The sequence below is a fragment of the Methylobacterium soli genome (genome assembly GCF_008806385.1).
GTDB classification, from domain to species: Bacteria; Pseudomonadota; Alphaproteobacteria; order Rhizobiales; family Beijerinckiaceae; genus Methylobacterium; species Methylobacterium soli.
Map to the genome: position 1 here is coordinate 1 of NZ_VZZK01000030.1, position 55,368 is coordinate 55,368.

Below are 55,368 nucleotides of genomic sequence, written 5' to 3' on the forward strand. Positions count from 1 at the left end.
GGTCTACATCGTCACGACCTCGCGCCTGCTTCCGGCCAAGGCCCGGCGCTTCATCGACTTCGTGACGAAGCGCCTCAACCCGGTTTTCGCCGGGGCCGGCAGGTCTGCGCCAATGGATCAGCAGTTGCGCGGCATCGATCAAATCATACCAGCTAGAGCCTGCGCCTGACCTGCAGCCATCCCGCCGGCTGCGAACCTGCACAGGGCCTGAACGAAGGTCCGGGACACGTAAGTGAAATAACCGATGCGACGTAGGAGGATACGTTCATGAGCCTTGGGGACAAGCGACAGATCGTGAGGGTCGAGATCCTGCCGGAGGCCCGGGTTGCTCTCCGGGTCAGCCAGCCTAGCGGGGATGAGGAGATGCTCCCCCTGCATCGGATGGCCGCTGTCGGTATCGCGCAAGAGATGCTCCTCGCTGCCGCAGCTCTGCCGGCTTCCGGAACGAGCCCGGGACCGATGTTTCAACTGGAGGCATGGCACGCCGATCTGCATGAAAAGACCGGGGAGCCGGTGCTCCGTCTACGCCTCGGCGGCGACATCGTCCTTCAGTTCGTGATGCCGTCTCAGGCGGCCACTCACATTGGCAATAAGCTCTCGGAACTCGGGACGGCGTCGCTTCGTGCGCCGGGAAAGCTCAACTGAGCGGCGTTCGGTTGCCGAATACCAGGGCCCGGACGCCGCGGCTTAGCGTGGCTGAAGGCGAGCGGCCGATTTGACGATGGAGAGCACGTCGTAACGGAGTTGCTCGTCGGTGATGCTGCTGAAGACCTGAATGAGTTCAAGGGCCTCCGGCGCCCGCAGCAAACTGAGGTTCGTATCCTCTTCTCTCACGCCGCCAGCCTGAGCGGGAAGGAGAGTCGAGACTGGAACGTTCAGGAGGCCAGCAATCGATTGCAGGCGCGCGGCACCCACGCGGTTCAAGCCACGTTCGTACTTCTGGACTTGCTGAAAGCTGACGCCAATGGCCTGGCCGAGAGCAGCTTGGCTCAAGCCTTTGGCCAAACGAAGTTCCGCGATGCGACTGCCGATCGAGTGGTCGGTCGTCGTCGTCTGTTTGTTTTTGCTCGCAGTCATGGGCTGTGCCGACATAGAAGCATCGCAGGCTCCAAGCTGTCCCGACCGTCGAGATCAGCGAATTGAATACAACCTGCAGTTAGAGTCTTAACACTTCGTCAACCATTGGCAGGGGCTACGCATTCAAACACTGCAAATCTGAGCCCAGCGAGTGAGATAGCCCAGCGCGATCAGTTCATACTTTTGCGCCGTCTGCTGCCTTCCAGCTTGGCGAGCTTGCGGCCAACCTCAAGCAGCAGCATCTCCGAAAGCAGGTCCAGCTGCGGGTCTTCCAGCTCCTTCAACGCCCGATGTGCCGCGACCAAGTGATCCGCTGCCTGTTCCAGAGGATGGCCCGACGCCGCCTTCTCGCTCCGGACGTAGGCGTGCTCGCTCATCCGGGTTGGGGTGATGTCGATGATGATGCCTCGCCCTCGGCACGGCTGGCCTGACGCATCGACCTCATAGCGTCCTCGCGAGAGGACCCAGCGAGTGAGGCCGTCCGCTGAGCACACGCGGTACTCGGCCACATAGGAGCTGCCCGTTCGGGCGCACTCACCAATCAGCGCCATGACACGCTCGCGGTCGTCTGGATGGATGCCGGCTGCGAACTCAGCCAGTGGCGCGCCGATCTCGGCCAGATCCGGATCAACGTTAAACAGGAGGGCAACAAGGGCGTCCGCATGTAGGCGGTCAGCGAGAATGTCCCAATCCCACTTGCCGATGACGTCTGAGGCATCCAGAGCCGTCTGGAAGGCGTCCGGGCACGTCTGCGAAAGAACGCCCTTCAGTTTGAACACCGTCATTTTCTCGTCCGCCGCCTACGCTTTGACGCATGTTTAGAAGCGAAACAAATTGCAACTGCAAGTGCGAACGACTTGCAAATGCAACTCTACCATGCCGCTCTCTCCGCTGCTAAGCGGGGGCTGAGACGAACTGCGTTTTGAATTCAAGGCTGCACAATGGGCTCAAAGGCACCCTCTGCAGGGTTCCACGGCGGAGCGGCGAAGGACGAGCTCATGCGGCGGGAGGGCGAGAGCGCGGCTTCCACGGCGCGTTCCGCTCAGACGCTGAGTGAAATCGCAGACACGCTGGGCATGCCCACTTCCGTCTTCAGTTTGCGCGAGACGCCCAATGCGAGATCGGTCGCCGGCAGCGAGGCTGCGAACGAATGCGGTGAGTTGGTCCGCGCCTACCTGGGCATTCGCGATCCCGATAAGCGGCGCCGGCTTTTAGAACTGGTCCGGAGCATGGGCGACGAGGAGTAGCCGAGCGAGTGCGGCTGCTCATGGGCCTACAGCGTCACTCCGCATAAGGTCCGCCAAACAGGTCTCCCATTGATCGCCTTCGAAACAGCGTAGCCCAGCGCCGCCGTCGATGCTCAGGCCGGTCATGCAGCATGTGGCAGCGCTGGCAGAATGCGGCGAGGTTCGCGTCAGCGTTGTTGCTGGTGTCATGGTCCCGATCGGCGGTTGCGAGCACTACCCTCGTCATGCGAACGCCAGCCACCTCCTCGGCGGTCGGCAGCACTCGAAGCGTCCGCCCCCTTCCGTCGCGCCAGGTGCCTTTCTCAGCGTCCCACCAGCGGCCATCTCCGAGATGCGGCACGTTCTGCCCGTGCGGACGGCCACAGCCCTCACAGCAGCCCCCTGCCCGTCTGAGCGGGATCACGGCCGAGAGCTGAGGCCAATCGATGGGGGAGAAGCAGCGGTGCTCGCGCCGGATGAGGCCAACGCTAACTCAACGGTAAGGGCACTTCACGACCGGTCACGAGTTCCACTCCGGTCCGCCGACTGGAAGGCCACCATGGGCATCCTACAGAACGTCTTTGATCGCTTCAGCCAGACCGTTAAGGCATACATCGGGGATGATGCCTTAATGCAAGCCGCTGTCTCGGCAGCGTCGAATGTCATCGTGGCCGATGGTGAGGTCGCGAGCGAGGAATTCGAGACGGCGCTCCTTTGCATGCGCGCCAATCCGATCTTGGAGAAGGGCTATGACACCCTGATGCTAGAGCAGGAGTTATACGAGGGCATTGCGCGCGCTCGGACGCGCGCTGAACGGGTTAAGAACCTGCGCCGAGTTGCTGCCATTGCCGGCCGGTCCGAGGAGCAGCGCCAGAACGTGTTCCTGATCGCTGCGGATGTGGCCGATCATGAAGGCATCAGCGAGATTGAGGGCAAAGCTCTGGCGGAGATTGCAACCGCCCTATCGGTCGATAAGACCGCCCTTCTGGAAACAGCTCCGGTCTTACCTTTAGCATCGTGAGGTCAGGAAGTTTGCATCTGCTTCAGCTTCCATTGTGCCTGCAACCTATGCGTTGTTCCCCATCCCAGTCAGGCTCTCCTCGACTCGAATGAGTGGCAATTCGAGGCAGACGGGTCTGATGATCCTCGTGTCTCTTAGATTGCTGGTTAGGCGCAAAGCGCAGCGACACGCTCGCCGATTTTTTCGGCGGTCAGGAATGCGTCCGGATGGTCGCCGTAGAGAGCGGCATAGGGCATACCCGGCACCTTCGCCTCGTCCAGATCCTGCACGAGCGCCAAGCCACCACTCTCATGGATGGCGAGCAGTCCATCGGTGCCGTCGTCTCCGTAGCCGCTGAGAACGATGCCGACGACGCGCTCACGGTAGGTTTCCGCCGCTGAGATGAAGAGCGGGTCTGCCGCCGGGCGCACGTGGTTGACCTTTGGCCCTTGATCCAGGTGGATGCGACCCGTTTCCAGCCGCATGTGCCAACCTGGTGGGGCCACGTAGACGTGTCCTTGCTCAATCGGCGTGCCATCCTCTGCATGCACGACAGCAAGGTGCGTCAGCACCCCGAGCAGCGCGGGAAGAACGGCTTGGTTTGGGCCGACGTGTAGGACGATGAACACCGAAGCCGAGCATGGAACCGGCAGTGCTGAGACGATCTGCTTGAGGGGATCGAGGCTGCCGGCCGAGGCCGCGATGACGATGATGCTCTGCATAGCTATCTTAACTTATGTGAGCCAGCAGGCGATCCACTCGCATGACGATCATGCCCGTCTGTGCTCTGAAGCCGCAGCCGTTAGAGCAGCGCGGTGCAGGCATCAGAAGCCTACAACGATGAAGCGGAGGGGCCTCAGCGATCCTCGGAAACCAGCTTCGGAGCCTTGATCATAGAACGGTCCAGTTCCTGAATGGGCGAGCGCGGCCGGCCCGACTTCTGCGCAATGGCCTCGTCCTGCTCTTCGATGAAGAGGCGGGCAGGTTCGTCGCCGTCGAAACCGCCCAGGATCTCCATCGGAACACGTCGATTGGATTTGCGAGAGCCGTCTTCGTAGGCAACATCGAACAGCACCGATCCCCGCTCCTGCGGGAGTTGTTTCACACGCTTGCTCATAACGATCTGATTGGTTGGGTCAGCGCTACGCGGACCTAGAAATGCAAACGGCCACGGATGGCAGGATTGAGTGCGCGTACATCCGGCGTCACCCCGTCCCGGCATCGTGGCCGTCTCCGATCAGACAGCGCGAGGCTGCGACCGGCATGTCCCTGACATGCACTCGCTATGGTTAATCTTCGATGAAGAGATGCTTGGGGGCAGGCTTATGGGCTTCACGGGCGTCTCAGTTAAGCCCCTTCGCTCGGTCTTTGCTGACGCGCCGGGCGATGACGCGCCCGATCTCCAGCAGCACCATGTCGATCAGCAGGCGCAGGGAGGCGCTGCCGTCTGCGTCGATGGCCTCACGGGCTGCAATGGCATGCTTGGCTGCGCGGTCGATAGGAGCCTCTGGCTGAGGTGCTGTGTGTGCTGCATCCGACCCGAGCAGCTTCTGATGGGTGATATCAATCAGCACGCCGTGCCCGTGTGCCGGCATGCCCGCGCTGGCTGGATAGATCCGGCCATGATCCAGCACCCAGCGGGTACCATCAGGTGTTTGCACCCGGTACTCCACGACAACGAGACCGCTCTCGTGCTCGGCACGCTCCACCGCAGCCAGAAACATCGCGCGGTCGTCAGCGGGCAGGCGCTGGATCACGGTCTCGATCGGCAGCTCGGTATCGGCGAGATCCGGGTTGCCAGTCAGGAGGTCGACCGCGCCCTGATCGAGCACATGCAGATTGCTCGCTGCCGTCCAGACCCAAGTGCCGACGACTTCAGAGCCGTTCGATCTGACAGACGCGCTACCGGGCTGCTGGTTCGTGTCGTCGTGTGTGCGGTGCCGCACGGATGAACCCCTTCTAGAGCCTCTGCGCTTATCAAGGGAGCGGCCAAGGTTCAACTTTTCGTTGCGCCAGCGAAGCTTTCTCGTTCAGAAGGTGTGTCATGAAGGTTGTCTGCAATTGGGTTGGGGGCGTCCTTTGCGGAGTGGCCCGGCTTGAACATGCGTGATCACAGAATGCCACGAGAAGGGATTTGATTGTCTTACTGTGAGACCGAGACCCCGAGAGCGGCAGCAGATGCCGGTGCCTTCATGAGCGACAGCGATGATCCTGCAGCGCAGCGGCTGCCGGCGGCGGCCCAGCGTACGCTAGACCAAATTGCGGGCGCGCTCGGTGTGACCACTGCGCTGCTTCATGGGAACGCGGACGGAGTTACACCGAGAGCTGGCGAAGCGCCTGGCTTGGCGGAGACCTCAGCCCTGCTGCAAGCCTATGTCCAGATCGGGGATCGCGAGGCGCGCCAGCGCTGCCTCGACTTCGTGCAGGTTGCTGCTCAGCAGCGTTAGTGGAGATGTTTTGACTGAGGCTCTGTCTCTGGTCGGCCGGCGCGCCTGCTCAACTCCATGCCAAGTTCGAACAGGAGCAGATCAACCAGCGTCTGCAGAACGGGAACGCCGAGCGTGCCAATCGAGTGCCGCACTGAGATGATGGCCTCTACGATCTGGTTCATCGTCCGGAGGATCTGCTCCGGATTGGCAGCGTCGCCCTGGCGCGTATCGGTGACATCGACAGCAATGCCGAGGCAGCGCAGGCCTTTGCCTTGTGTGTCCGTTTCGACCTGACCACGCGCCGCGATCCGGCGGATCAAGCCGTCCAATCCGAACGTACGGAACTCGGCCTCAAAGCGCCCTGCGGTCGCATGAGCCTGGTGCACGAGGCCGCCGACCCGCTCACGGTCTTCAGGATGAACACCCTGGAGGAAGTCGGCAAGAGACACGCCCAACGCGGCGCGTTGTGCATCCAAGCCTAACAGGCCAGCGAAGAGGCCCGCAGGATAGACGATACCCCTGCTGAGGTCGGTCTCCCACGTACCTACGAAGCCAGAGGCATTCAGCGCCGCCTCGAGAGCGGAATTCATTGCGCGATCTGGCGGCTCGTTTTGACCCATGTCGTGAGATCCCTTCGGGCACCTCAGGTAATCATCATAATCAGGGCGCGGACCGGATGTTCCCTGCAGCGCGTGATGTTAAAAAATTACATGCATCGCGGCAGGCTTGCTCGTGGCAGCGAGCATTGTAACTGTATTCATCGTTCAGGTGGAGCGAAACGCGACGTTCGCCCTCCTAGCCATCGTTTCGGTTACCAAGAACGCCATGTTGTCCCGCACCGTCAGATGCGGGTAGAGGGCGTAGTTCTGGAACACCATGGCGATGTCCCGTTCCTTCAGCGAGACGCCGTTGACAACCCGTTCGCCGATGCTGATCTCGCCTCCGGAGATGTTCTCAAGGCCGGCGATCATGCGGAGCAGAGTCGACTTTCCGCAACCCGAGGGTCCGACCAGGGACACGAATTCACCGTCGCGGATGTCAACGGACAAGCCGTGCAAGACGTTGGTCGAGCCGAAAGCCTTGCGAACCTCGCGGATTCCCACCGAGGCCATGGTTCCTCCTGAACCGGGCAGCTCTGGCGGCCGCTACAACCCAAGAAGTACAATCAAGCAGGCGGGGGAAAGCAAGTCGAAGCGGATGCTGTTTCACGCCTTAGTTGAAATGATCACGTGGCTTGTCATGGGGGATCGCGGTCGCTGCCGATACGGACGAGAGCGATATGAGAGTTCACGCCTCCTCTTTACCGTCGACGATGCTAAGCTTGGTGGGGCTCGGCCTCGGCGCCGATGCAGAGAAGAGGGACGATCTGGCCATGACCACCGCCCCCTATCGCGGCGTCTTCCCCGTGGCGCCCACCATCTTCGACGCGGGCGGCGAGCTGGATCTTCATGGTCAGCGCCGGGCGATCGACTTCATGATCGATGCCGGCGCCGAGGGTCTGTGCATCCTCGCGAATTTTTCCGAGTAGTTCGCCCTCTCGGACGTCGAGCGCGACACGGTAATGTACACTGTGCTGGAACACGTGGCGGGTCGCGTGACCGTGATCGTCACGACGACGCACTTCGCGACGCGCGTCTATGCCGAGCGCTCGCGACGGGCGCAGGTGGCCGGCGCGGCCATGGTGATGGTGATGCCGCCCTATCACGGCGCCACGATCCGCGTTCCCGATCTCGGCATCTACGACTTCTTCCGCGCGGTCTCCGACGCGATCTCGATTCCGATCATGATCCAGGACGCGCCGGTGGCTGGCACGCCCCTGCCGCCGGCCTTGCTCGCCTGCATGTCGAACACACCGGCCTTGCGCCAGCGGTAGAACCGGCTCGACACCGTGCCAAGCGCCGTAGCGCGTCGGCAGGTCCTCCCAAGGCGCGCCCGTGCGCAGGATCCACAGCATGCCGTTGAGGACTTGCCGGTGATCCTCCGCAGGCCGGCCTGTGCGCGGCTTCTGCGGAGGCAGCAGCGGGGCGATCTGCTCCCATTGCGCGTCGGTCAGTTCAAAGCGTCGCATCACACCCACATGGGGCCGACCACCCAGCCTGTGAACCCCTTTGCAGAGACGCCCTAGGCAAATCTGGAGGGTCTCAATGCGCGATAGCTCGGTTCTGGGCGTTGTCCGAATCCGGAGTCGGCCGGGAGCGATTGGACCACCTTGTCGCATCGACGAGAACCGGGCATGGTCCTTCCATCAACCCTAGGTCGGGTGCTTTTTCGATCCGCGCCGCCGAATCCCGACGATCGCCTCGGACCAGCCCTTCTGGCTCGCATCAACCTGACGTGATCGTCTCGTTTGAAACCTCCGCCCTGCGCGCGTTGTGCGCCAGCTTGGACGCCGCCGAGCGCGAGCTCGGGGCGGACGATGCGCGCTCGCTCAACACGATTCTGTCAGACATCGAGGCTTTGGATACCGCGAATGAGTTCCTGGAACTAGCGATGGACGATGCTAGAGTCTTGTCGAGCAACGCCATCGAGGTGGCCGTGGGACGCGAACATCGTGCGATCCTCGTACCAGTCGGCGTGCGCTATCGAATACAACCCGATGGGAGCCCCGATTGGTCAACCGTCAGATATCTCAAGCTGACGGCCTTGCCGCCGCGCCGATGATTCACGAGCCTGCCTTGGACCGCGACTGGTTTTCGAAGCCCGCCGATTCGCTGCTGGCCATGATGCAGCGCAAGCGGCTAGCCCCCTCCGATGTCGCGCGGGACTTGCCGGGCGGCCTCGCCACGCTCCGCGGCCTGCTGGCAGGCCACGTCGCGATCGACGAAGCGGTCGCCGGGGGGCTCGCTGCCACCTTGGGCGGCACCACGACGTTCTGGTTGCGCCGACAGGAGTTGTACGAGGCCTCCCTCGGGCGCGTGGTCGATGCAGTGCTAGCATCCGACGGTGACGCGTGGCTGGCAATGATTCCGGTGCCGACATCGACCGGACCTGCCACGCGCGGGCGAACGGCTGGCGACCGCCGTCGCGCCGACGTCGAGCGGCGCCTCGTGTTCTTCGACGTCAACGGCGCGGAAGCATGGTCCCGCCGCTACGGGACCTTGCGCTGCGAAACGCGTTTTTGGGAGTCCGCGGCCTTCGAGGTGCATCCGGGCGCCACGGCGATGTGGCTGCGGCAGGGTGAGCTTGAGGCGGCGCTGGTCTCGACGGACGCGTGGGATCCCGACGGCCTGAGTGCAGCGATCGGCGAAATCGTCGAGCTTAGCCGGATTGGCCAGCCCGTTCGTTTCCTCCCTCGGCTCAGGGCGATGCTGGCTCGGTTCGGCGTCGCGCTCGTGGTCGTGAGAGCTCCCGAGGGCTGCCGGGCGAGCGGCGCCGCGCGGATGCTGTCCCCGATCAAGGCGATGGTTTTAGCGAGCTTTAGGCACCGCTCAGACGACCATTTCTGGTTCACGCTGCTGCACGAGATAGGCCACCTGCTCCTTCACGGGGGTCGCACGTTCATCGACGAGGAGGGTGCGAGCGACGACGAACTCGAACTCGAGGCGAATACATTTGCGGCCAACCACATCATCCCGCATGACCGGCAACAGGAACTCGCGAGCCTCCGGCCTGACCACGAATCAGTCATCCGGTTCAGCCGCAAGCTGCGCGTGGCGCCGGGTTTAACGGTGGGCCAGATGCAGCATAGGGGCCTGATCCAGCGCAATTGGCTGAATAAGCTCCGACGGACATGGACCTGGGAGGAGATCAACCCGGCCCTGATCTAGCCCTTGAAGTGCACGAACCTAGCTGGGCTCTTCTGCCAGTTGCAGAGCGCGTCCTCCATCACTGCCATCCCGACGCCGAGATCTCCATCCAGCGCGTCGAGGTCCGCCTGCAACCGATCGATCTTCGAAGGGGCGTCTCGCCGGCCATCGAGCAGGAGGCGGGCACCGTTCGCGGGGCCGGTGGCCCCTTCCAGGTACGCGGAGCCTGCCTCGATCGGGGCGATGCCGTACCGGCCGATCAGAGATAGGTAGTCGAACTTCGCGAGCCTTCCGAAGGTCGGGACGCGGAGGTCCCTATAGAGGGCATCGAAGATGGCGCGGGGATCGTTGCCTGTGCGCCTGACGACGTCGGCGTAAAAGCGGGCATGGCCGCCCGGCCCGATCCAGCGAACATAGGCGGCGACGACTGCCGCCATCGGCCGGTTCGAGTCAGGTCTGAGGCTTTCGTACTTCCTGTGGTTCCCGAACTTGCCGCCGATCGACATCCAATTCGCGGCGAGCCACGTCGCAAACGCCTCGGGATCCTCGCTCACCGTGACCCAATCCCATCGGCCCGTGCCAAGGCGGCCGTACACGTCTTGCAAGCGCCGCCAGCCACTGTCGGCCGGGCGCGCGAAATGGGTCATGAGAAAGATGAGCCATCCTGCCTCGTCCATGTCGCCTTGACGGACATGGTATGCGACGGCCCTTTCGGCGTCGAAGCTCGGATTGTTCGGGTTGGCCCGCTCCGCCGAGACGGGCTTTGCCTGCACCTGCCTGTAGTAGCTCTCGCGCCTCAGGCTCGCCACCAACTGCCATGCCAGGACGTCGAGGGCGCGGGGATCCGCCAGGCCGGGAAGCAGGCCGGTATGCGTTCGGAGAGCCTGGGTCAGGCGCGCGTGCTCGGAGGCCCAGCTCGGCCACATCAAAGCTCTCTCCCCCTGATGAACCGCGCTTGGCGCGGCGCGGGCTGCCGCCTCGGCTTGTCGCGACGGCTATCGACGAAGATCCGAAAGGCTGGCGCGATGTCTGCCCTGAGCGCATTGAGCTTGGTCTCGTCTCCGGAGGCCCAGAACGCTTGCAGGAGACGGAGGAAATCGGCCCAATAGGGGGCCGGGGCCATCTCGGCCGCCGAGAAGGGCTCGCCCGCGCGGATCCTGCCCTCCGCCGCGACCAGGGTCTCGGCGAGGTCGAACGGATCGCCGAGTGGCATTGGCGGCATCTCGACCATCTTCTGATGGCCTTCCGTGACGTAGCCGCGGACCTCGTCGAGGTCCGGTTCGTAGATGTGCATGCTGCCCGCGTAGTGGAGGTACTCGCCCGGTTCCGCGCCCAAGCGCCTCGCCATCATCTCCTGAATCATTGTAAAGCAGAATACGTCGTGCGGGAGCCCCTTGTAGGCATCGTTAGACCGCATATTGGCGGAAAGATGCAAAAATCCTTCGCGCAGGAGGAACTGAAGACTGACGGTGCAAGGCACTTCGCGGTAGATGAAGCCCTCGTCCCGAGCGGCAGTGTAGTCGAGAGCAACGTCCTCCGCATTGAAGAGCTGTATGACGGCGCGCTTCGACGTCGGCTTCCATTCGAGGAGCTTCGTGACCTTGTCCAACTGGTCGAGTTTAGCCCGCATGGAGAAGATGCGGGGGCCATAGGCGCCAGGGACCCTGCCGTCGATCGCCTCCTTCTCGTATTCTGGGATGTAGGGCCGGATGAAATCCAGGTCGCCCGAGCCGGAGAGATACCAGAGAAACTCGGCGAGCGCGCTAAAAGGCTTGCCCCGGTTCTCGGAACGACTGAGGCGTGCCCGGGGCCTTCGAAGCCGGATCGCGGCCCCCAGGACTTCATGCGTCGAGCCGCGGGTGCCGGTGTTTGAATGGCCTGAGTCCAACAAGGATTGATACAGGTCGATCAGGATTTCATCCAAGCTGTCACCGCAGATTTCCATTGGACGTCACCGCACGTACCCGGATCGAACGCGCAGTCGCTCCGGGATCAATCATAGACAGGCAGGACGCCCGATATCGTCTCGCTTGACACTTCGCGCAAGCTTTCGTTCAGCGAGCCAAAGCCGGTGGCATCCGCTGGTAGAGATGAGAGCGGATGCTGGGTGCCCTGTCGTATCCGGCAAACTGGGAAGGTCTCCCGTTAAGGTGGGATGAAGGACGGACGTGCGGGAACACCCCGGCAATGTCGGCTTTGGAGCGATCACTTGATGTCCGCTGAAGGCGCAACTCAGGCCTACAAGCTGAGCTGCTGCAATGTTCGCTTCCGAGAAGTCGCTTGCGTAGACTGAATGGCCGAAATCGGCGCTAAGCGGAAGGTCTGCTTGCCCACCGTAGACCAACTTTTGCCTCGCCACTGAGTGGAAGAAATCTCGGGCCGCTGATGAGAGTGCGCGAACAACAAACCTTCAGGGCGTCCTCAGCAAACCCCGCCACAGCCTCCTGAAGAGGCCGGGCTTCGCGTTCTTGGTCCCTCGCGGCGGATCAGCGGCGGGCGCCTCGTCCAAGCGTCGGCCTCCGCCACGCCTGTAGCTTGAGGCTGCGCGCTCCGCAGGGTTAGAGGAGCGTCGGTCCACCTTGCTAGCCGGTTGCTTGAGGTGGTGCATGTCACTGGCCGGATCGAAATAGGGCTGAGCCCAGTCCGCGACCTCGGCCTCCTCCACAAAGGCACGAAGTTCTTCTGCGCGCAGGCGCCAGCGGCGCTCTGGGGTTTCAGGGTTCCACTCGCGCCCGTGCGCTAAGACCGACAGCACAGCGCCAACTTCGATGTTGAAGGTCCGAGCAGCTCCGGGCTTGAGCACAGACAGGACGGTAAAGCCGTCCGAGCGACGCTCCATGACGCCTTGGTAGGCGACGTCGCGGATGGTCACGATGCGCCCTGCTTCGTCCCGCCCGAGCGTGCGGTAGGTTACCGCATCGAGGATGATGTGGGGCCCTGTGTAGGTCACGGCTACTTCCCTGTGGAGGTTGCAGGTCCATCACGGACCCGCGGACGTTAGCTCGGGAGAAGCTACCTCATCCGGGCTGTCTCTGCGGAGCCACCGCCATGCCTCACCCACTCATCGACCTCGCCCCGGATGTGCAGGCGCCCCTCGCCTCCCGCGCTCCCGTTGTGGCGCTCGAATCCACGATTATCATGCACGGCATGCCCTATCCGCAGAACGTCGAGACGGCGCGCGATGTGGAGGCCGTGGTGCGCCAGAACGGGGCAGTGCCAGCCACCGTCGCGGTCATCGGCGGCCGCATCCGCGTCGGTTTGCCCGATGAAGTCCTGGACTGGCTCGGCACCGCAACGGACGTCCTGAAGCTGAGCCGGGCCGATCTGCCCTGCGCCGGAGCGACCCGGCGGCACGGCTCCGCCACGGTCGCCGCAACCATGATCTGCGCGCACCTGGCCGGCATCCGAGTTTTCGCCACAGGCGGCATCGGCGGCGTCCATCGCGGCGTGGAGGCGACGCTCGACATCTTGGCAGACCTCGATGAACTCGCCCGCACGCCCGTGGCGGTCGTCTGCGCAGGTGCCAAGGCGATCCTCGATCTACCCCGCAGCCTGGAGTACCTGGAGACGCGCGGCGTCCCCGTCGTCAGCTACGGCACCGATCGCTTCCCCGCCTTCTGGAGCCGTGAAAGCGGACTCCCATCACCGCTGCGGCTCGACGCGCCGGAGGCGATCGCCGAGCTGGTGAGGACCAAGGAGGCGCTGGGCTTAGGCGGCGGGGTCCTCGTGGCGAACCCGGTGCCGCAGGCTGACGAGATCCCCGCCGCGGAGATCGCCGGGCTGATCGGGGAGGCCCTGGCCCAGGCTGATGAGGCCGGCGTCACCGGAAAGGCGGTGAAGCCCTTTCTGCTCTCCCGCATCCTCGTGCTGACAAACAGGCACAGCCTTGCCCCCAAAATCGCCCTCGTGAAGAACAACGCGGCGCTCGCCGCTCGCCTCGCGGTGGCGCTCCACGATGCACCGAGCGGGCGGCCTCCCGACGCCGCTGCGGCATGAGCTGCTGCGGAGCTGTCGTCCGATGCTGCCCGATTGCTCGCCCAGATCGATTAAGCTGGACTGCGGGCGCCGCTCATCTCCAAAAGCGAGCGCAGTGCTCGGCCAACTCGTGGCGGCACAGTCCGATGTCCTCGAGCAGGCGGTCATCGAGCGCCGCGAGTTCCTGATACGCCCTGCGCGGTTCGCGCCAGAGGTGAACGGCGGGGGTCATCGAGGTAAGCATGGTGTGATCTCCGGACCAGTGGCCGTAGAGATGCGCCGGGCGGACGGGCTGATCTGTGAAGCTGGTCACGCTGGCGCTCACCGGCTTCCTGAGCGATGCCGGCCAATCCTGTGGAGCGCCACCCGAGGCAGCCGGGCTCTCAGCTCTGCCGCGGCCTGCCTCCTCTCTGCAGGGCAGCACCCGGACGAAGGAATCGTCCTGCTAGGCCCTTTGACCGAGCGAGCCTCCGCAGAGGAAGAGGCTCATCGGGTAGGGGGGTGGTCCGCCGTTACCCGTAGCGTTACCCCCGTTAATGACCCGGCGCGGGCGCCGCTCGAAAACTGACGCTAAAGTGTTGGAAAGATTGGTGAGCGCGCTGGGACTCGAACCCAGGACCTACAGATTAAAAGTCCAAAAAATCAGTTGGTCTTCCAACGGCTTATGGACGCCGTGTTGCAGTGGTGTTGCGGAGGTTCAGCTGAGCAGCCCGGCCTCAACGCCGGCTAGCATCGCGGCTTCGTCCTCTTGCGCCTCGAACAGATAGCCATACCTGTCCATGGTCTGCTGGATCGAAGCGTGTCCCATCAAGGTCTGAATCCGCTTTGGGTTGAGGCCCTGCTCAATCCATAATGCTGCTGCGGCATGTCGTAGGGCATGCAGGCCATACTTCGCCGCAGACACCTTGGTCGCCCTCCCCTGCTCGTCCTTCCCGTCCTTCAGCACCGTGATGCCAGCCTCGACCTGGAGTGGCCAGAAAAACCGATGAAGGATGTTGGCGTGGCCCTGCACGGTGCCTGTCGTGGTCGGGAAGACGAGGCCGAGTGGGCCGTTGGGGCAAGCCAACCTCCAAGCCTTCAACTCGCGGAGCAGCGTTGGCGGCAGCGGGATATCTCTGATGCCCGCCTTGGACTTCGGCGGACCGAAGGCATTGAACCGGTCCACTCGACGGCGGACGTGAAGGACTCCGCGTTTCAGGTCCACGTCCTCCCACAAGAGCCCGCGCATCTCCGAGCCCCGTAGGCCAGCGAAGAGCAGCGTGAGGAGCATCGGCCGCGACCGCTCGGGTGTGATGTCGATGAGCGCCTTGAGCTCAGCCTTGGTCGGCATCAGGGGCCTCGTGTTCTCGCGGCTGGACCGCTTCACGGGCTTCGCGCTGCGGACGTTGTTGACGGTCACCAGCCCACGCCGCTGCGCCTCCGTTACAATGGAGGAGAGGCTGATGAGCACCCGCCTGCAGAGCTCGCGCGAGCGGCCGGCCACCAGCAGCTGATCCACGAACTCGTTCACCAGAGGCGCCGTCAGTCGGGAGAGTTTCACGGCACCAATCCGGGGGGCAATGTGTAGCTCCACGTGCCCCCGATATTGCTCAATCGTTGTTCTCTCGAGCTTGTCCCGCTCGCATCGTTTGAGCCAGATTTCCGCCGCCTCAGCGACCGTCGGCGACACGCTGTCCGGAGTGTGCACGCCGGCCGCCACTTGGCTTTTGGCCTGCGTGAGAAAAGCGTCTGCCCCGCGCTTGGTAGGGAATTGCTTGAACCGGCGGGCCCCACCCCCGTCGGTGTAGCTGGCGAGCCAAACAACCTTCCCGCTCGGCAGCGTTCGCTTTCGGATTGTAGCCACCCGCATCTCCATCGAAAAAGGACGCCGTTAAGCGCGTCCGTTGTACGGTAGCATGGAATTTCGGAGTCGGACTCAAAAAACCGGTTGACGCCGAAACAGAGTGACGCTCATATTCTCGCATGGTGATGCATGGCAGTCCTTAGCACCCTCGTGAAAACCATCGCAGACGTCGAGGGTATGGATGACGTTCAGGTGGGATGGATTGCTCGACACCTGAGAGAGGCTGGACTTATCTCACAGGGAGGACGCGGGCGAGGTGGTGCGCAAATGAGCACAGCGGACGCCGCGAATCTCTTGATCGGGGTGAATGCTTCTACCTCGGCCAAGGATGCGGTTGCTGCGGTCTACCACTACCGAGAGCTGGTATGTTCACGATTATCGCTTCGCAGCGACATCATGTTTGAAGGCGTATTCAAAGTGGGAAAGAGATTTGGCGAAACCTTAGAGGCGTTGATCGTCTCTGCAACTCCCATGAATGGGATTGCGTCTGAAATGGAGATGAGTTTGCTGTCAAACGCACAATTCTTTGACATATTCGCGCTCTCCTTTGGCAACAATAAAATCGGCGATTTCTGGGACATACTCGAGAAGGCTAGGCCAAGTCTGCATAGGGTAATAGGCACATCCATTAAGTTTTTCCGGCCTGTAGCCAGAGTATCCATTGAGGCAGCGGACACAGGCTATTCACCTGATAATCTTCCGCCTGCCCCGCCGCCAGACGAGCCTGAAGAAATTGAAAAATGGAGAGTTATGTCTGCGGAATTTCATGGAGGTTGTGGCGATAATTGCTGTGATCGCAAAGATCAGTCCGAGATAAGCTTTCGAACTATCATGGCTGTAGCGGCCGTTATAGCCTCTTAGCTGGAGAAGGTCATGACTGACGTTAAAACTTCCCCGTCTCGGGGGAACGGGAGCGACTTGTCGCTTTCTGAAGATCTTATGACGGGGGCTGAGGCGATTGCCGAGTTTATCTTCGGCGACGCCTCGGATGCTAATAGGCGTCGCGTCTACCATGCGAGCGATAAGCTCGGTCTCCCCACCTTCAAGCTCGGTGGCACGATCTGCGCTCGCCGCAGCACCATCCTGGCGTGGATTGAAAGGCAGGAGCGAGTGATATGACCGCTGACCTTCGCGAAGCATTCCACATGGCAGTTGCTGCCTACCTTGAATGGAGGCATTGGAACGAAGAGCAGAGAACATGGGGATTGTTCGTCGATGAAAATGGAAAACGCGATTATGATGCCGAGCCGGTAGTTGAATTTTTCGGAAAGGAGCGCAAGTTATCGGAAATATGTGATTATACTCTAGCTATCAAAGACGGCCTTCCTCCGCATCTGAAGGAGTTATTTCGATTGGTCGATTCGTATGAGCCGTTACTTCCGGATCTGTATTGCAACGCCGCGAAAGAAATTTCGGAGTGCATCCAGGGCGAGCTCGAGGAACAGCGCAGATCTCCTATCATCAATCCATCGCTTGTAGACAAAATTCGTGAGCGTTCTTTTCGTGCGGGGGTGAGCGTTGCTCTTCAGGCAGTAAGCCAGAATTTCGCTGGCGAGTTGGAAGCTCAATGAGGAGCGAGGATATGACCGCGGTCGTACTTCCCTTTCACTTCGCCAGGCGCTTCCCCCAGATCCGGAGGACGGCTGGCTACATGACCACAGTGCCGGCCAACCACGCTGAGGGGCACCTCCGTGAGCAGCTTCGGCGGCTTGAGGGTAGCCTTCGCAAGAAGGGCGTCGCTAAGTCTCTTATTCGCTCAGAGGTGGCTTCCTATGAAGGCGCCATCCGTGCGCACCTTTGGCGCCTCTTGCTGAGTCATGGAGGCGCGGCATGAAAGGCCCTGATCACAAGGGCAACCCGAATAAGCGGGCTCCCTTCGTGTCACTGCCCCTTTGGCTCATTGAGACGGCGGCATGGAAGCACCTCAGCGCGGAAGCAAGGGCGCTCTACGTCGAGTTGAAGGCGCAATACAAAGGCATCAACAATGGCCGGATCGTGTTCTCGACTCGGCAGGCGGCGAAAGCACTGAACCTCAGCAAGAACACGGCGGCTGCTCTCTTCCGGGAATTGCAGGAGCACGGATTCATCGAGCGGATGATCTGCGGGAGCTTCGAGAGTCGTAAGGATCGAAAGGCGAGCGAATGGCGCCTGACCGAGCATGTCTGCGACGTCACCGGGCAGATCGCCAGCAAGGAGTTCGCCAGCTGGAGAGAAGGCAGCAATTTCAGAGTCCCGAGAGAGGGACAGGGTGTCTCTCAGACGGGACAGGGTGTCCCTCACCGCGGACTGTATGGAGCACATAAGCCTAGAGCTGTCCCTCAGGGCGCACTGTGAAACAGGATTTGGTCCTTTCACAGTCCCCCTAGAGGTACACATCTAATCTACCAGGGAGAGAGCGCAGCGAGCGCCGCACCTCCCTATCCAGCCATCATCAATTCGAGATCAGCCGTGAAATCAGCGGCTGTGCGACCTCGAGCTATCGAGGAAGGAGAAACCTATGCCCGACTTCAGCGAAGCAAGTTCGACACGGGCTGCTGCAGCCCGCTTTGCTCATGAGTGCGAAATTCCAAGGGCTGCCTACAGTGGCACGCTGACGATTGGGGAACTGCGCTTCCCATGCTCAGTGCTAGATGATGAAACTCGGATCCTCACCCAATCAGATTTCATGAGAGGGATGGGAATGTATTACAGCGGCTGGGTAGCGAAAAATCGGCCGCCGGAAGACGCTGCTGCAGAAATCCCGCATTTTCTCTCTTTCAGGGGCCTAAAACCCTATGTTGACAGGCACTTAGGTGGGCTGCAGTCGATCGCCGTAAAGTACCGCCCTGAGAAGGGGGGAGTAGCTCACGGTATCAGAGCAGAAATAATCACGCGGATCTGTTTCGTGTGGCTAGATGCGGATCGGGAAGGAAAGCTGCGTGTAAGGCAAAAAGCCATTGCTGAGAGGGCCGAAATGCTCATAAGAGCTCTGGCCCATACGGGAATCATAGCGCTGGTTGATGAGGCTACTGGATTCCAAGGGGTCAGAGGCATTGACGCACTGCAATCAGTCCTCGATGGCGTGCTCAGGAAGGAATTGGCTGCCTGGGCGAAACGATTTCCTGACGAGTTTTACAGGCAAATATTCCGACTTAGAGGATGGGAGTGGAAGGGCAGGCACATCAATCCTCCGCAAGTCGTGGGTATTTATACCAATGACCTCATATACGAGCGTCTGCTCCCTGGGATTAGGGAAGATCTTGTAACGAAGATGCCGAAGACGCCTGCCGGCAACCGGCGCGGCAAGCTGCAGCAGCTATTTAACGAGGATGTCGGTCATCCGATACTCGCCCAGCATCTGCACGCCGTCATAACGCTGATGAAGGGCGCGTCGAGCTGGGACCAATTCAAGCTGATGCTCGATATGGCATTGCCCCGGAAGGGAGACACGCTTCAGCTTCCTTTTCCTCCGGCACGTGATCACACGGAGTTGCAGCCACTTCCAGTGCGAGCTGACCCACTCATGAGTGCAAATACAGCTATCTGCACTGCAAATTCCTTCTGATCACCTCCGACAACGGCTTCACCTCGCAATGAGGCTGCAGACGACCCCACAAGGGGTGCGCCGAGCTCGGTACAGCTGAGCACCATCAATAACCCGATTGTCACTATGGGAGCTCCGCTTCCCCAAACGCCCTCGGCTGGCCGTGTGCCAAAGTATTGAGAGGAGATCAGCAGTGAAAAAAGTATCACGTAGAGAGCAGAAAAAGCTCTTGACGCACCTAAAGTTCCGGATTGAACAGCTTTCTTGGTCCGATGAGCCGGATACGTTGACAAGGCAGGACGAAGATGACGAATTCGGTCCCGAAGCTGTCATGGATGAGCTTCACGAGTACATCAGTGAAAGCGTGAGTGATAAAGACATCGACCGGGCCATTCTCGACCTGCCTGTGGAGTGGGAGGAGCTGATTGCCGATCTGCAGATATATATAGAAATTGGAGAGATCGGCAGGAAGGAGATGGTTAAGAGAAAGTTCGCCGGACGCAGAACGTTAGAGGGGGCTGATATTGACTTCGAGTTAACTGAGCGAGGCGAACCATGACTTACAAGCTGACCGATATCGTTGATGCCATGCGCAGCTTCGAGGCAGACCAGTCTCTTGGTGCATCGGATGACGTTAGTCAGGCGATCGACTACATAATGTCCCTGTTTCCGGGCATCGAACCGGAGCGATTTGCTCACGCGCTCAGTGTGTTGAAAGATGAATTCGAAGAAATAGAACTCCTGAACGAGAGGGAAGAGAGGGCTCTAGCGCGTATGCTCACCTTCTACAGCAAGCACGATATTCCAGAGGGCACTGCATGGATTGATGCCGTGCGCGTTGTGGCCGAGACCGGCGATGCTGAGGCTCTGGCGTATCTGAACAAGCTGGAGAGCCCTGCAAGCAGGTGTCACTATGCACTGCTAGAGGCCGCCGCTGATGCATGCCCATGCTGGAGACGAGATGCTGGGCACTTCATCTGCGACGAAGCCGTACCTGGGCCTCACACCCCCGAAGCCCTCGTAGACTGGTTCCAGATGAACCACCCTCATGACGCGCGCGCGATCGAGGCGCGTTTCGAGGAGGCGTAGCGCGACCTACTGCTTAGCGAGGACCGAGCGGCCGCCCCCTAAGGCGGCCGTTTCGTGATCGGCTGCCGGCTTCAACCTTCCGAAACGTCGAGTTCTACACAGGCTTGCTCCGGCGGATCGGAGGAACTGGTGCATCAACCGGCACCGTGCTCGTTGACGCAAGCGGCCGACTAAGCGTGGTTTCTATCCATTGCGGCCCACACCCTGCGGACGCCATCATTCGGTGATGAGCCAAGCACTGGCAGCGAAGTCATTCGGGCCCGGGGGGGAGGACAAGTCGGGGAAATTACGGGCGTCCACCGCACAGGGTTTCATGCGCAGAGATTTTTTCCTGGGCGAGGAATTTGGAAATCAAGAGAGGAGACAAATGGCTAGTACCCATGGCGGTTGCCGGCCTGGAGCCGGACGGAAGCGGCGGCCATTAGTGGCTCCGAGGCCGGCCTTTCTGGTGCGGGATCAGATCGAATCCTTGCCGGATACCGATTCCGGGCGGGAGAGGCGGTGTGTGCTTGCGCTAGCTGCGTACGGTGCGCGCGACGACGAGATTGGCGCTGTTGTCGGCCTGGATCCTGAAGCGCTGGTTGAACATCATGGTAGGGATCTTGTGCATGGTCGCCTGATGCTTGGCGCCAACATCCGCCTCGAACTGCTCCGGGCTGCGACGGGCGATGGACGGCCGTGGAGCCTGGGCGCAGCGATCTACGCGCTTCGGCATTTCCTCAGCACACCATCAGCACCGCGCGGCCGTCGCGGCTGAGGGTTGTTTGGCCAGGACGGCTAAGCCGAACAACTCGTTCGAATGTTTGGACACGCGCTACGAGCGGAAGGTGGCCTGCTGCCGAAAAAGTAGACCTTCGGCTTTGCGCCCAATGCAGCCGTTCAGCCGGCGTCGGCGCTTTCTCCGAAGCGGACATCGCAGCAGCTCAGCTTATGGATCTGGATCGCGCCAGTAGCTGACCTTCGATTGAAGGTACGGGAATGACCGCTCGCCAACTGACAGCAGCCATTCGTGCGAATTTTTCGGTCCAGCGGCCATGATACCCTGATGTCGTGGCCGCCGCCTACAGGTCCGCTTCTACGGATCGGACATCTGGGCCGGCAGGCTCGAAGATCTGTAAGGGGTCATCAGGGATGCTGCGGTAGCGAACCTCTGCCTTCGTACGCATCAAGCTCTTCCCGCAGGTACGGTGCCGTGCGGCTCGCCCGCGCCTCGGCTACCACCTCGGGATGGCCGGCCGCCACGACAGCGCCACCCAGGCTTCCGGCGCCGGGCCCCACGTCGATGACGTGATCGGCCCCTGCGACGACGCGCATGTCGTGTTCGACCATGACGACCGTGTTGCCCGCATCGACCAAGCCGTTGAGCTGGAGCATGAGGCGGTCCACGTCGGTCGGGTGCAACCCTGTCGTTGGTTCGTCGAGGACGTAGAGCGTGCCCCCGCGCTGCCCCCTTTGCAACTCGGTCGCGAGCTTGATGCGCTGGGCCTCCCCGCCGGAGAGTTCAGTCGCCGGCTGGCCCAGGCGCAGGTAGCCGAGGCCGAGATCCCGCAGCACGGAGAGCGGCCGCAGCACGGACGGCTCGTCCGCGAAGGCCTCGCAGGCGTGCTCGACGGTCAGCCTGAGCACGTCCGCGATGGTCAGCCCATTCCAGGTGACCTCCAGCGTCTCCGGCGCGTAGCGGGAACCGTGGCAGGTCGGGCAGGGGGCGTAGACGCTCGGCATGAACAGGAGTTCGACGCTGACGAAACCCTCGCCCTCACAGGCCGGGCAACGGCCCTTCGCGACGTTGAAGGAAAAGCGGCCGGCGTCGTAGCGGCGCCGTCGTGCCTCGTGCGTGGCGGCGAACAGTTTCCGGACGGCGTCGAACAGGCCGGTATAGGTCGCGAGGTTCGAGCGGGGCGTGCGCCCGATCGGTTTCTGATCGACCTGGACCAGCCGACGGATCCCTTCTGTGCCGCCGACGATGCGCCCTTCGGTCGGGGCCGGCGCATCGTCGAGGGGATCCTCCGGCTCGTCGTCGGTGGCGATGGACCTGCCGAGGTGGTCGCCGACGAGTTCCAGCAAGGCCTGGCTGACGAGGCTCGATTTGCCGGAGCCCGAGATGCCCGTGACAGCGGTGAGACATCCCAGGGGGAACGAGGCCGAGACGCCGCGCAGGTTGTTGCGGACGATCCCCTCCAGGCGCAGCCATCTCGAGGGCTCGCGCCGTGGACGCAACGGCGGCTCGGCAAGTCCGAACAGGTGAATGCGGGTGCGCGACGCCTCCACCTCGCACAGGCCCTCCGGCGGGCCACTGTAGAGCACGGAGCCCCCGTGCTCGCCCGCCGCCGGGCCGACATCGACCAGCCAATCGGCGCGACGCATCGTGCCGATGTCGTGCTCGACGACGAATAGCGAGTTGCCCGAGGCGAGCAGCCCGGCAAGCGCGTCGTGCATGGCATCGCCGTCGGCGGGGTGCAGCCCCGCCGTGGGCTCATCGAGCACGTAGGCCACGCCGAAGAGCTGCGAGCGGAGCTGGGTGGCAAGGCGCAGGCGCTGCAACTCGCCCGACGACAGAGTCGTGGTAACCCGGTCCAGCGACAGGTAGCCGAGGCCCAGCTCCGTGAGCGTCCCGATGCGATTGAGGAGATCGGCGGCGAGGCGCTGGGCGGCGAGCCGCTTCTCGATGGAGAGGTTCGGCGTCGCCCGCACGTCCGGCGCACCGGCATGGGCCGACGCCCCGGAGGCGGCGCGCTGAGCCCGATCCCTCCGGCCCGCTTCGCGATCGAGCGTCCCAGGGTCGGCGTTGTCGGCAGTGTCGTCATCGGGCAGCCGGTCCTCGGCGGCCGGCCGCATCGCCTCGGCGAGGTCGGAGAGCGGCATGCGCGACAAGTCTCCGATATCGAGCCCGGCGAAGGTGACCGAGAGCGCCTCGGGCTTCAGGCGCTTGCCTTGGCAAGTGGGGCAGTCCTCGCTGACGAGGTAGCTCGCCGCCCGTCGGCGCATGAGGGCGCTCTGCGAATTGGTGAAGGTACCGAGCACGTAGCGGCGGGCGCTCGTGAACGTGCCCATGTAGCTCGGCTCCAGGCGGCGCTGGCGGGCGAGCCGAGTCTGCGCCGGGGAGAGCCCGGCATAGACAGGATCCTGCGGCTGGTCGTCCGTGAACAGGATCCAGTCCCGGAGTGCCCTCGGCAGGTCCTTCCAGGGCGTGTCGACATCGACCCCCCGGCTCACCAGGATGTCCCGCAGGTTCTGCCCGCCCCAGGCTTGCGGCCAAGCCGCGACGGCGCGCTCGCGGATCGTCAGCGAAGGGTCGGGCACCATGGAAGCTTCCGTCGCGTGGTATACCCGCCCGAGCCCGCCGCAGGACGGGCAGGCACCCTGGGGCGTGTTGGGCGAGAAGTCCTCCGCGTAGAGCATCGGCTGGCCCGGCGGGTAGGTGCCGGCGCGCGAGTACATCATCCGCACGAGGCTCGACAGGGTGGTGACGCTGCCGACCGAGGAGCGGGCGCTGGGCGTGCCGCGCTGCTGCTGGAGGGCGACGGCCGGGGGCAGCCCCTCGATCGCGTCGACGTCAGGCACGCCGACCTGATCGATCATCCGCCGCGCGTAGGGTGCGACCGACTCGAAGTAGCGCCGCTGGGCCTCGGCGTAGAGCGTGCCGAAGGCGAGCGAGGACTTGCCGGAGCCGGAGACACCAGTGAACACCACGAGGGCGTCGCGTGGCACCTCAACATCGACGTCGCGCAGGTTGTGCTCCCTGGCGCCCCTCACCGTGACGTAGCCCGGCCGTCCCGCGCCTGATCGAGCAATCCTGACCAGTTCTCTGGGCTTCGGCTGATCCATGGAACTTCCTCTCGATGCGTCCTTTCCCGCAGGACACCGAACGTTGCCGCGCCGACTAAAAGTTCAGGAGCGCGGGAGCTACCCCCAGGAGAAACCGTCGTCAGGCTGGAACCGACCTCTCACGCTAAAAGGTGGATGGTCCGAAAGAGGCCAGAAGTTCGCGCTCACTTGGTCCAATCTGCGCCCCCGATGATGGGTTGCAGCGCTTCCGCGGTGCGCCTGCGAGCACAGTCGCCTGACGTCGTCGATGAGGGCGTGCCAGGGGGTCGCCATGGCTAACGCGCAATCCCGCCCAACTGCCTCTCAGGCCGCCTCCCGATCCGTTGCAGGCGCCTACGCGTTGCTGACCTTCACGGCCTTGATCTGGGCTGGCGATGCCGTTGCAGGCAAGTGGGCGGTCGGCCAGGTATTGCCGCTTGCACCGACGAGCCTGCGCTGGCTGATTGCCTGCGTCGCGCTCGCCCCGCTCGCGGCCCAGCCGGCCGCTCGCGAGTGGCGCCTCCTTCCGAGCTGGCGCTACATCCTGCTGATGGGCAGCCACGCGGCCTTCAACGCCCTGTTCTATGTCGCGGGCACCTACACGAGCGCCACCAACCTCGCACTGATCCAGGGCGAAATCCCTGTCATCGTCATTGTCTGGTCTGCAGCTTCCTTACCTACCACACGCCTGTCAGGCTGATGCAGGCTGTGGGCGTGCTGGCCACGCTCCTCGGGGTAGCTGTACTTCCACGCACGGCGATCTGGAGGTACTGCGCACCCTAGCCTTCAACCGGGACGACCTCCCCATGCTCGTGGCCTGCCTGTTCTACGCCAGCTACACCTTGGCCCTGCGTAGACGGCCAGCAGTCTCAGGGCTTACCTCCTTCACCGCCATGGTGCTGACTGCGTTTCTGACGTCCCTGCCGCTCTTGGCGGTCGAGTGGGTGAACGGTCATCTGGTCTGGCCCACCGGTGAGGCCTGGATAATCGTCGCGTATGTCGGGCTGGGTCCTTCATTGGTTTTGCAGCTGACCTTCATGCGTGGCGTAAAGCCATTGGTCCCTACCGGGCAGGCATGTTCGTGAACTTGATACCGGTCTTCGGGGCGTTGCTGGCCGTGGCCCTGGTCGGTGAGCCGTTCCGCTTAGACAATGCCGCTGCACTCGCGCTCGTCCTTAGCGGCATCTTCACCGCGGAACGCCTCAGCACGCGCCAACAGGTCGCGTGAGATCTACGTAGGCGGTTCAAACGAACTCTACAGCTTTTGTCCTTTGGCAAGCGCACAAGTCCCGGTGTGCGCCACTTCAGGACCTCGGCTCGGAGCCAGGAAGCGGCCCTTAGGCTGCGCGCCCATCCCCGCCGCAGCCCGGATTGCTCGACTCTCCACCCGTCAGCGCGAAGTGCGTGAGGGCTTGCTTGGCGGCGGCACCAACAAGGTTATCGCCAAGAAGATGAGCATCAGTCCGCGCATGGTCGAGGTTCATCGGGCACGCCTGATGGCGCGGATCGGCGCCAAGACGCTGCCCGAGCTTGTGGCGATGGCTACCGCCGCTGGATTGAAGCCGTCAGGTTGACGTGCCCGCCTGATCGCCTCGCGAGGAGTGAGAGACCGAGCGGATGACGGCGGCGGTGCGATGAAGCTTTCCGGCTCGCGCAAACAACGGGAACATCCTTAGGAACACCCCTTAGCAAACAAAGGTGCTCCAGCCGATGTTGTTCAATTGCGAACTGGTCGGGCTGTTCGGAGCCGGTCGCTCTGCATCCCAACACGCCGCCTGACCATCAAGCGAGTCCGCACATCGCAGCATTCTGACCAAGGGGGTGACCCGTGGCTGATCGATACGGCAACGGCAGAACGCGCGACCAAATGGAGCATTCTCGCGCTTCGGCCGGCTCACGTGAGCACGCTGGGCCCGGCTTCGGTGGAGTCGGATGGGCGCTGGCCGGTGCCGCTGGAGTGGCTGCTCTTGCCGTCCTCGGCGCCCAGCAGCTCGCTCAGCCGAGTCGAGCGCGCGCGCGAGAAACCGAAGCCGCAAACGGCTGGAGCGAGGAGCCCGAAGTCGAGTATTCCATCACCATCGAGCGCCCCGCCGACGAACTCTTTCGGGCTTGGCGCGATCCGACGACCCTCCCGCGCATCATGGCGTTCTTGGCCGATATCCGCCCGTCCGGAGACGGACGGAGCGAGTGGCGCGCCGACGGCCCGCTCGGCCAAAGCCATGCCTGGGTCATGCAGATCACCGAAGAACGGCCCGGCGAGTTGATCCGCGCAAGCTCGGACGGCGGCGGTGCCCTTGTCACCGAGAGCGAGATCCGCTTCCGCGCGGCGCCGGGCGGTCGCGGTACAGTCGCCACGTTGCGCGTCCGCTTCGATCCGCCCGGGGGTATGCTCGGCGACGTGGCCGCCCGCTACTTCAATGGCGTCGTGCCGAAGGAACTAGCGTCGAAAGCACTGCACTACTTCAAGAGCCTTGTCCTGACAGGCGAGATTCCCACCACCGATCGTCAGCCGGCGGCCCGGCGTGATTCCCGCTGAGGAGCCTGGTCATGCGCGCGCTCTACTGGAATGGCGTCAACGACCTGCGCGTCGGAACCGTCAAGGACCCCGAGATCGTCAACCCTCACGACGCCGTCTTGAAAGTCAGGTTGTCGACCACCTGCGGCTCGGACCTGCATTTCATCGACGGCTACATCCCGACCATGAAAGCCGGCGACGTGATCGGCCACGAGTTCATGGGCGAGGTCGTCGAGGTCGGGCCGGAGGTGAAACAGGTGAAGAAAGGCGACCGGGTCGTCGTCCCCTCGTTCATTGCTTGCGGTCAATGCTGGTATTGCCAGCAGAAACTCTTCTCCCTCTGCGACTGCACCCACCCGAAGCCGGAACTCCAGGAGCCGCTGCTCGGCTATCCGACGGCCGGCATCTACGGTTATACGCATGCCTTTGGTGGTTATGCGGGATCCCACGCTGAGTATATCCGCGTGCCTCATGCCGACGTGGACTGCTTCAAGGTGCCCGACGGCGTCGCGGATGAGACGGCTTTGTTCCTCTCCGATGCCGCACCGACGGGCTACATGGGCGCCGATTTCTGCGGCATCCAGCCGGGCGACACGGTCGCGGTGTGGGGGTGCGGCGGCGTGGGCCTGATGGCGCAGCAGAGCGCGCGACTGATGGGCGCCGAGCGGGTGATCGCGATCGACCGCTTCCCCGAGCGGCTACGGATGGCGCGCGAGCACGCCGGCTCCGAGACAATCGACTACACGCAAGTGCCCAGCGTCCTGGAAGCGTTAAAGGAGATGACGGGCGGGCGCGGGCCAGATTCCTGCATCGACGCCGTCGGGATGGAGGCGCACGGCACCGGATCCCAATACGCCTACGACCGCCTGAAGCAGGCGTTGCGCCTGGAGACGGACCGCGCCCAGGCGCTCCGCGAGGCCGTCATGGCCTGCCGCAAGGGCGGCACGCTGTCGGTGCTCGGCGTCTACGGGCTGATCGACAAGTTCCCGATGGGCGTCATCATGAACAAGGGCATGACGGTGCGCACCGCCCAGCAGCATGGGCAGGCCTACATGGACCGGCTGCTCGCGCATGCCCAGAAGGGCGAGCTCAACCCGGCCTACCTCGCCACGCACCGCTTCTCGCTCGAGGATGGACCGCGCGGCTACGACATGTTCAAGCACAAGACGGACGGCTGCGTGCGCGCGGTATTCGCGCCCTAGGAGCCGCCAGTCGCAAGCTTGCCCGTGCCGATGAGGTAACCATGACCAACTTCGCGGCCACTGCATCCACCGCCCTCGCGTTGGCGCTTCTCTCCAGCGGCGCATCCCTCGCGCAGCAGCAGGCCGCTCCGGTGCCGGGCGGCACGGCGCGGCTGCAGCTCGTGGCGAGCTTCGAGCACCAGGTCACTGGGGTGACGGTCGCGGCGGATGGGCGCATCTTCGTGAATTTCCCGCGCTGGAGCGAGGACGCGCCCGTCTCCGTCGCCGAAGTCACGGAGAATGGCCAGGTCAAGCCCTACCCGAACGAGGAATGGAACGCCTGGCGAAACGCCAAGAAGGACCAGATCTCCGCGAATGACCACTTCGTTTGCGTGCAGAGCGTCGTAGCCGACGGGCTCGGAAGCCTCTGGGTGGTCGATGCCGCGGCTCCGGCGACCGCGCAGGTCGTCCCGGGTGGACCGAAGCTTGTCCGGATTGACCTGAGGGCGAACAAGGTCGCGCAAACCATCCCCTTCGCCGAGGCGGTGGCGCCCCAGGGCAGCTACCTCAACGACGTGCGCTTCAGCCCAGACGGGCGCCGTGCGTACCTGACGGATGCGGGCGCGAAGGGCGCGCTCATCGTCGTCGATCTCCAGAGTGGCGACGCGCGACGCGTCCTTGACGGCCATCCAAGCACGCAGCCGGAAAAGGGTGTTGTGGTGAGGACGGATGGACAGGAGCTGCGCCGGCCCGACGGCCGCGGCGTCGAATTCGCGGCCGATAGCATCGCGCTCTCCCCCGATGGCAGTCACCTCTACTGGAAGGCGCTGACCGGCAGGACGCTGTATCGCATCGCGACCGAGGCGCTCGACGATCCGCGCCTGTCCGCGAGGGAGCTGGAATCCCGCATCGAGCGGGTCGGCGAGAGTGAGCCCACAGACGGCCTGTGGATCGACAAGCGCGGGCGGCTCTACCTCAGCGCCATCGAGGACAACGCCGTGAAGGTCCGCGACAGCGGTCGCGACACGACCCTCGTCCAGGACGACCGGTTGCGCTGGCCCGACACGTTCTCCGAGGGACCCGACGGCACGATCTACGTCACGAGCTCGCGCATCCAGGACATGAGCTGGTTCAAGCCCGAGAACGGCCCGCGCCTCACGACGCAGTTGTGGCGCATCGAGGGGACGGGGACGCGGCGGCCATGAGACGGAGGTAGAGCCAGAGTCCCCTTCGGCCGCCTGCAACGCCAAGTGAAAACGATTCAGGCGATTAACCCAAGGAGGGTGTCATGAGAGCAGTCGTCTACAACGGACCTCGCGACGTGGCGGTGCAGGACGTGCCGGACGCGAAGATCGAGAAGCCGACCGACGTGCTGGTGCGTATCACGAGCACCAACATCTGCGGCTCCGACCTGCACATGTACGAGGGCCGGACCGACTTCCCGCAGGGCGGCGTGTTCGGGCACGAGAACCTCGGCCAGGTGGCCGAAGTGGGCGATGCCGTGGACCGGGTGAAGGTCGGGAATTGGGTTGCGATCCCCTTCAACATCGGCTGCGGGTTCTGCAGGAACTGCGAGCGCGGCTTGAGCGCGTTCTGCCTGACCACGGCGGATCGAAGCGTCGTGCCGAACATGGCCGGCGCCGCGTATGGCTTTGCCGACATGGGCCCCTACCGGGGCGGCCAAGCCGATCTGCTGCGCGTCCCCTACGGCGACTACAATTGCCTGAAGCTGCCGCCGGATGCGGAGGAGCGGCAGAACGACTACGTGATGCTGGCCGACATCTTCCCGACCGGCTGGCACTGCACCGAACTCGCAGGACTGCGTCCCGGGGAGTCGGTCGTCATCTACGGAGCCGGCCCCGTCGGCCTCATGGCGGCCCACGCGGCGATGATCAAGGGTGCCTGCATGGTCATGGTCGTCGATCGCCATCCCGACCGCCTGCGCCTCGCGGGTTCGATCGGAGCCTTGCCCATCGACGACTCGAAGGGCTCTCCGGTGGACCAGGTGATGGAGCTCACGAACGGCATCGGCGCCGACCGCGGCTGCGAGTGCGTCGGCTATCAGGCCCACGACCCGGAGGGCACCGAGCACCCCAACATGACCATGAACGACCTGGTGAAGTCGGTGAAATTCACCGGCGGCATCGGTGTGGTCGGCGTCTACACGCCCCAAGATCCGGCGCCCCAGGACCCGCTCTACAAGCAGGGCGAGATCGTCTTCGACCACGGCCTCTTCTGGTTCAAGGGTCAGACGATCGGCACCGGGCAGTGCAACGTGAAAGCCTACAACCGGCAGCTGCGCGACCTCATCTCGACCGGCCGCGCCAAGCCGTCCTTCATCGTCTCGCATGAGCTTCCGCTGGGTGAGGCACCGAACGCCTACCAGCACTTCGACGCGCGCGACGAGGGCTGGACCAAGGTGATCCTGAAGCCGGCCGCGTAACCGACCGATCCAGGCGGGCGGCCGTTCCATGGAACGCTTCGCCGCCGTCTCTCCATCGCCCTCGTGAATCGAGGATCTCATGCCGACCTACGACTACGCTTGCGAAGGTTGCGGGCCGTTCACGGCGATGCGGCCGATGGTGGAGTTCCGTGATCCATGCGCCTGCCCGGCCTGCGGGGCCGGGGCGTTGCGAACGTTCCTCAGAGCTCCCGCCATCGCCGGCATGGACCCGACCCGGCGCAGCGTCCTCGCCTCGAACGAGCGTAATGTCAGCAGCCAACCTGCCACGAAGGCGGCCCATCCCGCCGGCTGCGGCTGTTGCGTGCGCCGGTGGCCGATTCCGAGCGCACTGTCCTCGAACGGTGGCCGCGTCTTCTCCTCGAGCGGGCCGGTGCGTCGGAGCGGGCGGTGAGCGCCGTCCCACAAGAGCCGTTCCTACCGAAGAACCCAATCTTCGTCGAAGAGGCGCGAACATGGCTTCTGAAACCCTCAACGGCCTGAAGGTCGCGATCCTGGTGACGGACGGCTTCGAGCAGGTCGAGATGAGCGAGCCGCGCAAGGCGCTCGATGCGGCAGGCGCCGAGACCTGGCTCGTGTCGCCCAAGGACGGCCAGGTGAAGGCCTGGAAGTTCACGGATTGGGGCGAGACGTTCCCAGTGGACATGCCACTCGACAGTGCCCGGCCTGAGGACTTCGACGCGATCCTGCTGCCGGGCGGCGTCATCAACCCCGACAGGCTCCGGACGCTGCCCGAAGCGGTCGCGTTCGCGAGAGCCTTCTTCGACGCGGGCAAGCCCGTAACTTCGATCTGTCACGGTCCATGGACCGTCATCGAGGCGGGTGCCGCACGCGGACGGCGCCTGACCTCCTGGCCCTCGCTTCAAACCGATCTCACGAATGCCGGGGCGGACTGGGTGGATCAGCAGGTCGTTGTGGACGGGAACTTGGTCACGAGCCGCAAGCCCGACGACATTTCGGCATTCAACCGGGAGGTGATCAGGCTGTTCGCCAGCGCACGCAGGCAACCGCGACAGACAGCGGCTGAGTGAGACCTGCCGACCCAATCGGCGCTGCGGAGCACGCGCCTTATTCGCGAGGAGGGGAGAGCATGGAGCGGCGCCCGTTCGGTCCCGTGCCGCGCGAGGTTGCGGTGATCGGCCAGGGAACTTGGTACATCGACGACGCGCACCGGCCCACCGCGGTCGCTGCCCTGCGCCGCGGCCTTGATCTCGGCATGACCCACTTCGACACCGCCGAGATGTACGGCGACGCCGAGACCGTGGTCGGCGAGGCGATCACCGGACGGCGCGACGAGGTTTTCCTCGTCTCCAAGGTCCTCCCCAGCAACGCCTCTCGTGAAGGGACGGTGGCGGCCTGCGAGCGCTCGCTCGCGCGCCTGCGCACCGACAGGCTGGACTGCTACCTCCTGCACTGGCCCGGTCCGCACCCGCTCGAGGACACCTTCGCCGGCTTCGAGCGGCTTCGCGAACAGGGCAAGATCCTGTCTTGGGGGGTGAGCAACTTCGACGTGCCCAACCTCGATGCCGCGTGGAACGCTGGGGGCGAGGGCCGGATCGCCTGCAACCAGGTCCTCTACCACCTGGAAGAGCGCGCGATCGAGCACGCCGTGCGGCCCTGGTGCGAGGAGCACGGCGTCGCCGTAGTCGCCTACAGCCCATTCGGTCATAGCAGCTTCCCCGGCCCGCGCACGCCGGGCGGTCGCATGTTGGAGGACATCGCAGCAAACCACGGCGCGACCGCGCGCCAGGTCGCTCTCCGTTTCCTGGTGCGGCGGCCGTCCTGCTTCACGATCCCCAAGGCCTCCAGCCCCGAGCACGCCACCGACAACGCGGGCGCCGGCGCGCTGTCGCTGACGGAAGCCGAGATCGCCCGGCTCGACGTGGCGTTCCCGCTCGGCCCCCGACCGCGCCGGCTTCCCATGCTGTAGGCCCGTGATGCCCCATTGGCTGGAGCAGGCGTCGGGCGCGCTCGTCATGGGTGTCGTCCTCACCGACATCTTCCTGACGGTCCTCTACGCGCGCATCGGGACAGGCCTGATCGCGGATCGCGTCGCCCATCTCACCTGGGCAATCTTCCGCCGTGTCGCCGATAAATTTGGGCAGAGACGAGGCCCTGTGCTCTCCTTCTGCGGGCCGGTCATCCTCATCGTCTACGTCCTGCTCTGGGCCCTGGGCCTGACCCTCGGAGCCGGCCTGATCATCCACCCCGCGCTGGGGACAGCGGTTCGGGCGAGCAGCGGCGAGACGCCGGTCGACTTTGTGACCGCCCTCTATGCGGGCGGCAGCAGCATGGCGATCGTGGGGGCCAGCGACTTCAAGCCGGCCACCGACGCCTACCGTGTCCTCTACCTCGTAAACTCGCTTATTGGGATGTCGGCAACGTCGCTGGTCCTGACCTACGTCATGCAGGTCTACAGCGCCCTTCGGCAACGCAACGCGCTCGGCCTGAAGCTCCATCTGTTGGCGGGTGAAACCGCCGACGCGGCCGAACTTCTGGCGCGTCTCGGGCCACAGGGGCAGTTCACCTCAGGCTACACCCACTTGGCCGACGTCGCGGCGTCCATGGCCGAGATGAAGGAGGCGCATCACTTCTATCCCGTGCTGTTCTACTTCCGCTTCCGGCAGCCCTTCTATTCGGTCTCGGCACAGGCATTCATCGCCCTCGACACGGTGTCACTGATCCGCAGCGGAATTGCAGACCGTCAGGCGGTATGGCTGAAGGAGACCGCCGCCGTCGATGCAATCTGGCGCGTTGCCATGCTGCTCGTCATCACGCTCGAAATGACGTTTTTACCCGGAGATTTACCCGTCCCGGCCGACGTGACCAGCGCCGAAAGCGACGCATGGCGCACTCGCTTCGCAGCGGCTGTCAGGCGGCTCTCGGCAGCCGGCGTCGAGACGACGCCCGATGAGGCAGGAGCGGAGACTTACCTCGCAATGAGGGCACAATGGCAGCCGCATATCGCGCGACTGGCACCCACGATGGCCTACCATATCGACGAATTCAAACCCAGTGGAGAGAAGCGCCGATGATGCGCTGTGTCACTCGGAGGCTGGTACTCAAGCAGTCTCGAGGTTCACTAAGGGAGTTCTAAGTCTGCATGTCTGAGGTCGGCTAAATCTTGCCCTTCACACAATGTCCGTTTGCACGATCGGATCACGGCGACCAGGGCCTTCTCCACCGTAAGACGCGGCTCCAGGAAACCCGGGAAGTCGCTGCCGGTCCGGAGCTTGGGGATCTGCAGGTTGAGGGAGCCCAGCCGCGTGTCCAGGCTGCGCTCGCGGTAGCCGTTGCGGTAGGTACTGCCCTCCCGAGCGCTCGTAGCGGCCCCCGTGTCGATCAGGCCCTCCACGTCGGCCTCCATCAGAATTTGCAGGACCGTCTCGGCGAGCGAGCGCAGGAACTTGCCATCGTCGGCACGTCTCGCAGCGCCTCGGTCTGTGCCACTCTGTCGTCGGTCATCGGGGGCTCCTGGCTCGGGTTGAAGTCCGCAAACTCGACGTGAGCCGCCGGCCCCGATGGCCACCCCAAACCCCACTGAAGCGGTCCCGGAAATTACATCTCGTCTGTGGACGCTACCTTAGCGAACTTTGCTCGCTTTGGTGCGAGCTGTGCGCTCAGTGGTCACGGAGCTGCATTCGTCGGCGGGGAGGTCTACGTAGGAACTTACGTATCAACTCCCACCACCATGCAATTCGCGTACGACGGAGTTAGGACACAAACAAAGGCGCTGGATTGTCTGAGGGCAGCTAGGTCATCTATGGCCGGATGATCGCGTACGGCAAGAACGGCGCTTATAGTCAGCCGGTTTTTTAACCGGGCAATCATGAGCAGCGCTGAACAACAGGCCAATGGTGGCCTCATGGGCGCACGGGTGCGCAGCTACGCTTGGGCGACCACACCTCTCGGAGCGATTGAGACTTGGCCTCCATCGCTGCGCACGGCCTTGAGCATCGTGCTCAGCTCCGCATTTCCGACCTTCTTGGCTTGGGGACCGGCGCTCACGAGCTTCTATAATGATGCCTACATTCCGATTATGGCCGACAAGCCGGAGGGGCTCGGGGCGCCTTTCCCGGAGGTCTGGGCAGAGGCTTGGGACATCGTCGGACCGATCACCGCAAGGGCGATGAAAGGAGAGGCCAGTTATTTCGAGGACCTGCCGTTCACGCTGCTGCGCAGAGGCTATCCGGAGGAAACCTGGTTCTCCTTCTCCTACAGCCCCGTTCGCGATGAAGGGGGAATGGTCCGTGGCGTGCTCTGCACCGTCCATGAGACCACCCAGCGCGTCCGGAACGAGGCTGCGCTGCGCGAAACGCAGGCCCGACTTCAGGCGGCCATCGATCTTGTGGGCCTTTCACCTTACTCGTGGGACCCGGGATCCGGCGCGCTGGAATGGGATGCGCGTCTCAAGGCCATGTGGGGTCTTGCCCCCGACGCAGTAGTCAACCACGACGTTTGGCTCGCTGGTATTCATCCCGAAGATCGCCCGCGCGTCGAGGCCGCCGTCGCACAATGCCGGAATCCCTCTGGCGACGGGATCTACGGTATCGAATACCGCGTGATCGGGATCGACGATGGTGTGGAGCGTTGGGTAGCAAGCAAGGGGTGGACGACCTTTGAGAACGGTGAGCCCGTCGGCTTCATCGGCGCGGCGCTCGAGATCACTGAACGCAAGCGCATCGAGCAACGGCTGCGCGAGGGCGAGGCGCGCCAAACCTTCCTCCTCGCTCTGGGCGACCGGCTGCACAGACTCAGCGACCCTCGCCAGGCGATGAGCCTCGCGGCCGAGATGCTCGGCCAGCATCTACAGGCGGACCGTGTGGGCTATTTGGAGGTCGCCCCCGGCGAGATGCTCAGCGTGAACAACGTCTGGAGCCGCGCCGGGATGGCGAGCCCCACCGGGCAGCGTCGCTTGCAGGACCTCGGCGCAGCCGTGGCGGCGGAACTACGCGCCGGGCGCATGACCCGACACGACGATGCGCTCGCCGAAGGGCGCAGGCCGGGGGACGAGATCGAGGCGATTTACCAGGCCGATCAGGCCCGCGCGGTGATCAATTTCCCTCTGGTTAAGGACGGAGTTCTCGCTGCCGTTCTGTATGTTCACCATGCAGGCTCGCACCAGTGGAGGAATACGGAGGTCGAGCTCATCGGCGAGGTCGCGGATCGGATCTGGGCCAGTATCCAGCGAGCCCGAGCTGATGCCGCATTGCGCCAGAGTGAAGAACGGTTTCGGCAGCTCACGAATCTTATCCCCACCTTCGTCTGGTACGTTGATCCCGTGGGCGCGGTCACCTTCGCCAATGATCAATGGTACACATACACGGGCATCACGGACGAGCCTCCCGAACGCTGGCCGGAGCTCGTATTCCACCCCAGCGAGCGCAGCGCGAGCCGTGCTGCCTGGGTGCATCAGCTGGAGGTGGGCGTTGCTTTCGATATCGAGGCCAGGATCCGCCGGCACGACGGCCCATATCGCTGGTTCCTGACGCGGTCCGTTCCGGTTCGTGATGTGGAGGGACGCATCACGGGATGGTTCAGTGCGGCAACTGATATTCACGATCGCAAGATGGCAGAGGAGCGCTTCCGGCGCTTTGCCGAGCATTCGGCGAACGTGCTCTGGCTGGCCGACCTCGAGAGCGGGCAACTCGACTACCTCAGCCCGGCCTTCGCGCAGGTCTGGGGCGTGCCCGCCGAAGGCATGCCGGATGTCGCGAGTTGGCTCGCCAGCATCCATCCGGAGGACCGCGACGGTGTAGAACGGGCGCTGGAGCGAGTTGGCCACGGCGAGACGCTGGTTCTGAAGTACCGTATCGTACGCACCTCGGATCGCGAAGTTCGCTGCATCCGCGATACCTTCTTCCCGATCTCAGCGAACGACGGGCACATCCGATTAGTGGGCGGGATCGCGCAGGACGTCACCACCGACACCAGCCTGCGCGCCTATGTGATCGCGGTCGGAGACGACAGCCGGCGTGGCCTCGTTGGTGCGCTGCAGGACGCCGGTTACGAGGTGCAGGCCTTCGCGAGCGGTCAGGCCTTCCTGAAGATGGCGGGCTCGCTGATGCCGGGCTGCGTTGTGCTCGATCTGGAGGAGGCTGGCGGCATAGTGGTCGCAACCGAGCTGAAGGCCTCGCGCTCGCACCTGCCCGTGGTGGCGGTCGGCGCGAGCGGGGGCGACGTTGGCTTCGCGGTGCGCATCATGAAGGCGGGAGCGGTCGATTTCCTCGAAGCCCCCTGGACACTGGGTGCGCTGCTGTTCGCCGTTAAAACGGCGCTGGCCGAAATCCGCGACACCGCGGAGCGGACGCGTGAGCACAACGAATCGCGTGATCGGGTCGCGGCTCTGACTGCACGCGAGCGCGCGGTGTTGGAGGGTTTGCTCGCGGGCGGTACCAACAAGTCCATCGCCCGCACGCTGGGCCTGAGCCCGCGCACGGTGGAGATCCACCGCGCCCGGGTTATGGAAGCGCTCGGTGTCCGCACCCTGCCTGAGGCGGTGCTCATCGCGACCGCAGCCGGCGTGCGTCCCGCCGTTTAGCCTGGCGCCTGGGTCGCAGCCTGGCGCCCGCGTGGAAACCGGACAACGATGCGCCATGGAAGACCGGCAGCGAACACTAGAGGTAACCGCCTTCAAACTCGGCGAGCTGCTGCAGCTGCCGCGGCGCGAGGATCTGCAAGCAGCGCCCCTGTAACGAGATCAGCCCGTCGCGCCGTAGCGCTTGGAGCACGCGGTTCACGTGCACGCTCGATAGGCCGAGCGCGTCGGCGAGATCCACCTGCGTCAGCGGCAAGTCATACCGACCGTCCGAGGCGTGGCCGATCGATTCCAAGCGCTCCATCAACTCGCACAAGAGATGCGCCGTGCGCTCAAGGCCTGAGCGCATGCCTAGATTGACCACCCACTCGCGCGTCGTCGCCTCTTCGGCAAGCCTCGCGTGCTGAAGCGCGAGCGCTATACGGGGATGCCGGCCGAGCAAGTCAAGGTAGGCGACGCGGGGGACCTTGGCGATCCGGCAGTCGGTGAGGGTCTCGATCGCGTGATCGAGCGGGTAGGCATGGAGAGCGCCTCGGTCGCAGAAATCGCCCGGGACGAGATAGCCAACGATCTGGCGACGACCGGACACGCGGCGCTTATAACGACTCGCGAACCCCGCCAAAACGACGAGAGCATGGTCGGCCACGCCTTCCTGCTCCATGAGGACGGTGTTCCGCGGAACTGACCGGACAAAGCCTCTCAGCGCCTCAAGCGCCGCGCGATCCTGTTCTGCCAGTGGAGTCAGACTCTCAAGTCTGCGTGCGAGCGCGCAGAGGCAACCGTCGTCTGCAGGCGCCTTGCTCGGATGCCGCGATACGCGAGTTGCCCCAGGCACGGCGGCATTCATCAGGGCGGTCAGGGCGAGTGTCTCCATCGGGCTTCCTCCAGGATGATTGCCCTACCTTCCCGGCAGCGTGGGTACATCCGGCCTGTTCCTTAGGAGGCCTCCGAGCCGTGCGCCTCGATGTCCTTGCCTCGGTAGGCCATGGCAAGGGCGAGCCGCACGATGTGCCGGGACCATTGCGCGCGCAAGTCGAGGTAGGCCTGCGCCGCCGTCTCGTCTTGCACGACCGCGATGCCTCCTCAGCGAGCCGGGACACTGTCCTCTTCCAGTGGGCACGCCACCGCTGCCGCTCGTCGGGATCGGCCGCCCATGCCTCCGGCTGGCCGGGCCGCAGAAAGATAGCACCGTACCGCGTCGCGACCCGGCCGGGTCAGCGGTACTGCGGAGAACGGCCCGGACGAGATGCGCGGCATGCTCGGCGATCAGGACAGTGCCGACGCGCGCGTAGAGAATGGTGAGGAACACGTCGAGGAGGACGATCCCCATCACGGTGGCGCCCGACGCGCGTTCGAGGACGGGCAGCATGTGTAGACCTTTCGCGAGGCCCTGGGCGGCCCGGGCGCCGCTGTCGTTGCGAACCGGGCGCTGCCGTTCTCGTTCCTGGGATACGTCCGTAGATCAATCCCTATCGCGCCTGCGTGGGTGGCGGGACGTCCGGGCGCCGGCTTGATGCCGCCTCTGGCTGACGGCCACGCGAGGAGTCTAGCCGATAGAGTTTATCGACGGCGGTCCAGAAGGCGATCTTCATCTCGGGACGCCGATGGTCAAGCGCAGCCTCAATCGCCGCGGAGGCTTCGCGCGCGCAGGCGTCCTGGTCGTCTTGCGAAAGAACATCGGTCACGGCGGCCCTCCAGACCGGCGGGGCGGCCGGGCCACCCTCGTGGGCGCGAAGGTGACGTAGCGCGTCTCGTAAGACGATCCGGGCATTTCCATAGGATCTACGCGGACACGGCCGCCCCGCGAAGCAAGCCCTCTTCGCGCCTGAGAAACCTGCTCACACCGGAGGTTTCCTAGGGATTTGTCCGCGGGAACGAGGCGGCGCCCGTCCCGGTTCGCCTCGTTGCGATCCCGCCCACCATCCTCGCGGGGGCTCAAGCCCGAAAGGGCCGTGCAGCTTCGAATTGGCCTTCGCACCTCAGCCGATGGGAGAAAAATGCCATGCGAGCCCTGGTTTGGCATGGGAAGGAAGATATTCGCTGCGACACTGTCACCGATCCGGAGATCGAAGACGGGCGCGACGTTATCGTCAAAGTCACGAGTTGCGCGATCTGCGGCTCGGACTTGCACCTGTTTCACAACTTCATTCCCGCCATGCTCCCAGGCGACGTCTTGGGTCACGAGACCATGGGCGAAGTCGTCGAGACCGGGCACGGGCTCAATGGCAAGCTGAAGAAGGGCGACCGGGTTGTGGTGCCCTTCACCATCGTCTGCGGCGAGTGCGACCAGTGCAAGCGCGGCTACTTTTCCGTCTGCCAGAAGAGCAACCGCAAGAAGTACCTTGCCGACAAGGTCTTTGGCCACACCACTGCGGGCCTGTTCGGATACTCGCATCTCACTGGCGGTTACCCGGGCGGCCAAGCCGAGTACCTGCGCGTGCCGTTCGCCGACTCGACCGTCCAGAAGGTGCCTGACGGCATCCCCGATGAGAAGTTGCTCTTCCTCTCGGACATCTTCCCAACTGGCTGGCAGGCAGCCGTACAGGCTGACATCCAGCCAACTGACACCGTGGCGATCTGGGGCTGTGGGCCGGTCGGTCAGATGACGATCCGCTCGGCGATCCTCTTAGGGGCCGAACAGGTCGTCGCCATTGACCACCTGCCGGAGCGGCTGGAGATGGCCGAGGCGGGAGGCGCGATCACCATCAATTTCGATGAAGAGAACGTCGTCGAGCGGCTGAACGAGTTGACCGGTGGCGAGGGTCCCGAGAAGTGCATCGACTGTATCGGCATGGAAAGCCACGTCACACCCTCCATGCCGGATACGGTCTATGACCGGGCCAAGCAGATCCTCCTGGCTGAGAGTGACCGGCCGCATGTGCTGCGCGAGATGATCTATGTGTGCCGACCCGGTGGCCTGATCTCGATCCCGGGCGTCTACGGCGGTTTGGCCGACAAGATCCCGATGGGCGCAGCGATGAACAAGGGCCTGACCTTCCGTATGGGGCAGACCCACGTCCAGCGCTGGACTGCCGATCTCCTGCGCCGGATCGAGGAAGAGCAAATCGACCCTTCCTTCGTCATCACGCACGAGGTTCCGCTCGACAAAGGACCCGAGATGTACCGGATGTTCCGGGACAAGCAGGACAGCTGCATCAAGGTCGTCCTCAAACCCTGACACCTCGCGGAGGGACCATGACGAACCTGTCAAGCATGACGAGCCTCTCGAACATCACGCGATCCAAGGGAGATCCGAAGGTCATCCATTCCGGGCCGCGTTCGCGCGGCATACCAGAGAGCCTCGCCAGGGGGCTCGGCTGGTTCAGCCTCGGGCTGGGTCTCACCGAACTTCTGGCACCCAGGCGTATCACGCGTGCGCTCGGGATGGAGGGCAAGGAGGCGTTGGTGCGCGTCTACGGAGCCCGCGAGATCGGCAGCGGCATTCTCTCGCTGTCGGTCGACAAAAATCTCGGCCTCTGGAGCCGGGTCGCCGGCGACGGCCTCGACATCGCAACCGTGATGACGGCGCTTCGGCCGGACAATCCGAAGCGCGACAATGTCGTCGTCGCTCTGGCCCTGCTGCTCGGCATCACGGCAGTCGACCTGATTGATGCCCAAGCCACCGCGGTGCGGCACAGCCGCGGGGCGGGCCGGAAAAGATCTTACCGGGATCGCAGCGGCTTTCCGCGCGGCGTCCAGGCGTCTCGCGGCGCGGCCCGGGATTTCAAGACACCGTCCGACCTGCGGCATGCCCCGCCTCTCGCCGCAGTCTCGAAGCGCATTCCGGCCACTTGAGGCAGCCCGGACTTGGCCAAGAGCTTCCGCTAACCTGTGCAGTATGCATCCCCACGCGTGCGAAGATTTAAGCCGCGCGGGAAGATGTCGAGCCTCTTCTGCCGCCTGAGGCTGAGAAGCCGAAAGGCGGTCGGCCGCGCAACTCGGATCGGGCGGCGTTGGCCGGTATCATCCTGGTTCTGCGTTCCGGCATGCAGCGGAAGCACCTGCCGCGCTCGGAGGTGGGCTGCAGCGGCAAGACGAGTCAACGGCGGCTAGGCCCACGGGAGGCGGCCGGGGTCTGGGCTGCCCTGCATCGCTTGATGCGGGAGCGGCTTCAGGATGCGGACGCGCTCGACTGGAGCAAAGCGTAGCCGCAGGCAGATCTGCGGTACAAGTTCAGGCTGCTGCATGTCATTGGCAGGCCGTGAGCGCGTGCCGGGCAGGTCAAAGACCTGTGGCGGCATGATCTCGTCGAGCGATCTAGACGGCGATGGGTGCTAATTGCCTCGCATCCGCATAAGGCCAGCTTGTCGGATGCATCTATTCCTTTCCGGCGAACGCCGTCCGGCCGTTTTGCTTGGTTTTCGTAGTGTAATTCTTAACCGGTGATTTCTACGGTCCTCCAGGGCTCTGAGGGGGTTCCGCGCGGCGGATAGGGCCCAACAAGGGGCGACATGTATCCGTTGCATCCGTTGGAAGTCGAGCGTCTTGGTGCTCTGCACGATCTCGGCCTGAGCACCGGGGTCGAGCCTCAGTACGACGCGATCTGCCGGACGGCCCGCACTCTGTTCGGCGTGCCGATCGCCTACGTGTCGATCGTCGGAGAGACCCAACAGTGGTTCAAGGGAAAGTGCGGCCTGAATCTCGACGGGACGCCGCGGGAGCACTCGCTCTGCACCTACACCATCTGCTCCAGTGAGGTACTGGTGGTCGAGGATGCCACGCTGGACGAGCGCTTCGCGACCAGCCCGCTCGTCACCAGCGAGCCCTACACCCGCTTCTACGCTGGTGCTCCTCTCGTCGTTGCACCCGGGATCAATGTCGGCTCCCTCTGCCTGATCGACCGCGTGCCCCGGATCTTCGATCGCGAACAACGGGCTCAACTCGAGGATCTCGCGCGGATCGTCGTCGCCCAGCTCCGCTCGAGCCGGGCCGAGCGCGAGGCGCGCGAGAGCGGAACCAGCTTCCGGCTGCTCGCCGAAAACACCACGGACATGATCGTCGAGTCCGATCTCGACGGAACGCGACGGTACATCTCGCCGGCCGCGAAGACTCTGCTCGGCTACGACCCTGCCGAGCTCGTCGGCACGACGCCGCTCGATTTCGTCCATCCGGACGAGGTCGACGCCCTGGCTGCCCTCCTGAAGGATGTGGCGGAGGGCAATCTCGGACGCGCGACGGCCCAGCATCGCTACCGCCGCAAGGACGGGAGCTGGATCTGGGTCGAGATCTGCTTCGGCCTGACGCGGGACGAAGCCACGGCCCCACCGAAAGGCATCGTCGCGTCAATCCGAGACATCTCCAGCCGGAAGGAAGCCGAGCGCCAGATGGCCCATATGGCCCGCCACGATCCTCTGACCGGCCTGCCCAACCGGCTGCTGTTCCACGAGTCGCTCGAGCGGGAGCTCGTCCGGGCGGAGCGGCATGCTGCCGGCTTCGCCTTGTTCTGCCTGGATCTCGACCGGTTCAAGATCGTCAACGACACACTTGGCCATCAGGCCGGCGACGCGCTCCTCCGCGTCGTGGCGCGGCGCTTGAAGTCCGTGCTGCGCGCCGAGGACACCGTGGCGCGCCTCGGCGGCGACGAGTTCGTGATCATCCACATGGGTCACCCCCTTCCCGAGACGGCTGCCCGGCTCGCCGAGCGGCTGATCGCGGCCATGGCGCCACCGGTCGATCTCGATGGATATCCCGCGGGCATCGGTGTCAGCATCGGGATCGCCCTGGCGCCCGGCGACGCGGCCGATCCCGACACGCTGTTCGCCTGCGCGGACCGGGCCCTCTATCGTGCCAAGTCGGAGGGCCGGAACACGTATCGCTTCCACGACCGTTCGAGCCTCCATGTCACCGACATGCCGCTCCGTACGGATGCCGAGTGCGAAACCCAGGACGCCGTTGGCTGCGCAGAAGACGGTGTGGTGTTCTGTGGGGAGGCGGAACGTTACCGTCTCGCCGCGCTCGCCACCCGGGACGCGATCTGGGACTGGGATCTCGCCTCGGATCGCCTCACAATGAACGGATCCGCGTCCGCCCTGTTCGGCCACGGCGAAGCCGAGATGACCGTCACCGACGCTTGGTGGCGCAGCAAGATCCATCCGGACGACCGGGAGCGGGTCGGAGCTTCCATCGCGCGCCTCGTCGAAGGCCGGGAGGACCGCTGGACGGACGAATACCGCTTCGAGCGGCGCGACGGCACTTACTCGGAAGTGATCGACCGCGGCTTCGTCATCCGGAACGATCGGGGCCAGGCCGTGCGCATGGTCGGCGCCATGCACGACGTCACCGAGCAGCGGAGAGCGGGCGCCGCCCTGCGGTCGAGCGAGGAGCGGCTTCGGTTGGCCCTCCGTGCCGGCCGAATGGTAGCCTGGGAGCACAATGTAAGGACGGGCGTCAGCCGCCGGTCCGAGAACTCGATGCAGGTCCTGGGTCTCCCTTCGGAAGACTCGACGTTCTTTGAACACGTCTACCCGGACGACCGGGCCCAGATGGCGAGCTTCCTGCAGGCTTCCGAGAGCCGCGAGTATCGGGAGTTCCGGTACAGCTCGCCGGCCGGCCGGATGCTATGGCTGTGCTCGTCGGTCGAGCGGCTCGACGAGGAGCGGCTTGTCGGGATCACCTTCGACATCACCGAGAGGAAGCTGGCTGAGGAGCAGGCATGGCGTGCGGCCAATTACGACGCCCTGACGGGCCTGCCGAACCGCAGGCTCTTCCAGCAGCGGTTCGAGGAGTTCCTGGCCGCCGCCGAGCGTAGCGGAACCTGTGTCAGCCTGCTCCTGTTCGATCTCGATGGTCTCCGGGACGTAAACGACGTGCGCGGTCACGATGCCGGCGATGCCGTGCTCTGCGAGGCGGCGCGCCGGCTCGGCGACGGGCTGCGGCCTGGCGACTTCCTAGCCCGCCTCGGCGGCGACGAGTTCGCCCTGCTCCTCGTCGATCCGTTGCGGCTCGAACATACCACCAACCACGCCCAGACCTTGGTCGAGCGCCTGCGGCAGCCATTCGGTTACCGAAGCCACTCGCTGAGCTGCAAGGCCAGCACCGGGATCGCCGCCTTCCCGGTGCACCACCGCGATTCCCGCGAGCTCCTGAAGGACGCCGACATCGCACTCTATAGGGCGAAGTCGCGAGGCAGGGGCGGTGCGGTGCTGTTCTCGGCAGACATGCGCACCGACATGGAGCATCGTCTCAGCATCGCCGCGGAGGTGCAGGCCGCAGTCGAGGCCGACCAGTTCGTGCCCTTCTACCAGCCGAAAGTCTGCTTCGAGAGCGGCCGGATCGTTGGCTTCGAGGCGCTGGCGCGCTGGCAGCATCCGGAGAAGGGCCTGCTCGCGCCGGCCTACTTCGGCTCGGCCTTCGAGAACCCGGAGCTCGCGACCGCGATCGGCGACGCCGTGCTCCGCAAGGTGGCGGCGGACATGCGTTCCTGGAACGACAAGGGCCTCGGCTTCGGACGCGTGGCGGTGAACTTCGCCTCGGCCGAGTTCCGCAAGCCCGACCTCGCCGGCAATGTCCTGGCGGTGCTCGGCGCATACGGCATTCCCAGCTCACAGTTCGAGATGGAGGTCACCGAGACCGTCTTTCTCGGCCCTGGTTCGGACAGCGTTCCCGACACCCTCAAGCGCCTGCACGAGAGCGGCGTGTTGATCTCGCTGGACGACTTCGGAACCGGCTTCGCCTCGCTGACGCACCTGAAGCAGTTCCCGGTCGATCACATCAAGATCGACCGGAGCTTCGTTCGGGACATCGAGCACGATGACGACGACGACGCGATCGTGGCCGCGGTGGTCGGTCTCGGCCGCAGCCTCGGGATGAGGGTGACGGCCGAAGGGGTAGAGACACTGGGGCAGGCCCAGCGGCTCAGCGCGATGGGCTGCGACTACGCCCAAGGTTTCCTCTACGCCAAGCCGATGGCCGGTTCTCGGATTCCGTGGCTTCTCGGAACGTGGGACCTATCCGCCGCCGGCAGAACTTCGCTCGTGCGGCTAGCCTGACCGCAGCCATCCGCACACCTCGCCCAATTCCCTTCCCTGCCTCCGGCACCCACCGCACCAACTCCCGGACATCGCAGCCAAGGAAGGGATCGGCATGGCAGGCTTCATCGTGATCGAAAGAGACTCGAGCCGCGTCTATGGCGACACCGCCCGCCTCGGATCGGGCGGAGACGTGATCCCGCCCGCGGATGCGGACTGCTTCCTGGATCGGAGATCCGGTTGCGCCGCGCGAGGCTTCGGCCACGTCAGCCCCAAGAGCGATGCCGCCAGCTACGACGTCTACGAGGTTCCGCCATCCCATGCCGCCGGCGCACGGTAAACGAAAACGAGGCTCACACGCCTGGCCGTGCCACGTCCGCTTTTTCTCCTGAAGCGAACATCCGAAGCGGCAGGTTGGAAGGTCTGCAAGGGGTCACTCGGAGGCTTTCACCTGAGCCGCGCCGAACGTCCGCTTGTCCCCTTCCCAGGCCGCAAAGCCGACGGGCCGCAATCGGCCAGGACCGGCCGCTTCGCGTCCATGGCCGTCGTACAGCCGCCCCCGTCCGTTTTCTGGAAGCGGACGCTGTGACAGCGTAGGCTTTGGGTCTTGACCGCGCCAAAACCGGAAAATTGAGCTCGAACGAGCTACTCCTGCGATCCTTGAGTCCGATTGCAACAGGTCCCCAGCACGTCTCCTTCCCGGAGCGCGCAGGCGTGTGGCTACAACACCTTCGCCAGATAATCGTACGCCGTCAGCGCATGAACCTTTGCAACGACGCGCAGCTCGTCGGTCAGGATGTACTCGTCGGGCCCGCCCATATTATAGGGGGTCAGCCCGAAAACGACCGTTGGGATGCCGTGCATGCGATACCAGCGCGAATCCGAAGCGCCGACCCGCATGTTGAGAGCGGGGCGTGAGCCTTGCACCTCTTCCGCCACCTCGGTCAGGTAACGGACGATTTCATGCTCGGGATCCGTGTAGTTGGGCTCAAAGCGCCGGATCACGCGCCAAGTCACGCCCTCGAGCGGTGAGAGCCACGCGTCGAGATGAGCGTCGATTTCTTGCGTGCTGACGCCTACCGGCAGCCGGATGTCAGCACGCGCCAGTGCATGCGTGGGCACGAGGTTCGGAGAGATGCCCCCCTCGATGATGCCGATGTTCACCGTGACGCTTTCGAGCGTGCGGGTCTCCCCTGCTCCAGATAGCGCCTCTGAGATCGACGCACTTCGGGCAATGGCGGCGGTTACGACGGGTGGCGCCTGCACCGGTAATGCCTCGAGTTGCTTGACCGCATCGAGCGCTGTGCGCAACCGGTCAATCGCATTCACCCCCTTGTGAACATGAGCGCCGTGCGCCGGCGATCCACTCGCCTCGATCTCAAGCCAGTAGAGGCCCTTTTCGCCGAAACGCACGACCATCGGCGATCCGACATCCCCGCAGATGTTGGCGTCTCCGCTGGCGTGCGGGAGGTGCTTAAGCATGTAGCCCGATCCGAGTGATCCCATGTTCTCTTCGTCGCCCGCGAGCGTGACGACGATCTCACCCGCCCAGGTCTCCCGGTGCGCGGCCAGGATGGAGGCGGCGAGGATTGAGGCCGCGACGCCACCCTTCATGTCGGAGACGCCCCGGCCGTAGAGCCGGCCATCCTTAAGCACACCGCCGAGCGGCGGCACCGACCAGGGCAGGTTCTCGCCGATCGGAAATGTGTCGAGGTGACCGTTGAAGATGATCCGCCGGCCGGATCCGTTGCCGCAGATGCGGGCCAGCAAGCTGACGACGCCCGGCTCCGGCTCGACCCACTCGATCGCGACGCCCGGAATCCGCCGCAGCAACTCCTCCGCCACCTTAGCAACGTCCCGGGTGTCGCTCGGAGGATTGGGCGAGGCGGCCGCCACGAGCACCTGGGTCATGGCAATGAGTTGCGGCAGCATCGCATCGACGGCAACCGAAATTTGGGCGCGGACAGCTTTCGTTGAGGACATTCTGGCTCAGCCTGACAAGCCGCGGCTGCACAACAACCCTGAAGCGCGCGGCACAAATTTATGGGGGTTTGCCGAGATGGCACCGGCAACTGGACGATCGGTAGAATTCCGGGATCTTGCAGATCCACTCTCCCGGAAACTGCTTCTGCATCGCCGTGAACTGGGTCTCGCGGCGGCACATCACTTAGCCCATTGCCACACTACGCGGCGCTGGATTCCGCGGCCGCGACTGGCTCGCATTCCATGATGCGCAGGAAACGCCGCGTCCGCTCGTGCTGCGGGTTGTCGAGCACCTCTGCTGGCGTTCCGGCTTCGACGACCAGACCACCGTCCATGAAGACGACGCGGTCGGCCACCTCACGGGCAAAGCGGATTTCATGCGTCACCACCACCATCGTCATGCCGGCATCGGCCAGCTTGCGCATGACCGCAAGGACTTCGCCCACCAGTTCCGGATCGAGCGCTGACGTCGGCTCGTCGAACAGCATCACGCGCGGCGAGATCGCGAGGGCGCGCGCAATTGCTACCCGCTGCTGCTGCCCACCCGAGAGACGATGCGGCAAATGGTTGACGTGGTTCTGCAGGCCGACCTCGTCCAGAAGGCGAAGGCCTAGTTGCCGCGCTTCGACCGGATCCATCTTGAAGACGCGGATCGGCGCCTCGATCACGTTTTCGAGCGCCGTCATATGGTTGAAGAGATTGAAGTGCTGAAAGACCATGCTGATGCGCGCTGCGGCCCGGGCTTGCGCCAGCCCGCCGGTGGGCTTCAGCTGGCCGCCTGGAATACGCTGGTAGCCGATGTGCTGGCCGGCGACGGTGATCTCACCCCAATCGATCGTGTCTAGATGGTTGATGGTGCGCAGGAATGTGCTTTTGCCTGAGCCGCTGGGCCCGAGCAGCACGACGACCTCACCTCGCTTCACGGTCAGGTCAATGCCGCACAGCACTTTCTGCGCGCCGTACTGCTTATGAACATTGCGGCAGACGATAAGAGGCTCGCTTGATCGCGCACCGTCGCTGGGCGCGCGCCCGAGAACTTCGGCCAAAGTGCCCCTCGACGAGGCGTCCTTGCCCCCCGCGATCGCCAGTGGTGTGCTCGACCGAGGTGGGGCCTTGCCGGTGACCAAGGCAGTAACGCCGGGAGTTTCGGTCCGCTTCAGCGAGAAGCCGAACATACGCCGCAGCGGATCCGGTGCCGTACGGTCGCGCTCGAGGTCGAAGCGAGCCTCGGCCCACGCCTGGATCAACGAGATGACACTCGTCAGCAGGAGGTAAATCAGGCCAGCCGCCGCGAATACGACGAAGAACCGAAAGTTCTGGCCGACGATCTGCTGCGCCCGAAAGGTCAGCTCGTTCACGAAGATGATCGACGCGATCGATGTCAGCTTCAGCATGCTGATCGTGTCATTCCCAATCCCGGGAAGGATGGCCCGCATGGCCTGCGGCAGCACGATCCGTCGGAGCGTGAGGAAGGGGCTCATTCCGAGCGATGTTGCAGCAACGGCCTGGTTCTTATTCACCGACAAGATTCCGCCGCGGATAATCTCGGCGCTGAAGGCCGCCTGATTGAGGGCGAACCCGATCACGGCCGTTGTGAAGCTGCTGAACTTGAGCCCGATGAAAGGCAGCGCGTCGAAGATGAAGACGAGTTGGAGGAGTTGCGGAGTGCCGCGCATGATCCAGATGTAGAACCAGGCCGAAGCTCTCACGACGCGGAACGAGGAAAGGCGCATGAGGGCGAGGCCGAGGCCGAGCGCGAGACCGGCCGCCATGGCAATGGCTGTAATCTCGACCGCGATGAGCGCCCCTTCCCACAGAAATCCCGACGTCACGTAGGACAGGAACTCACGGGCCCAATGCGTCTCCCCCTTGTCGCCCGGGGCCAGGTTGTCGGCCTGGGTGCTTGTAGTGAAAACGAGGGGGAAGGCCAGGACCATCGTCAACAGACTCGCTAGATAATTTTTCTGAAGCATGACCTGATCCTGGCCGACCACAGCGCCCAATTTAGTTGGTCTTGACCTGGGTGCTTACCTCGAGGCCTGGATCGACCCCGTACTTTTGGAAGATCGCCTTCTGCTCGCCCTTGCTCTGCAGGATGGCGAGGCCGTCATGGATGACGGCCGCAAGATCGCTGTCACCCTTCTTGACAGCGGCGGCGATGATCAGCCCGCTGTAGGTCGCAAACCCCCGCGCGTACTTCTTCGGATTGCTGCTTGCGGTCGCGTCGACGAAGCCCAAATCCCACAGGAGCACATCGGTGCGGCTGTTATCGAGCAGGCGAAGACCGGAGGCGAGGTCCTGGAACGGCATCACGTTGACGCCCGGCAGGCCGCCCGCTCGGCAGACCTTGTCCTGCTCCTTCATCGTCACGTCTTCGACGCTGCCGACACCGTACGACACCGTCCGGCCGCACAGATCGTCCTTCTTGGTGATGTTCTGAGGATTGCCGGCCGGGACCAGGGCACCAGTTCCGGCCTTCATGTACAGAATAAGATCGACTGACTTCGCGCGTTCCGGCTTATAGTAGAGGTTATCCCACATCACGTCGATCTGGCCGCTCATCACAGCGGGGAGAAGTCCAGACCAGCCTCCGAGAAAAAATTCGTGCTTCACACCCGCACAGGTGAAGACGGCTCGAGCAAGGTCGGCGTCGACACCGATGACCTTCGTGAAGTCGGCGGCATCGCGCATGACGTATGGAGGAGTCTGCGGGTCCACTCCGATCTTGATCGTTCGACCGGCGAGACCTGGATATTTCTGTGCGATCTTGTCAGGCTCGCAGACAGGCTGCTGCGCAACCGCTGCACTTGTCATGAACAAACCGATGTTAAGCGTGGCGGCCCCGATCATAGTGGCTGCGTGAGAGCGCATCTGTCTAACCCCTCGAGTCGAAAGATAAGTCCTGTCCCCCGCCAGAAACGCAGAGGAGTGCCTTTTTCTAGCACTCATTCCCTTGAGTGCCGCTTTCGTGAAGCAATTGACATGCCAAATGCCCGATTACCACAAAGCTATAATTTCAGCGTTGTTAGGCCAATAGACATCGCGCGTTCCGGATATCAGGCCGAAACGGTATTCTAACACTCAGAAATGTTGCCGAGGCTGCCCGTCGCCTATGGCGGTAGCATGTTGATCTTCATTGCGAGGCTTTGCGCGAGGGTCGTGAACTCTCCGCCATGGAAGATCAGCGGGCGGAGCTCAGCCGCGGCGTACGCGTGGTAAACCCGGCCGACAAAGATCTCGTGATCGCCGCCGTCGTAGGCGGCGTGCTTCTCGCACTCGAACACCCCTGCCGCGCCGCCGATCAGCGGACAGCCTGACAGCCCGTGGACGACCTCGATGCCGTGCCACTTGTCGGCGCGCGGCGTGGCGAAGATCCGCGCCAGGTCAAGCTGCCTCTCGCTGAGCACATTGATGGCAAAGGAGCGGGCTGCCCTGAAAACGGGCAGGCTGTGCAGTTTGCGCCCAAGGTTGACCGAGACGAGCGGCGGATCGAGCGAGACCGAGGTGAAGGAGTTGGCCGTCACCCCGGCGCGCGTTCCGTCGGGACTGACTGCGGTGACGATGGTCACGCCGGTCGCGAAGCAGCCCAGGGTGCTTCGCAACGTCCGGAAGTCGGCCTGTTCGATCGGGACAGGCGCCGCCGTCACAGCAGCCCGAGCGTGGCGACCCGCTCCCCCCGCGAGACCGTTCCCAGCGTCGTGGCTCTCACGAACAGGCCGTCGACGGGGGCAGTGACGGTCTCCAGAACGTCGCCGAAGACGTCCAGGATGACTCCGATGCGGTCGCCCTTCTTCAACTCCTGTCCGAGTTCGGCCTCCGTCACGAGCAGGCCACCATGGTGCGCGCGCAGGCCCAGGAACTCACGCATCAGGTGCGTCTTGGCCGGGGGGACTCGCTCGCCCTCAGTCATGCCCAGCGATCGCAGCAAGTTCAGAACGCACTGGGCTCCTGTCGCGACGGATTCCTCTTCGAGACGTCCGCCCTCGCCGATCTCGAAGGTGAAGCAGGGAACACCGGCCCGGGTCGCCTCGACGCACAGGATGCCATCGCTGACATACATCCCGCGCTCGCCTCGCATGATCCAACCGCTTCCAAGTGCATGCGCGAGTTCCTCCGCCTTCGCCGCGCCGGGGCCGAGATCGGGATTACCCAGGATTGCGATGGGGACGTAGCGCCCGCCACGCGTCGGCGTATGCACGTCGAGCGCGTAATCGCATTGCGTGATCAGCCCGAAGAGCCGCGCCGCGATGACCTGGGCGATGTTTCCGTCCGGATCTCCGGGGAAGCAGGTCCAGGCGTCGGCCGGAACCTGGTCGAGTGGTGACTTCAGGAACTGCGCGATGGGCAGGCGGTGGTCGGCGTGTAGGGCGAGTGGCTGCTGCACCGGGACGCAGACGATGCTGCCGGACAGCGCTTTTGGATCGATGGTTGCAAGGGCCCGCGCCAGCAGGGCGATGCCGTTTACCTCGTCACCGTGAATGGCGGCGCCGAGATAGACCCGGGGACCGGGTCTGGTGCCGTTGATCAGATGGATGGGCAGCGAAACCACGGTGCCGTCGGCAAGTTCCAGGGCCGGAATGCGCCCGCGCTGCTGCTCTCCTGGCGCAACGACGAAGCCCTCGATGTTCATAGATTCCACGAACGTCATCGTTCTACCTTTCCCTCAACCCACCAGAGCCAGCCGCGCAGGCTGCCCGGCCAGGAGCGATGCTGGCAGCGCGTCTGGGGAGAGAGCGCCGTTCACCGCGTCGGCGGTCTGCTTCCAGTCGAAGCAGCGGAATGCCATGCCGGTCGTGACGGTGCGCGGCCCGGAATAGAACATCTCGTATTGCGTGTGCCGGGAGGCGAATTCAGAGCCGATCGCATCCCAGGCGAGTTTGAACAGCTGAACGCGCTCTTCGGACGAGAGAACTGGTGAAACCTGCGTCTTGCGGATGACGTTGGCGATTTCGGGATCGTGGAAATCCGCCAGCGACGACGGCAGCATCAGCACGCCGCCCCCAGACAGCTCCCTCAGTGTATGGATGACCTTGGGGTACAGCGTCTGAGACTGAACCTGTGCGGCGTAGACGAGGTTTGGATCGGGAAGATAGTACTCCCCGTACTGCCAGCCCTTAGCCTCCATGCCGTAGACGAAAGCCTCGATCATGCCGACCTGGCTGGCCAGCTCGCCAAGTGTCTCGCGCACCGACGGATAGTTGATCGTCCCGATCGTCTCGGTGATTTTCCGCGCCAGCCCGACGAGGAAGCGCATTTTGACGAGAAGCCGGATCTCGGCTTGGTAGTTCTGGTAGCTGTGGGCGGGCGTATTGTGCCACTGCGCCAGCTGGCAGGCTGGATCGCGGTGGACGAAGACCCGCTCCCAGGGAATTTTCACCTCGTCGAAGTAGAGAACCGCGTCATTCTCATCGAATTGCGATGCGAGCGGGTTGTCGAAGACAGAGGGTGCCGCCTGCTCGTAGGAGCGTCGCGACAGCAGCTTGAGTCCCTTGGCATTGATCGGGACCGCGGCCGTGAAGGCGTATTTCTCTTCTGTCGGCCCCAGGGGCCGGAGGGTCGTCACCAGAACCTCATTGGAGAGAACGGCGCCCGTGCCCAGCATCTTCGAGCCCCGGACAGTGATGCCCTCCGCATCCTCGTCGCAGATCGAGACCGCCAAATCGGCGTTGCCGTCGGCGCTCGTGCCCTTTGAGCGGTCGCCCTGCGGGTCGATGATCACGTACGAGACGTAGAGGTCGTTGTCGCGAGCGTAGGCGTAGTAGTCGCGCACCGCCAAGGGCCGCCCGCCGGTGTGGCGCTCGAAGACGTCGAGGCCCATCGACATCGCCGCCAGCGTCGAGGCGACGTGGTCCGGCGAACGCCCCATGAAGCCCTGGTGGAGTTGGGCCCAGGACACCAGCGCTTCCCGGCGTTCGACGAGCTCACGGTAGCTTTTCGGCAGCTGCCACGCACGACTGGCCCGCTGGCCGGTCGGCGTTTCAAAGGTCATCCGGTCGAGGTTCGCGGGGTCTGCCTGGAAATCATAGAGCCGGGCTACCGATCGCACGGCGTTCTGGAAAGCGGAATGCTCGGCAATGTTCGTGACCCGATCGCCATTGATGTAGACGCATCGGCCATCATTGACGCTGCGGATGTGGTCCTCACCGGACTTGGGCATCGAGGCGGCTCCTTTGGAATGGCGCTGCCTCACGATGCCTAGGTGAAATAGCTAAGTCAAATAGATATTTTGGTTCGCGAATTTCGCTGGCGGTCGCGTGTAGGACGGTTGTAGAAGATGGGAAATGATAGCCCCCCGAGAGCAGCCGTCAGGCTTCCCGCCGCTGACCGTCTCCCGCCTGGCCTTACTGGCCGGTGGACGGGACGACGCGTTTCGCGAATTGGTCCGCGATCTGGTCGATTTTTCCGCGCGACTGCAGCGTATCCGCGAGGAAATCGCGCGTGCGATGGGCGTCTCATCGCCGCAATACAACATCTTGATGTGCATTGCGCACTGTAATGATCAAAATGTCACGGTAGGGCGGGTGGCGGAATTACTGCGTGTCAGCGTGCCCTTCGTCGTCACGGAAACACGGCGTCTCGTCGATGCTGGGCTTCTGATCAAGCAAAGCGATCTCCAGGATCGCCGCAGGGTTTATCTGCACCTAAGGCCTCAGGCTGTTGCCGCCCTGAAGGATGTCGCGCCTCTGCAGCGTGGGGTCAATGACATCCTGTTCGAGAGCCTCGGACAGAAGGAGTTCGCGCAATTGCAAACGATCATCTCCGGCCTCCTGCAATCCTGCGCTCCCGCGTTTGCCGAAGCTGAAAAGAGTTCCGCCGCTCGCCGTGTAAGCGCAGGCGTCTGACGATAGCCGGTTATGCCGGCCTTCCGACTGCTCATCAGCGGGACCGGAGCTATCCTCACTCCGAGACGGTAACCCCTGCCCAGGGACAATTGTAGACCGGCAGCATGTTTCGACGCTGAACAGTGCTGCAAATCCATGCTTCCATTGGGTCAAATTTGAGGAGCATCCATGCCAACTCACACGTCATGGTCAGAATGGACTCACGTAGTCGCATGCAGCCTCGGCGGAGCCGGATTTTAAGCCTGTCCATCTCCTGTGCATCGCAGAGGCTGTCGTCCAGCTATAGAGATTACGCCTCGGCAGGATCTGCACTCGATCACCGCAAGACATAAATTATCATTGCTGCATAAGATTGATGGATAAATTTTAAAAGCCCAACATTCTATCAATAAACGCCGCGAATGCAACCGTAAACAGGTATGATATTCCCGAAAGCAGCACAGTAACAGGCTCTACGCGACGATATATTGCGTTGGTCAGGAGGCAGCCGAAGCCAAATGTCATAAGCACCAGCAAGAATGCGGCCGCGGTCATTGTCGCTTGCTCCACCTGATAGCAGCTGGGGTTGCAGAGGCACAATCTGTGCCTGAGGCTCTGCCGTGTCAGGGGTTGAGTGCTATCTGCGCCTCCATTGCAGAGCAGAGCATCGCTCCCCGCGAACTCCAGCTTGCAAAGTCTAGGCGGCCTTACGCTGGAGCCACCCGAAGGACTGCTCGAGGTCACTCTGAGGCCTTCACTTAAGCCGCGCGGAACGTCCGTGTGTGGACGCCCCATCGGATTCAAGGGGGTGTTTGAGAGATCTGTGCGCGCAGGTTCAGGTGCTTCCGTGTGTCCGGCCTTTCGATGCAGCCATCCTCACGGCTGCTGGCCTGTATGGAGATCGCGGATCGGGTCCAAGTCGCTTTGGCTCGCTCGAGGCGCTTGGACGTTCACTGGTTTTTCCGACCCCGTCTTCTGACCGTTGCGCCATACCTCTCGACTGACCTTCCCTGCCTCCCTGACGCCTCAGGCCGTGGCGGTCACGCCGTGGCCGGAGCTCTGTAGGAGCCGCCGTGGGCCATCAACGCCCAGACGATCCTCGCCATCTTGTTCGCCAGGGCGACGGTGATCAGCATGCGCGGCTTGCGCGACAGCATACCGGCCAACCACGCCCCAGCTTTGTCGGGAGCGCGCGCCGCGACCTTGGTCGCAGAACTCGCGCCCAGGATCAGCAACCGTCGCAAGCTGCGCTCGCCCATCTTGGTCGTTCGCCCCAGCCGCTCCTTGCCGCCGCTGGAGTGCTGCCGCGGGACGAGGCCGAGCCAGGCCGCAAAGTCGCGCCCGCGGCGGAAGGTACTGGCGGCCGGTGCCAGTGCCACCAGTGCGGTCGCGACCACCGGGCCGATACCCGGTACCGTCATCAGCCGCTTGGCCACGGCATCGTCCTTCGCACGCTGGGCGATCGCGCGGTCGAGACGCGCGATCTGCGCCTGCAGCGCCTGCAGGCTGTCTGCGATGACGGCCAGGACCGGCCGTGCCTCGGCCGGAACGTCGGATGTCGGGTCGCGGACGATCGCGACGAGCTGGCCAACGTGCCCGGCCCCCTGGCGAACGACGTATCCAAACTCGGTGAGGTGCCCGCGCAGCGCGTTGATCAACTGGGTTCGCTGACGCACGAGCAGGTCGCGCGTACGGAACACCACTGCCGCAGCTTGAGCCTGCGCGCTCTTGCCCTGGACGAACCGCATCGTCGGGCGCTGCGCCGCCTCGCAAATCGCTTCTGCGTCGGCCATGTCGTTCTTCTGCCGCTTCACAAACGGCTTCACGTAAGCTGGTGGGATGAGCCGCGTGTCGTGACCTGCCAAGGCTATCTCGCGCGCCCAGTAATGAGCACTGGCGCACGCCTCCATCGCGACCACGCATCGCGGAAGTGTCGAGAAGAACGCCAGCACCTGATCACGCCGCAGCTTCTTGCGGAACACGACTGCGCCACTCGGACCGGAGCCGTGAACTTGGAAAATCGATTTGGCCAGATCGATTCCGACCGTGCTAACCTCGCCCATGGACGCCTCCTGCAGTGGTGTCACAACACCTCCACTCTGGCACGCCGATGCCGTCAGGGGGCGTCCACCCCAACGCTTACCTGCAGCTTGAGCCCCGAAGCGGACAGGCCGCTTCCGGCCAATCACG

56 protein-coding genes and 5 pseudogenes are annotated in these 55,368 nt (G+C 63.7%); 35 read left to right on the plus strand and 26 right to left on the minus strand.

Features of this window, described 5'->3' with window-relative positions; genetic code table 11:
• The first annotated feature begins 267 nt into the window (after positions 1–267).
• Positions 268–645, plus strand: a complete 378-nt coding sequence (locus tag F6X53_RS23140; protein WP_151002728.1) for a hypothetical protein — start codon at positions 268–270, stop codon at positions 643–645.
• 42 nt (positions 646–687) lie between these two features.
• Here the strand turns inward: F6X53_RS23140 and F6X53_RS23145 are convergent, their stop codons facing one another.
• Positions 688–1,077 (minus strand): helix-turn-helix domain-containing protein, encoded by a 390-nt coding sequence (locus tag F6X53_RS23145; protein WP_238296819.1) that lies wholly within the window; start codon positions 1,075–1,077, stop codon positions 688–690.
• Between the two features lie 170 nt (positions 1,078–1,247).
• Positions 1,248–1,862: a PAS domain-containing protein gene (locus tag F6X53_RS23150; protein WP_151002732.1), complete on the minus strand. Its 615-nt coding sequence runs from the start codon at positions 1,860–1,862 to the stop codon at positions 1,248–1,250.
• Positions 1,863–2,075: 213 nt separating this feature from the next.
• Here F6X53_RS23150 and F6X53_RS23155 point away from each other — a divergent pair, with 213 nt between their 5' ends.
• Positions 2,076–2,324 (plus strand): hypothetical protein, encoded by a 249-nt coding sequence (locus tag F6X53_RS23155; protein WP_151002734.1) that lies wholly within the window; start codon positions 2,076–2,078, stop codon positions 2,322–2,324.
• A 34-nt stretch (positions 2,325–2,358) separates the two neighbouring features.
• Here F6X53_RS23155 and F6X53_RS33305 read toward each other — a convergent pair whose 3' ends face one another.
• Positions 2,359–2,781: a hypothetical protein gene (locus F6X53_RS33305; RefSeq protein WP_151002863.1), complete on the minus strand. Its 423-nt coding sequence runs from the start codon at positions 2,779–2,781 to the stop codon at positions 2,359–2,361.
• Positions 2,782–2,862: 81 nt separating this feature from the next.
• Between F6X53_RS33305 and F6X53_RS23165 the strand changes: the two genes are divergently transcribed.
• Positions 2,863–3,324: a tellurite resistance TerB family protein gene (locus tag F6X53_RS23165; protein WP_151002736.1), complete on the plus strand. Its 462-nt coding sequence runs from the start codon at positions 2,863–2,865 to the stop codon at positions 3,322–3,324.
• Between the two features lie 146 nt (positions 3,325–3,470).
• Here the strand turns inward: F6X53_RS23165 and F6X53_RS23170 are convergent, their stop codons facing one another.
• The 5 genes and pseudogenes from F6X53_RS23170 to F6X53_RS23190 form a co-directional block, all read right to left on the minus strand.
• Entirely contained in the window at positions 3,471–4,025 is a 555-nt protein-coding gene (locus tag F6X53_RS23170; protein ID WP_151002738.1) for a chemotaxis protein CheB, read from the minus strand.
• 134 nt (positions 4,026–4,159) lie between these two features.
• Positions 4,160–4,420 (minus strand): hypothetical protein, encoded by a 261-nt coding sequence (locus tag F6X53_RS23175; RefSeq protein WP_151002740.1) that lies wholly within the window; start codon positions 4,418–4,420, stop codon positions 4,160–4,162.
• A 226-nt stretch (positions 4,421–4,646) separates the two neighbouring features.
• Complete coding sequence (locus F6X53_RS23180; protein ID WP_151002742.1) at positions 4,647–5,249, minus strand: PAS domain-containing protein; 603 nt, start codon at positions 5,247–5,249, stop codon at positions 4,647–4,649.
• A gap of 497 nt (positions 5,250–5,746) precedes the next feature.
• On the minus strand, positions 5,747–6,352 hold the full coding sequence (locus F6X53_RS23185) for a PAS domain-containing protein (RefSeq protein WP_151002744.1): 606 nt from the start codon (positions 6,350–6,352) through the stop codon (positions 5,747–5,749).
• A 153-nt stretch (positions 6,353–6,505) separates the two neighbouring features.
• Positions 6,506–6,844, minus strand: a pseudogene (locus F6X53_RS23190) (ATP-binding cassette domain-containing protein); the annotation flags it as partial.
• Positions 6,845–7,104: 260 nt separating this feature from the next.
• On the opposite strand from F6X53_RS23190, the pseudogene F6X53_RS23195 reads away from it, so the two are divergent.
• Positions 7,105–7,578, plus strand: a pseudogene (locus F6X53_RS23195) (dihydrodipicolinate synthase family protein); the annotation flags it as partial.
• On the opposite strand, the pseudogene F6X53_RS23200 reads toward F6X53_RS23195, so the two are convergent.
• A pseudogene (locus F6X53_RS23200) lies at positions 7,575–7,800 on the minus strand (transposase); the annotation flags it as partial. The pseudogenes F6X53_RS23195 and F6X53_RS23200 sit on opposite strands and share 4 nt — an antisense overlap.
• A 266-nt stretch (positions 7,801–8,066) precedes the next feature.
• Between F6X53_RS23200 and F6X53_RS23205 the strand changes: the two are divergent.
• Positions 8,067–8,393, plus strand: a complete 327-nt coding sequence (locus tag F6X53_RS23205) for a hypothetical protein (protein ID WP_151002746.1) — start codon at positions 8,067–8,069, stop codon at positions 8,391–8,393.
• Positions 8,342–9,499, plus strand: coding sequence for an ImmA/IrrE family metallo-endopeptidase (locus F6X53_RS23210; RefSeq protein WP_238296650.1), 1,158 nt, complete (start codon positions 8,342–8,344; stop codon positions 9,497–9,499). The genes F6X53_RS23205 and F6X53_RS23210 overlap by 52 nt, the downstream gene beginning before the upstream one ends.
• On the opposite strand, the gene F6X53_RS23215 is transcribed toward F6X53_RS23210, so the two are convergent.
• The 3 genes from F6X53_RS23215 to F6X53_RS23225 form a co-directional block, all read right to left on the minus strand.
• Complete coding sequence (locus tag F6X53_RS23215) at positions 9,496–10,404, minus strand: alpha-glutamyl/putrescinyl thymine pyrophosphorylase clade 3 protein (RefSeq protein ID WP_151002748.1); 909 nt, start codon at positions 10,402–10,404, stop codon at positions 9,496–9,498. The genes F6X53_RS23210 and F6X53_RS23215 overlap by 4 nt on opposite strands.
• Positions 10,404–11,402 (minus strand): thymidylate synthase, encoded by a 999-nt coding sequence (locus F6X53_RS23220; RefSeq protein WP_238296643.1) that lies wholly within the window; start codon positions 11,400–11,402, stop codon positions 10,404–10,406. Before F6X53_RS23220 ends, F6X53_RS23215 begins: the two co-directional genes overlap by 1 nt.
• A gap of 486 nt (positions 11,403–11,888) precedes the next feature.
• The gene (locus tag F6X53_RS23225) at positions 11,889–12,428 is read right to left on the minus strand and encodes a hypothetical protein (protein ID WP_151002752.1); all 540 of its coding nucleotides are present in this window, start codon (positions 12,426–12,428) and stop codon (positions 11,889–11,891) included.
• Between the two features lie 98 nt (positions 12,429–12,526).
• Between F6X53_RS23225 and F6X53_RS23230 the strand changes: the two genes are divergently transcribed.
• On the plus strand, positions 12,527–13,474 hold the full coding sequence (locus tag F6X53_RS23230; protein ID WP_151002754.1) for a pseudouridine-5'-phosphate glycosidase: 948 nt from the start codon (positions 12,527–12,529) through the stop codon (positions 13,472–13,474).
• 73 nt (positions 13,475–13,547) lie between these two features.
• On the opposite strand, the gene F6X53_RS33310 is transcribed toward F6X53_RS23230, so the two are convergent.
• Positions 13,548–13,778, minus strand: a complete 231-nt coding sequence (locus F6X53_RS33310) for a DUF1127 domain-containing protein (protein ID WP_244965612.1) — start codon at positions 13,776–13,778, stop codon at positions 13,548–13,550.
• 372 nt (positions 13,779–14,150) lie between these two features.
• A complete protein-coding gene (locus tag F6X53_RS23240; RefSeq protein ID WP_191970954.1) occupies positions 14,151–15,296 on the minus strand; it encodes a tyrosine-type recombinase/integrase in 1,146 nt (381 codons plus the stop codon).
• 129 nt (positions 15,297–15,425) lie between these two features.
• Here F6X53_RS23240 and F6X53_RS23245 point away from each other — a divergent pair, with 129 nt between their 5' ends.
• The 8 genes from F6X53_RS23245 to F6X53_RS23280 all read left to right on the plus strand — a co-directional run bounded on the left by F6X53_RS23245 (position 15,426) and on the right by F6X53_RS23280 (position 19,908).
• On the plus strand, positions 15,426–16,157 hold the full coding sequence (locus tag F6X53_RS23245) for a hypothetical protein (protein WP_151002758.1): 732 nt from the start codon (positions 15,426–15,428) through the stop codon (positions 16,155–16,157).
• A 12-nt stretch (positions 16,158–16,169) separates the two neighbouring features.
• The gene (locus F6X53_RS23250; RefSeq protein ID WP_151002760.1) at positions 16,170–16,415 is read left to right on the plus strand and encodes a DNA-binding protein; all 246 of its coding nucleotides are present in this window, start codon (positions 16,170–16,172) and stop codon (positions 16,413–16,415) included.
• Positions 16,412–16,867 carry a hypothetical protein gene (locus F6X53_RS23255; protein WP_151002762.1) on the plus strand — a complete coding sequence of 152 codons (456 nt, stop codon included), beginning with the start codon at positions 16,412–16,414 and terminating at the stop codon, positions 16,865–16,867. Before F6X53_RS23250 ends, F6X53_RS23255 begins: the two co-directional genes overlap by 4 nt.
• An 11-nt stretch (positions 16,868–16,878) precedes the next feature.
• The gene (locus F6X53_RS33315) at positions 16,879–17,130 is read left to right on the plus strand and encodes a DUF6074 family protein (RefSeq protein WP_151002764.1); all 252 of its coding nucleotides are present in this window, start codon (positions 16,879–16,881) and stop codon (positions 17,128–17,130) included.
• A complete protein-coding gene (locus F6X53_RS23265) occupies positions 17,127–17,630 on the plus strand; it encodes a helix-turn-helix domain-containing protein (RefSeq protein WP_151002766.1) in 504 nt (167 codons plus the stop codon). The genes F6X53_RS33315 and F6X53_RS23265 overlap by 4 nt, the downstream gene beginning before the upstream one ends.
• A 163-nt stretch (positions 17,631–17,793) precedes the next feature.
• A complete protein-coding gene (locus F6X53_RS23270) occupies positions 17,794–18,840 on the plus strand; it encodes a P63C domain-containing protein (RefSeq protein ID WP_151002768.1) in 1,047 nt (348 codons plus the stop codon).
• A 172-nt stretch (positions 18,841–19,012) separates the two neighbouring features.
• A complete protein-coding gene (locus F6X53_RS23275; RefSeq protein ID WP_151002770.1) occupies positions 19,013–19,378 on the plus strand; it encodes a hypothetical protein in 366 nt (121 codons plus the stop codon).
• Positions 19,375–19,908 carry a hypothetical protein gene (locus tag F6X53_RS23280; protein WP_151002771.1) on the plus strand — a complete coding sequence of 178 codons (534 nt, stop codon included), beginning with the start codon at positions 19,375–19,377 and terminating at the stop codon, positions 19,906–19,908. Before F6X53_RS23275 ends, F6X53_RS23280 begins: the two co-directional genes overlap by 4 nt.
• A 514-nt stretch (positions 19,909–20,422) precedes the next feature.
• Here F6X53_RS23280 and F6X53_RS23285 read toward each other — a convergent pair.
• Together F6X53_RS23285 and F6X53_RS23290 are read right to left on the minus strand one after the other, a co-directional pair.
• Positions 20,423–20,623 carry a hypothetical protein gene (locus F6X53_RS23285; protein WP_151002772.1) on the minus strand — a complete coding sequence of 67 codons (201 nt, stop codon included), beginning with the start codon at positions 20,621–20,623 and terminating at the stop codon, positions 20,423–20,425.
• A 410-nt stretch (positions 20,624–21,033) separates the two neighbouring features.
• Positions 21,034–23,733, minus strand: a complete 2,700-nt coding sequence (locus tag F6X53_RS23290) for an excinuclease ABC subunit UvrA (RefSeq protein ID WP_151002773.1) — start codon at positions 23,731–23,733, stop codon at positions 21,034–21,036.
• Positions 23,734–24,073: 340 nt separating this feature from the next.
• Between F6X53_RS23290 and F6X53_RS33320 the strand changes: the two genes are divergently transcribed.
• From F6X53_RS33320 to F6X53_RS23340, 12 genes are all read left to right on the plus strand, one after another.
• Positions 24,074–24,412: an EamA family transporter gene (locus F6X53_RS33320; RefSeq protein WP_238297429.1), complete on the plus strand. Its 339-nt coding sequence runs from the start codon at positions 24,074–24,076 to the stop codon at positions 24,410–24,412.
• Between the two features lie 106 nt (positions 24,413–24,518).
• On the plus strand, positions 24,519–24,797 hold the full coding sequence (locus tag F6X53_RS33325) for an EamA family transporter (protein ID WP_238297427.1): 279 nt from the start codon (positions 24,519–24,521) through the stop codon (positions 24,795–24,797).
• Positions 24,788–24,940, plus strand: coding sequence for a hypothetical protein (locus F6X53_RS34230; protein WP_238297425.1), 153 nt, complete (start codon positions 24,788–24,790; stop codon positions 24,938–24,940). The genes F6X53_RS33325 and F6X53_RS34230 overlap by 10 nt, the downstream gene beginning before the upstream one ends.
• Before the next feature lie 64 nt (positions 24,941–25,004).
• Complete coding sequence (locus F6X53_RS33720; RefSeq protein WP_280526057.1) at positions 25,005–25,286, plus strand: LuxR C-terminal-related transcriptional regulator; 282 nt, start codon at positions 25,005–25,007, stop codon at positions 25,284–25,286.
• 383 nt (positions 25,287–25,669) lie between these two features.
• Entirely contained in the window at positions 25,670–26,248 is a 579-nt protein-coding gene (locus tag F6X53_RS23305) for an SRPBCC family protein (protein ID WP_238297421.1), read from the plus strand.
• 11 nt (positions 26,249–26,259) lie between these two features.
• Entirely contained in the window at positions 26,260–27,429 is a 1,170-nt protein-coding gene (locus tag F6X53_RS23310; RefSeq protein ID WP_151002779.1) for a zinc-dependent alcohol dehydrogenase, read from the plus strand.
• 41 nt (positions 27,430–27,470) lie between these two features.
• Positions 27,471–28,613 (plus strand): SMP-30/gluconolactonase/LRE family protein, encoded by a 1,143-nt coding sequence (locus tag F6X53_RS23315; protein ID WP_151002781.1) that lies wholly within the window; start codon positions 27,471–27,473, stop codon positions 28,611–28,613.
• A gap of 83 nt (positions 28,614–28,696) precedes the next feature.
• Positions 28,697–29,851 (plus strand): glutathione-independent formaldehyde dehydrogenase, encoded by a 1,155-nt coding sequence (locus F6X53_RS23320; protein WP_151002783.1) that lies wholly within the window; start codon positions 28,697–28,699, stop codon positions 29,849–29,851.
• A gap of 79 nt (positions 29,852–29,930) precedes the next feature.
• The gene (locus F6X53_RS23325; protein ID WP_151002785.1) at positions 29,931–30,263 is read left to right on the plus strand and encodes an FmdB family zinc ribbon protein; all 333 of its coding nucleotides are present in this window, start codon (positions 29,931–29,933) and stop codon (positions 30,261–30,263) included.
• 61 nt (positions 30,264–30,324) lie between these two features.
• The gene (locus tag F6X53_RS23330; RefSeq protein WP_151002787.1) at positions 30,325–30,900 is read left to right on the plus strand and encodes a type 1 glutamine amidotransferase domain-containing protein; all 576 of its coding nucleotides are present in this window, start codon (positions 30,325–30,327) and stop codon (positions 30,898–30,900) included.
• Positions 30,901–30,959: 59 nt separating this feature from the next.
• Positions 30,960–31,799: an aldo/keto reductase gene (locus tag F6X53_RS23335; protein ID WP_151002789.1), complete on the plus strand. Its 840-nt coding sequence runs from the start codon at positions 30,960–30,962 to the stop codon at positions 31,797–31,799.
• Between the two features lie 7 nt (positions 31,800–31,806).
• Positions 31,807–32,904 (plus strand): two pore domain potassium channel family protein, encoded by a 1,098-nt coding sequence (locus F6X53_RS23340; protein ID WP_151002791.1) that lies wholly within the window; start codon positions 31,807–31,809, stop codon positions 32,902–32,904.
• 119 nt (positions 32,905–33,023) lie between these two features.
• On the opposite strand, the pseudogene F6X53_RS23345 reads toward F6X53_RS23340, so the two are convergent.
• Positions 33,024–33,334, minus strand: a pseudogene (locus F6X53_RS23345) (transposase); the annotation flags it as partial.
• Positions 33,335–33,827: 493 nt separating this feature from the next.
• Here F6X53_RS23345 and F6X53_RS32585 point away from each other — a divergent pair.
• Positions 33,828–36,410, plus strand: coding sequence for a PAS domain S-box protein (locus F6X53_RS32585; RefSeq protein WP_373875969.1), 2,583 nt, complete (start codon positions 33,828–33,830; stop codon positions 36,408–36,410).
• 76 nt (positions 36,411–36,486) lie between these two features.
• On the opposite strand, the gene F6X53_RS23360 is transcribed toward F6X53_RS32585, so the two are convergent.
• Both F6X53_RS23360 and F6X53_RS33725 read right to left on the minus strand, forming a co-directional pair.
• Positions 36,487–37,281 carry a Crp/Fnr family transcriptional regulator gene (locus F6X53_RS23360; RefSeq protein WP_151002793.1) on the minus strand — a complete coding sequence of 265 codons (795 nt, stop codon included), beginning with the start codon at positions 37,279–37,281 and terminating at the stop codon, positions 36,487–36,489.
• A 62-nt stretch (positions 37,282–37,343) separates the two neighbouring features.
• The gene (locus tag F6X53_RS33725) at positions 37,344–37,475 is read right to left on the minus strand and encodes a hypothetical protein (RefSeq protein WP_280526058.1); all 132 of its coding nucleotides are present in this window, start codon (positions 37,473–37,475) and stop codon (positions 37,344–37,346) included.
• Between the two features lie 178 nt (positions 37,476–37,653).
• On the opposite strand from F6X53_RS33725, the gene F6X53_RS33730 reads away from it, so the two are divergent.
• The 6 genes and pseudogenes from F6X53_RS33730 (at position 37,654) to F6X53_RS23390 (ending at position 44,714) form a co-directional block, all read left to right on the plus strand.
• Positions 37,654–37,782 (plus strand): hypothetical protein, encoded by a 129-nt coding sequence (locus tag F6X53_RS33730; protein WP_280526059.1) that lies wholly within the window; start codon positions 37,654–37,656, stop codon positions 37,780–37,782.
• Between the two features lie 627 nt (positions 37,783–38,409).
• Entirely contained in the window at positions 38,410–39,585 is a 1,176-nt protein-coding gene (locus tag F6X53_RS23370; protein ID WP_151002795.1) for a zinc-dependent alcohol dehydrogenase, read from the plus strand.
• Between the two features lie 35 nt (positions 39,586–39,620).
• Positions 39,621–40,202, plus strand: a complete 582-nt coding sequence (locus F6X53_RS23375) for a hypothetical protein (protein WP_191970956.1) — start codon at positions 39,621–39,623, stop codon at positions 40,200–40,202.
• A gap of 98 nt (positions 40,203–40,300) precedes the next feature.
• Positions 40,301–40,552, plus strand: a pseudogene (locus F6X53_RS23380) (transposase); the annotation flags it as partial.
• 306 nt (positions 40,553–40,858) lie between these two features.
• Positions 40,859–44,395 (plus strand): diguanylate cyclase domain-containing protein, encoded by a 3,537-nt coding sequence (locus F6X53_RS33735; RefSeq protein ID WP_151002797.1) that lies wholly within the window; start codon positions 40,859–40,861, stop codon positions 44,393–44,395.
• Between the two features lie 94 nt (positions 44,396–44,489).
• On the plus strand, positions 44,490–44,714 hold the full coding sequence (locus F6X53_RS23390; RefSeq protein WP_151002799.1) for a hypothetical protein: 225 nt from the start codon (positions 44,490–44,492) through the stop codon (positions 44,712–44,714).
• Between the two features lie 380 nt (positions 44,715–45,094).
• Here F6X53_RS23390 and F6X53_RS23395 read toward each other — a convergent pair whose 3' ends face one another.
• The 6 genes from F6X53_RS23395 to F6X53_RS23420 form a co-directional block, all read right to left on the minus strand.
• The gene (locus tag F6X53_RS23395; protein ID WP_151002801.1) at positions 45,095–46,357 is read right to left on the minus strand and encodes a M20/M25/M40 family metallo-hydrolase; all 1,263 of its coding nucleotides are present in this window, start codon (positions 46,355–46,357) and stop codon (positions 45,095–45,097) included.
• Positions 46,358–46,557: 200 nt separating this feature from the next.
• Positions 46,558–48,330, minus strand: a complete 1,773-nt coding sequence (locus F6X53_RS33740) for an amino acid ABC transporter permease/ATP-binding protein (protein WP_280526060.1) — start codon at positions 48,328–48,330, stop codon at positions 46,558–46,560.
• 31 nt (positions 48,331–48,361) lie between these two features.
• The gene (locus F6X53_RS23405) at positions 48,362–49,207 is read right to left on the minus strand and encodes an ABC transporter substrate-binding protein (RefSeq protein WP_151002803.1); all 846 of its coding nucleotides are present in this window, start codon (positions 49,205–49,207) and stop codon (positions 48,362–48,364) included.
• Positions 49,208–49,467: 260 nt separating this feature from the next.
• A complete protein-coding gene (locus tag F6X53_RS23410; RefSeq protein ID WP_151002805.1) occupies positions 49,468–50,004 on the minus strand; it encodes a flavin reductase family protein in 537 nt (178 codons plus the stop codon).
• Positions 50,001–50,987: a succinylglutamate desuccinylase/aspartoacylase family protein gene (locus F6X53_RS23415; protein WP_191970957.1), complete on the minus strand. Its 987-nt coding sequence runs from the start codon at positions 50,985–50,987 to the stop codon at positions 50,001–50,003. The genes F6X53_RS23410 and F6X53_RS23415 overlap by 4 nt, the downstream gene beginning before the upstream one ends.
• A 33-nt stretch (positions 50,988–51,020) precedes the next feature.
• Positions 51,021–52,514, minus strand: a complete 1,494-nt coding sequence (locus F6X53_RS23420; protein ID WP_151002809.1) for a 4-hydroxyphenylacetate 3-hydroxylase family protein — start codon at positions 52,512–52,514, stop codon at positions 51,021–51,023.
• Between the two features lie 124 nt (positions 52,515–52,638).
• Here F6X53_RS23420 and F6X53_RS23425 point away from each other — a divergent pair, with 124 nt between their 5' ends.
• The gene (locus tag F6X53_RS23425; protein WP_151002811.1) at positions 52,639–53,199 is read left to right on the plus strand and encodes a MarR family winged helix-turn-helix transcriptional regulator; all 561 of its coding nucleotides are present in this window, start codon (positions 52,639–52,641) and stop codon (positions 53,197–53,199) included.
• Between the two features lie 1,019 nt (positions 53,200–54,218).
• On the opposite strand, the gene F6X53_RS23430 is transcribed toward F6X53_RS23425, so the two are convergent.
• Positions 54,219–55,241 (minus strand): IS110 family RNA-guided transposase, encoded by a 1,023-nt coding sequence (locus F6X53_RS23430; protein WP_151002813.1) that lies wholly within the window; start codon positions 55,239–55,241, stop codon positions 54,219–54,221.
• Positions 55,242–55,368 lie beyond the last annotated feature (127 nt).

Coding starts and splice junctions, on each gene's coding strand:
- F6X53_RS23140 (WP_151002728.1), top strand. CDS start 268: ATGAGCCTTGGGGACAAGCGACAGATCGTGAGGGTCGAGATCCTGCCG.
- F6X53_RS23145 (WP_238296819.1), bottom strand. CDS start 1,077: ATGACTGCGAGCAAAAACAAACAGACGACGACGACCGACCACTCGATC.
- F6X53_RS23150 (WP_151002732.1), bottom strand. CDS start 1,862: ATGACGGTGTTCAAACTGAAGGGCGTTCTTTCGCAGACGTGCCCGGAC.
- F6X53_RS23155 (WP_151002734.1), top strand. CDS start 2,076: ATGCGGCGGGAGGGCGAGAGCGCGGCTTCCACGGCGCGTTCCGCTCAG.
- F6X53_RS23165 (WP_151002736.1), top strand. CDS start 2,863: ATGGGCATCCTACAGAACGTCTTTGATCGCTTCAGCCAGACCGTTAAG.
- F6X53_RS23170 (WP_151002738.1), bottom strand. CDS start 4,025: ATGCAGAGCATCATCGTCATCGCGGCCTCGGCCGGCAGCCTCGATCCC.
- F6X53_RS23175 (WP_151002740.1), bottom strand. CDS start 4,420: ATGAGCAAGCGTGTGAAACAACTCCCGCAGGAGCGGGGATCGGTGCTG.
- F6X53_RS23185 (WP_151002744.1), bottom strand. CDS start 6,352: ATGGGTCAAAACGAGCCGCCAGATCGCGCAATGAATTCCGCTCTCGAG.
- F6X53_RS23215 (WP_151002748.1), bottom strand. CDS start 10,404: ATGTGGCCGAGCTGGGCCTCCGAGCACGCGCGCCTGACCCAGGCTCTC.
- F6X53_RS23230 (WP_151002754.1), top strand. CDS start 12,527: ATGCCTCACCCACTCATCGACCTCGCCCCGGATGTGCAGGCGCCCCTC.
- F6X53_RS23245 (WP_151002758.1), top strand. CDS start 15,426: ATGGCAGTCCTTAGCACCCTCGTGAAAACCATCGCAGACGTCGAGGGT.
- F6X53_RS23250 (WP_151002760.1), top strand. CDS start 16,170: ATGACTGACGTTAAAACTTCCCCGTCTCGGGGGAACGGGAGCGACTTG.
- F6X53_RS23255 (WP_151002762.1), top strand. CDS start 16,412: ATGACCGCTGACCTTCGCGAAGCATTCCACATGGCAGTTGCTGCCTAC.
- F6X53_RS33315 (WP_151002764.1), top strand. CDS start 16,879: ATGACCGCGGTCGTACTTCCCTTTCACTTCGCCAGGCGCTTCCCCCAG.
- F6X53_RS23265 (WP_151002766.1), top strand. CDS start 17,127: ATGAAAGGCCCTGATCACAAGGGCAACCCGAATAAGCGGGCTCCCTTC.
- F6X53_RS23270 (WP_151002768.1), top strand. CDS start 17,794: ATGCCCGACTTCAGCGAAGCAAGTTCGACACGGGCTGCTGCAGCCCGC.
- F6X53_RS23280 (WP_151002771.1), top strand. CDS start 19,375: ATGACTTACAAGCTGACCGATATCGTTGATGCCATGCGCAGCTTCGAG.
- F6X53_RS23285 (WP_151002772.1), bottom strand. CDS start 20,623: ATGCCGAAGCGCGTAGATCGCTGCGCCCAGGCTCCACGGCCGTCCATC.
- F6X53_RS23290 (WP_151002773.1), bottom strand. CDS start 23,733: ATGGATCAGCCGAAGCCCAGAGAACTGGTCAGGATTGCTCGATCAGGC.
- F6X53_RS33325 (WP_238297427.1), top strand. CDS start 24,519: ATGCTCGTGGCCTGCCTGTTCTACGCCAGCTACACCTTGGCCCTGCGT.
- F6X53_RS34230 (WP_238297425.1), top strand. CDS start 24,788: ATGTTCGTGAACTTGATACCGGTCTTCGGGGCGTTGCTGGCCGTGGCC.
- F6X53_RS23310 (WP_151002779.1), top strand. CDS start 26,260: ATGCGCGCGCTCTACTGGAATGGCGTCAACGACCTGCGCGTCGGAACC.
- F6X53_RS23315 (WP_151002781.1), top strand. CDS start 27,471: ATGACCAACTTCGCGGCCACTGCATCCACCGCCCTCGCGTTGGCGCTT.
- F6X53_RS23320 (WP_151002783.1), top strand. CDS start 28,697: ATGAGAGCAGTCGTCTACAACGGACCTCGCGACGTGGCGGTGCAGGAC.
- F6X53_RS23325 (WP_151002785.1), top strand. CDS start 29,931: ATGCCGACCTACGACTACGCTTGCGAAGGTTGCGGGCCGTTCACGGCG.
- F6X53_RS23330 (WP_151002787.1), top strand. CDS start 30,325: ATGGCTTCTGAAACCCTCAACGGCCTGAAGGTCGCGATCCTGGTGACG.
- F6X53_RS23335 (WP_151002789.1), top strand. CDS start 30,960: ATGGAGCGGCGCCCGTTCGGTCCCGTGCCGCGCGAGGTTGCGGTGATC.
- F6X53_RS23340 (WP_151002791.1), top strand. CDS start 31,807: ATGCCCCATTGGCTGGAGCAGGCGTCGGGCGCGCTCGTCATGGGTGTC.
- F6X53_RS23360 (WP_151002793.1), bottom strand. CDS start 37,281: ATGGAGACACTCGCCCTGACCGCCCTGATGAATGCCGCCGTGCCTGGG.
- F6X53_RS33730 (WP_280526059.1), top strand. CDS start 37,654: ATGCGCGGCATGCTCGGCGATCAGGACAGTGCCGACGCGCGCGTAGAG.
- F6X53_RS23370 (WP_151002795.1), top strand. CDS start 38,410: ATGCGAGCCCTGGTTTGGCATGGGAAGGAAGATATTCGCTGCGACACT.
- F6X53_RS23375 (WP_191970956.1), top strand. CDS start 39,621: ATGACGAGCCTCTCGAACATCACGCGATCCAAGGGAGATCCGAAGGTC.
- F6X53_RS33735 (WP_151002797.1), top strand. CDS start 40,859: ATGTATCCGTTGCATCCGTTGGAAGTCGAGCGTCTTGGTGCTCTGCAC.
- F6X53_RS23390 (WP_151002799.1), top strand. CDS start 44,490: ATGGCAGGCTTCATCGTGATCGAAAGAGACTCGAGCCGCGTCTATGGC.
- F6X53_RS23395 (WP_151002801.1), bottom strand. CDS start 46,357: ATGTCCTCAACGAAAGCTGTCCGCGCCCAAATTTCGGTTGCCGTCGAT.
- F6X53_RS33740 (WP_280526060.1), bottom strand. CDS start 48,330: ATGCTTCAGAAAAATTATCTAGCGAGTCTGTTGACGATGGTCCTGGCC.
- F6X53_RS23405 (WP_151002803.1), bottom strand. CDS start 49,207: ATGATCGGGGCCGCCACGCTTAACATCGGTTTGTTCATGACAAGTGCA.
- F6X53_RS23415 (WP_191970957.1), bottom strand. CDS start 50,987: ATGAACATCGAGGGCTTCGTCGTTGCGCCAGGAGAGCAGCAGCGCGGG.
- F6X53_RS23420 (WP_151002809.1), bottom strand. CDS start 52,514: ATGCCCAAGTCCGGTGAGGACCACATCCGCAGCGTCAATGATGGCCGA.
- F6X53_RS23425 (WP_151002811.1), top strand. CDS start 52,639: ATGATAGCCCCCCGAGAGCAGCCGTCAGGCTTCCCGCCGCTGACCGTC.
- F6X53_RS23430 (WP_151002813.1), bottom strand. CDS start 55,241: ATGGGCGAGGTTAGCACGGTCGGAATCGATCTGGCCAAATCGATTTTC.